General features: G+C 50.3%; 53 protein-coding genes, 1 other RNA gene and 1 pseudogene. 33 read left to right on the top strand and 22 right to left on the bottom strand.

Annotated features, from left to right (window positions below):
- Nucleotides 1-409: 409 nt before the first annotated feature.
- Together C1752_RS20085 and C1752_RS20080 are read right to left on the bottom strand one after the other, a co-directional pair.
- The gene (locus tag C1752_RS20085; protein WP_110987846.1) at nt 410-2,095 is read right to left on the bottom strand and encodes a glycoside hydrolase family 13 protein; all 1,686 of its coding nucleotides are present in this window, start codon (nt 2,093-2,095) and stop codon (nt 410-412) included.
- A 186-nt stretch (nt 2,096-2,281) separates the two neighbouring features.
- Nucleotides 2,282-3,673 carry an NAD-dependent malic enzyme gene (locus C1752_RS20080; RefSeq protein WP_110987845.1) on the bottom strand — a complete coding sequence of 464 codons (1,392 nt, stop codon included), beginning with the start codon at nt 3,671-3,673 and terminating at the stop codon, nt 2,282-2,284.
- A 279-nt stretch (nt 3,674-3,952) separates the two neighbouring features.
- Between C1752_RS20080 and C1752_RS20075 the strand changes: the two genes are divergently transcribed.
- Complete coding sequence (locus tag C1752_RS20075; protein ID WP_110987844.1) at nt 3,953-4,684, top strand: hypothetical protein; 732 nt, start codon at nt 3,953-3,955, stop codon at nt 4,682-4,684.
- A gap of 42 nt (nt 4,685-4,726) precedes the next feature.
- On the top strand, nt 4,727-5,485 hold the full coding sequence (locus C1752_RS20070; protein ID WP_110987843.1) for a flavodoxin family protein: 759 nt from the start codon (nt 4,727-4,729) through the stop codon (nt 5,483-5,485).
- 62 nt (nt 5,486-5,547) lie between these two features.
- On the opposite strand, the gene C1752_RS20065 is transcribed toward C1752_RS20070, so the two are convergent.
- Nucleotides 5,548-6,453, bottom strand: a complete 906-nt coding sequence (locus tag C1752_RS20065; RefSeq protein WP_110987842.1) for a Tll0287-like domain-containing protein — start codon at nt 6,451-6,453, stop codon at nt 5,548-5,550.
- A 287-nt stretch (nt 6,454-6,740) separates the two neighbouring features.
- On the opposite strand from C1752_RS20065, the gene C1752_RS20060 reads away from it, so the two are divergent.
- Both C1752_RS20060 and C1752_RS20055 read left to right on the top strand, forming a co-directional pair.
- Nucleotides 6,741-7,607, top strand: coding sequence for a phosphate/phosphite/phosphonate ABC transporter substrate-binding protein (locus tag C1752_RS20060; RefSeq protein ID WP_110987841.1), 867 nt, complete (start codon nt 6,741-6,743; stop codon nt 7,605-7,607).
- 9 nt (nt 7,608-7,616) lie between these two features.
- The gene (locus C1752_RS20055) at nt 7,617-8,540 is read left to right on the top strand and encodes a GNAT family N-acetyltransferase (protein WP_110987840.1); all 924 of its coding nucleotides are present in this window, start codon (nt 7,617-7,619) and stop codon (nt 8,538-8,540) included.
- Nucleotides 8,541-8,546: 6 nt separating this feature from the next.
- On the opposite strand, the gene C1752_RS20050 is transcribed toward C1752_RS20055, so the two are convergent.
- Entirely contained in the window at nt 8,547-9,041 is a 495-nt protein-coding gene (locus tag C1752_RS20050) for a pentapeptide repeat-containing protein (protein ID WP_110987839.1), read from the bottom strand.
- Between the two features lie 233 nt (nt 9,042-9,274).
- Between C1752_RS20050 and C1752_RS20045 the strand changes: the two genes are divergently transcribed.
- Nucleotides 9,275-10,951: a glycosyltransferase family 39 protein gene (locus tag C1752_RS20045; RefSeq protein WP_110987838.1), complete on the top strand. Its 1,677-nt coding sequence runs from the start codon at nt 9,275-9,277 to the stop codon at nt 10,949-10,951.
- Between the two features lie 15 nt (nt 10,952-10,966).
- Here C1752_RS20045 and C1752_RS20040 read toward each other — a convergent pair whose 3' ends face one another.
- The 4 genes from C1752_RS20040 to rnpB form a co-directional block, all read right to left on the bottom strand.
- Nucleotides 10,967-12,790, bottom strand: coding sequence for a hypothetical protein (locus C1752_RS20040; protein WP_110987837.1), 1,824 nt, complete (start codon nt 12,788-12,790; stop codon nt 10,967-10,969).
- 12 nt (nt 12,791-12,802) lie between these two features.
- Complete coding sequence (locus C1752_RS20035; protein ID WP_146242384.1) at nt 12,803-14,149, bottom strand: sensor histidine kinase; 1,347 nt, start codon at nt 14,147-14,149, stop codon at nt 12,803-12,805.
- 362 nt (nt 14,150-14,511) lie between these two features.
- On the bottom strand, nt 14,512-15,237 hold the full coding sequence (gene rnc, locus C1752_RS20030; protein ID WP_110987835.1) for a ribonuclease III: 726 nt from the start codon (nt 15,235-15,237) through the stop codon (nt 14,512-14,514).
- Between the two features lie 26 nt (nt 15,238-15,263).
- Nucleotides 15,264-15,658: RNase P RNA component class A (gene rnpB / locus C1752_RS20025), an RNA gene on the bottom strand.
- A 181-nt stretch (nt 15,659-15,839) separates the two neighbouring features.
- Here rnpB and C1752_RS20020 point away from each other — a divergent pair.
- Nucleotides 15,840-17,258 (top strand): substrate-binding domain-containing protein, encoded by a 1,419-nt coding sequence (locus C1752_RS20020; protein WP_110987834.1) that lies wholly within the window; start codon nt 15,840-15,842, stop codon nt 17,256-17,258.
- On the opposite strand, the gene C1752_RS20015 is transcribed toward C1752_RS20020, so the two are convergent.
- From C1752_RS20015 to C1752_RS20005, 3 genes are read right to left on the bottom strand one after another with little or no spacing between them, the layout of a single operon-like run.
- Nucleotides 17,255-17,587, bottom strand: coding sequence for a DUF565 domain-containing protein (locus C1752_RS20015; protein WP_110987833.1), 333 nt, complete (start codon nt 17,585-17,587; stop codon nt 17,255-17,257). The genes C1752_RS20020 and C1752_RS20015 overlap by 4 nt on opposite strands.
- Nucleotides 17,588-17,608: 21 nt before the next feature.
- Nucleotides 17,609-17,953, bottom strand: coding sequence for a divalent-cation tolerance protein CutA (gene cutA, locus C1752_RS20010; protein WP_110987832.1), 345 nt, complete (start codon nt 17,951-17,953; stop codon nt 17,609-17,611).
- Nucleotides 17,954-18,004: 51 nt separating this feature from the next.
- Nucleotides 18,005-18,700, bottom strand: coding sequence for a LuxR C-terminal-related transcriptional regulator (locus C1752_RS20005; protein ID WP_110987831.1), 696 nt, complete (start codon nt 18,698-18,700; stop codon nt 18,005-18,007).
- A 101-nt stretch (nt 18,701-18,801) separates the two neighbouring features.
- Between C1752_RS20005 and C1752_RS20000 the strand changes: the two genes are divergently transcribed.
- A complete protein-coding gene (locus C1752_RS20000; RefSeq protein ID WP_110987830.1) occupies nt 18,802-19,494 on the top strand; it encodes a DJ-1/PfpI family protein in 693 nt (230 codons plus the stop codon).
- 41 nt (nt 19,495-19,535) lie between these two features.
- Nucleotides 19,536-20,597 carry an acyl-CoA dehydrogenase family protein gene (locus C1752_RS19995; protein WP_110987829.1) on the top strand — a complete coding sequence of 354 codons (1,062 nt, stop codon included), beginning with the start codon at nt 19,536-19,538 and terminating at the stop codon, nt 20,595-20,597.
- A 3-nt stretch (nt 20,598-20,600) separates the two neighbouring features.
- On the opposite strand, the gene C1752_RS19990 is transcribed toward C1752_RS19995, so the two are convergent.
- Together C1752_RS19990 and C1752_RS19985 are read right to left on the bottom strand one after the other, a co-directional pair.
- On the bottom strand, nt 20,601-21,359 hold the full coding sequence (locus tag C1752_RS19990; RefSeq protein WP_110987828.1) for an aspartyl/asparaginyl beta-hydroxylase domain-containing protein: 759 nt from the start codon (nt 21,357-21,359) through the stop codon (nt 20,601-20,603).
- Between the two features lie 76 nt (nt 21,360-21,435).
- Complete coding sequence (locus tag C1752_RS19985; protein ID WP_110987915.1) at nt 21,436-23,124, bottom strand: GH3 auxin-responsive promoter family protein; 1,689 nt, start codon at nt 23,122-23,124, stop codon at nt 21,436-21,438.
- 167 nt (nt 23,125-23,291) lie between these two features.
- Here C1752_RS19985 and C1752_RS19980 point away from each other — a divergent pair, with 167 nt between their 5' ends.
- On the top strand, nt 23,292-23,774 hold the full coding sequence (locus tag C1752_RS19980; protein ID WP_110987827.1) for a sterol desaturase family protein: 483 nt from the start codon (nt 23,292-23,294) through the stop codon (nt 23,772-23,774).
- Nucleotides 23,775-23,803: 29 nt separating this feature from the next.
- Entirely contained in the window at nt 23,804-24,589 is a 786-nt protein-coding gene (rnhA, locus tag C1752_RS19975; protein WP_110987826.1) for a ribonuclease HI, read from the top strand.
- A 196-nt stretch (nt 24,590-24,785) separates the two neighbouring features.
- On the opposite strand, the gene C1752_RS19970 is transcribed toward rnhA, so the two are convergent.
- From C1752_RS19970 to ctpA, 4 genes are all read right to left on the bottom strand, one after another.
- Nucleotides 24,786-25,268, bottom strand: coding sequence for a hypothetical protein (locus C1752_RS19970; protein WP_110987825.1), 483 nt, complete (start codon nt 25,266-25,268; stop codon nt 24,786-24,788).
- A gap of 609 nt (nt 25,269-25,877) precedes the next feature.
- On the bottom strand, nt 25,878-26,321 hold the full coding sequence (locus tag C1752_RS19960; protein ID WP_110987823.1) for a CAAD domain-containing protein: 444 nt from the start codon (nt 26,319-26,321) through the stop codon (nt 25,878-25,880).
- A gap of 227 nt (nt 26,322-26,548) precedes the next feature.
- Nucleotides 26,549-27,817, bottom strand: coding sequence for an HD domain-containing protein (locus C1752_RS19955; RefSeq protein ID WP_110987822.1), 1,269 nt, complete (start codon nt 27,815-27,817; stop codon nt 26,549-26,551).
- The gene (gene ctpA / locus C1752_RS19950; RefSeq protein WP_110987821.1) at nt 27,807-29,036 is read right to left on the bottom strand and encodes a carboxyl-terminal processing protease CtpA; all 1,230 of its coding nucleotides are present in this window, start codon (nt 29,034-29,036) and stop codon (nt 27,807-27,809) included. The genes C1752_RS19955 and ctpA overlap by 11 nt, the downstream gene beginning before the upstream one ends.
- 157 nt (nt 29,037-29,193) lie before the next feature.
- On the opposite strand from ctpA, the gene petB reads away from it, so the two are divergent.
- Nucleotides 29,194-29,841 (top strand): cytochrome b6, encoded by a 648-nt coding sequence (gene petB, locus C1752_RS19945; protein WP_110987820.1) that lies wholly within the window; start codon nt 29,194-29,196, stop codon nt 29,839-29,841.
- A gap of 123 nt (nt 29,842-29,964) precedes the next feature.
- Nucleotides 29,965-30,450, top strand: a complete 486-nt coding sequence (gene petD, locus C1752_RS19940) for a cytochrome b6-f complex subunit IV (RefSeq protein WP_110987819.1) — start codon at nt 29,965-29,967, stop codon at nt 30,448-30,450.
- Between the two features lie 90 nt (nt 30,451-30,540).
- Here petD and C1752_RS19935 read toward each other — a convergent pair whose 3' ends face one another.
- A complete protein-coding gene (locus C1752_RS19935; protein WP_110987818.1) occupies nt 30,541-31,086 on the bottom strand; it encodes an EF-hand domain-containing protein in 546 nt (181 codons plus the stop codon).
- 259 nt (nt 31,087-31,345) lie between these two features.
- On the opposite strand from C1752_RS19935, the gene C1752_RS19930 reads away from it, so the two are divergent.
- Complete coding sequence (locus tag C1752_RS19930; RefSeq protein ID WP_110987817.1) at nt 31,346-32,710, top strand: hypothetical protein; 1,365 nt, start codon at nt 31,346-31,348, stop codon at nt 32,708-32,710.
- Between the two features lie 117 nt (nt 32,711-32,827).
- Here the strand turns inward: C1752_RS19930 and C1752_RS19925 are convergent, their stop codons facing one another.
- Nucleotides 32,828-33,226, bottom strand: a complete 399-nt coding sequence (locus C1752_RS19925) for a hypothetical protein (RefSeq protein ID WP_110987816.1) — start codon at nt 33,224-33,226, stop codon at nt 32,828-32,830.
- 182 nt (nt 33,227-33,408) lie between these two features.
- On the opposite strand from C1752_RS19925, the gene C1752_RS19920 reads away from it, so the two are divergent.
- The 3 genes from C1752_RS19920 to C1752_RS19910 all read left to right on the top strand — a co-directional run bounded on the left by C1752_RS19920 (nt 33,409) and on the right by C1752_RS19910 (nt 35,664).
- Nucleotides 33,409-34,134, top strand: coding sequence for a TIGR04282 family arsenosugar biosynthesis glycosyltransferase (locus C1752_RS19920; protein ID WP_110987815.1), 726 nt, complete (start codon nt 33,409-33,411; stop codon nt 34,132-34,134).
- On the top strand, nt 34,106-34,843 hold the full coding sequence (locus C1752_RS19915) for a TIGR04283 family arsenosugar biosynthesis glycosyltransferase (protein WP_110987814.1): 738 nt from the start codon (nt 34,106-34,108) through the stop codon (nt 34,841-34,843). Before C1752_RS19920 ends, C1752_RS19915 begins: the two co-directional genes overlap by 29 nt.
- A 320-nt stretch (nt 34,844-35,163) precedes the next feature.
- The gene (locus C1752_RS19910) at nt 35,164-35,664 is read left to right on the top strand and encodes a hypothetical protein (RefSeq protein WP_110987813.1); all 501 of its coding nucleotides are present in this window, start codon (nt 35,164-35,166) and stop codon (nt 35,662-35,664) included.
- On the opposite strand, the gene C1752_RS19905 is transcribed toward C1752_RS19910, so the two are convergent.
- Both C1752_RS19905 and C1752_RS30480 read right to left on the bottom strand, forming a co-directional pair.
- Entirely contained in the window at nt 35,661-36,314 is a 654-nt protein-coding gene (locus C1752_RS19905) for a hypothetical protein (protein WP_110987812.1), read from the bottom strand. The genes C1752_RS19910 and C1752_RS19905 overlap by 4 nt on opposite strands.
- Nucleotides 36,315-36,519: 205 nt before the next feature.
- Nucleotides 36,520-36,954 (bottom strand): GNAT family N-acetyltransferase, encoded by a 435-nt coding sequence (locus tag C1752_RS30480; protein ID WP_110987811.1) that lies wholly within the window; start codon nt 36,952-36,954, stop codon nt 36,520-36,522.
- 370 nt (nt 36,955-37,324) lie between these two features.
- Here C1752_RS30480 and C1752_RS19895 point away from each other — a divergent pair, with 370 nt between their 5' ends.
- The 17 genes from C1752_RS19895 (at nt 37,325) to C1752_RS19815 (ending at nt 57,549) form a co-directional block, all read left to right on the top strand.
- Nucleotides 37,325-37,624: a hypothetical protein gene (locus C1752_RS19895; RefSeq protein ID WP_110987810.1), complete on the top strand. Its 300-nt coding sequence runs from the start codon at nt 37,325-37,327 to the stop codon at nt 37,622-37,624.
- A 56-nt stretch (nt 37,625-37,680) separates the two neighbouring features.
- On the top strand, nt 37,681-39,711 hold the full coding sequence (ligA, locus tag C1752_RS19890; RefSeq protein ID WP_110987809.1) for an NAD-dependent DNA ligase LigA: 2,031 nt from the start codon (nt 37,681-37,683) through the stop codon (nt 39,709-39,711).
- A gap of 130 nt (nt 39,712-39,841) precedes the next feature.
- Nucleotides 39,842-40,765 carry a phosphoenolpyruvate carboxykinase (ATP) gene (locus C1752_RS19885; protein WP_110987808.1) on the top strand — a complete coding sequence of 308 codons (924 nt, stop codon included), beginning with the start codon at nt 39,842-39,844 and terminating at the stop codon, nt 40,763-40,765.
- 157 nt (nt 40,766-40,922) lie between these two features.
- Nucleotides 40,923-41,783, top strand: a complete 861-nt coding sequence (gene crtA / locus C1752_RS19880) for a cyanoexosortase A (protein ID WP_110987807.1) — start codon at nt 40,923-40,925, stop codon at nt 41,781-41,783.
- Nucleotides 41,784-41,910: 127 nt separating this feature from the next.
- A complete protein-coding gene (gene hpsJ-A, locus C1752_RS19875) occupies nt 41,911-42,669 on the top strand; it encodes an HpsJ-like protein, cyanoexosortase A-associated (RefSeq protein WP_110987806.1) in 759 nt (252 codons plus the stop codon).
- 325 nt (nt 42,670-42,994) lie between these two features.
- Entirely contained in the window at nt 42,995-43,285 is a 291-nt protein-coding gene (locus C1752_RS19870; protein WP_233501764.1) for a PqqD family protein, read from the top strand.
- Nucleotides 43,269-43,721: a lasso peptide biosynthesis B2 protein gene (locus tag C1752_RS19865; protein ID WP_110987805.1), complete on the top strand. Its 453-nt coding sequence runs from the start codon at nt 43,269-43,271 to the stop codon at nt 43,719-43,721. Before C1752_RS19870 ends, C1752_RS19865 begins: the two co-directional genes overlap by 17 nt.
- A 19-nt stretch (nt 43,722-43,740) precedes the next feature.
- Nucleotides 43,741-45,555 (top strand): ABC transporter ATP-binding protein, encoded by a 1,815-nt coding sequence (locus C1752_RS19860; protein WP_110987804.1) that lies wholly within the window; start codon nt 43,741-43,743, stop codon nt 45,553-45,555.
- A gap of 536 nt (nt 45,556-46,091) precedes the next feature.
- Nucleotides 46,092-47,204 carry a glycosyltransferase gene (locus C1752_RS19855; protein ID WP_110987803.1) on the top strand — a complete coding sequence of 371 codons (1,113 nt, stop codon included), beginning with the start codon at nt 46,092-46,094 and terminating at the stop codon, nt 47,202-47,204.
- 24 nt (nt 47,205-47,228) lie between these two features.
- On the top strand, nt 47,229-49,508 hold the full coding sequence (locus tag C1752_RS19850) for a GumC family protein (protein WP_233501763.1): 2,280 nt from the start codon (nt 47,229-47,231) through the stop codon (nt 49,506-49,508).
- 360 nt (nt 49,509-49,868) lie between these two features.
- On the top strand, nt 49,869-50,543 hold the full coding sequence (locus C1752_RS19845; RefSeq protein ID WP_233501761.1) for a methyltransferase domain-containing protein: 675 nt from the start codon (nt 49,869-49,871) through the stop codon (nt 50,541-50,543).
- Between the two features lie 13 nt (nt 50,544-50,556).
- Complete coding sequence (locus tag C1752_RS19840) at nt 50,557-51,807, top strand: glycosyltransferase (RefSeq protein WP_110987800.1); 1,251 nt, start codon at nt 50,557-50,559, stop codon at nt 51,805-51,807.
- 235 nt (nt 51,808-52,042) lie between these two features.
- Entirely contained in the window at nt 52,043-53,470 is a 1,428-nt protein-coding gene (locus C1752_RS19835) for an O-antigen ligase family protein (RefSeq protein WP_110987799.1), read from the top strand.
- A gap of 93 nt (nt 53,471-53,563) precedes the next feature.
- Nucleotides 53,564-54,727 (top strand): glycosyltransferase family 4 protein, encoded by a 1,164-nt coding sequence (locus C1752_RS19830; RefSeq protein ID WP_110987798.1) that lies wholly within the window; start codon nt 53,564-53,566, stop codon nt 54,725-54,727.
- 149 nt (nt 54,728-54,876) lie between these two features.
- On the top strand, nt 54,877-55,674 hold the full coding sequence (locus C1752_RS19825) for a PIN domain-containing protein (RefSeq protein ID WP_110987797.1): 798 nt from the start codon (nt 54,877-54,879) through the stop codon (nt 55,672-55,674).
- A gap of 61 nt (nt 55,675-55,735) precedes the next feature.
- The gene (locus tag C1752_RS19820; RefSeq protein ID WP_110987796.1) at nt 55,736-56,566 is read left to right on the top strand and encodes a sulfotransferase domain-containing protein; all 831 of its coding nucleotides are present in this window, start codon (nt 55,736-55,738) and stop codon (nt 56,564-56,566) included.
- Nucleotides 56,563-57,549 (top strand): glycosyltransferase family 4 protein, encoded by a 987-nt coding sequence (locus C1752_RS19815; protein ID WP_110987795.1) that lies wholly within the window; start codon nt 56,563-56,565, stop codon nt 57,547-57,549. Before C1752_RS19820 ends, C1752_RS19815 begins: the two co-directional genes overlap by 4 nt.
- A 2-nt stretch (nt 57,550-57,551) precedes the next feature.
- Here the strand turns inward: C1752_RS19815 and C1752_RS19810 are convergent.
- Nucleotides 57,552-57,671: pseudogene (locus tag C1752_RS19810) on the bottom strand (IS1 family transposase); the annotation flags it as partial.

Here is a 57,671-nt window from a genome sequence, read left to right as displayed (position 1 = left end):
CGAGAAGCTCGAAATTGCTTTTAGATATGTTTTTTATTTTAAATCATATTCTTGTCTCTTGCGTTTTTCTGCCACTGACTCAGATGCTTGCGGATGGGGCTGTTGTTGATGGAGGTCTGGCTAAACAGTGGCTCTTCTGAGCCACTGTTATACGTTGATAAACCACTCGATTGAGGCTAGCGAAGAGATGATGGGCGTCAATACTACGGCTAAAGAATTTGCTGAACAACGTTTGGGATTGTCAGCAGTCCGTGTGCAGACTGTAAAAGCCATGAATATAACGGGGAGGCACTACTGCCCCATTTGCGAGAGCAATGTACGCAGTTTTCTATCCTCTGGTTACCCGCTCCGCCCCAATGTTAAATGCCCGGTGTACCGTTCACTTTCAAGGCAAGTGATGGGCTGCAGCTTACTCTTTCCTAAGAACGTTGATCTCGAATGCCTGTAGGGTTTCAGGTAGGTCAATAAGTTTGCCAGCTTCTGTTTTGTTGGAGACAAGGACACGCCAATTCTCTCGTTCGACGGGTATATCCAGCTCAAATGGTTGTTCGTAGGCAAAGTTGATCATCACCAGAACCCTCTCCTGATCGGTCTCTCGGATGTAGGCCATATGCTCATAGGGATAGTGAATGAGAGTTCTCCATCTCCCCTGACGCAGGGCTTCACTCTGTTTCTGGCTCTGAATCAAGCTGCGGTAAAAGTGCCAGACCGAGTCGGGGTCAGCAATAGCCGCTTCCACGTTTACTTCTTGATAGTTGGGATGAACCGGTAGCCACGGTTCAACGTCTTTGCCAAAGCTAAATCCAGCATTGGCTGAATCATCCCACTGCATCGGCGTGCGAGCACCGTCGCGGTTAGGGGGAGCTTCTCCTGAAGGACTGTTGGTAACGGCCTTATCCTGTAGCTTCTCGGGCGGAATATCTTCAAAATCCACCATGCCTAACTCTTGGCCGTAGTACAGCACTGGAGTCCCGCGCATGGTTAATAGCAGCGTTGCAGCTGCCTTGGCAATTGCTTGGGGATTGGTGCAGAGTGCACATTCAATCCAGCGCGACAAATGCCGGGGGATATCGTGGTTGTCTAAGAAATAGGTGGGCCAAGCGCCCTCTGGTGTGATTCGCTCTTTCTTCTGAATTTCGCGCTGCAGATAGCCGGGATACCAGGGGCTGAACGGAAATTCAAAGGCGAAGGGTAAATGCAGTTCGTCGTTATTGATGCCGTAGAATGAGGTCGAATCATAGAGGCGGCTATCAATAAAGGTTTCGCCAATGAGGACGCGATCGTCATATTCATCGATCAGACTGCGAATCTCTCGGATGATTTGATGGTTCTCTGGCAGATCTTTGTCATAAAGGTGATGCTGATTGTGATACGCATTCTTGTCGGTGGCTCCGAACTTGACGGGGTTATCGCGGAAGTACTGATCTTTGCTATAGACGCTGGAGGCATCTAATCGAAATCCATCAATGCCCTTATCGAGCCAGTAGCGCAGGACGTCAAAAATAGCCGCTTTAACCTCAGGGTTGCGCCAGTTGAGGTCTGGCTGATTTTTATTGAAGATGTGGAAGTAATATTGTTCACGGGCTTCACAGTAGGTCCAGCCGGTGCCGCCAAAGTAGGATAGCCAGTTATTGGGGAGGCCATCTTTGTAGCCTGGATCTTGCCAGATATACCAGTCACTTTTATCGTTGTCTTTGCTCTTGCTCGATTCGATAAACCAAGGATGTTGGTTTGAGGAGTGGTTGAGCACCATATCCATGATGATACGGATGCCGCGCTGATGGGCTTCAGCAATCAGGGTCTCAAATTCAGCGAGTGTACCAAAGATGGGGCAGATGTTGCGATAGTCGGAAATATCGTAGCCGTTGTCGATCATCGGCGAGTCATTGACGGGCGAGAGCCAGATGGCGTCTATTCCCAGAGAGGTCTGGCTATCTAGATTGCCGTCATTGAGATAGTCCAATCGCCGAATGATGCCACTAATATCGCCGGTTCCATTGCCATTGCCGTCAGAAAAGGTGAGGGGATAAATCTGATAAATGACACCACTTTGCCACCAAGCTTGCGTTTGATCTTGGCTTTGTTGATTCCCCATGGATTTCCCTTTTAAATTGCAGGCTGATGTGAATTGCTACGTCAAACGTCCGCAGAGAACGTTAGAACACTGCTGTCACCCAATTATCTCAGCGAATGCCAGATTCAATGGCAGAAGTCCATTAGTCTCTTTTATTCTCTGATTGCTTGGAAGTTCCTTTATGAAGAGAGTCTGAATTTTTTGCCTTCAGCAGTGGCTAATGCCTTCTTGGCGGGCGGCTTGTTCTACGGCTGAGGCGACGGCTGTTGCGACCCGAGGGTCGAAAACGGAAGGGATAATATGCTCCCGGCAAAGCTGATCGCTGCCCACTAGGGTTGCGATCGCAAATGCCGCCTGCAGATGCATCGTCGTGGTGATCGCCTCGGCCCGACAGTTCAGTGCACCCCTAAACACGCCCGGAAACGCCAGCACATTATTAATCTGGTTCGGATAGTCACTGCGTCCTGTTGCCACCACCGCCACATCACCTTGAATCAACTCGGGCTGAATCTCAGGAATCGGATTCGCCATTGCAAACACAATTGGATCCTTGGCCATTGTCTGCACCATTTCTGGCGTGACGACGCCGGGAGCGCTGACGCCCAGAAATATGTCTGCATCTTGCATTGCGTCCGCCAGCGTTCCAGATGCTTCGCAGGCTAGGGTTTGCTTACGAGAATTGAGATCGGTGCGGTCTCGGCTCACGATTCCTTTGCGATCGCAAAGGCAAATGTTACTCGCTCCCGCCTTTTGCAAGAGCTGAGCAATCGCAATCCCGGCTGCACCGGCCCCATTAATGACAACCTTGACCTGCGTTATCGGCTTGTGGACCAGCTTCAGCGCATTGATCAGAGCCGCCAGCACCACAATGGCGGTCCCGTGCTGATCGTCGTGGAACACTGGAATCGTTAGCTCACGGCGCAGGCGCTCCTCAACCTCAAAGCAGCGCGGGGCACTAATATCTTCTAGATTGACGCCGCCGAAGACCGGTGCAATCTGCTTCACCGCAGCTACAATTTCATCGACATCTTGCGTCGCCAAGCAAACGGGAAAGGCATTGAGCTGTCCAAATTCCTGGAACAGCATGGCTTTCCCTTCCATGACCGGCAGCGCCGCCTCAGGACCAATGTTGCCGAGTCCGAGAACCGCGCTACCGTCGGTGACCACCGCTACGGTTTTACTTTTGATGGTTAAGCCATAAACTTGATCGGGATCTTCTGCGATCGCCATGCACACGCGCCCCACCCCTGGCGTATAGGCCATCGCCAGATCGTCTTGGCTGTGCAGGGGCTGCTTAGATGCGATCTCAATTTTCCCCCCTCGATGGAGATCAAACGTTCGGTCTGAGACCTCAAGAAACTGCACGTCTTCCAGAGCCTTGACCGCACAGACAATTTTCTCAGCATGCTCAGTGCTGCTAGCATCCACCATCAGCTCTCGAATTTGGGTCGTATGTGTCCGATCTAATAACTCAATGTGGCCGAGACTCCCGCCAGCATCGCCAATCGCTTGAAAGACCGTCGCTAGCATCCCGGCTCGGTTGGGAAGCTTAATGCGAATAGACACACTAAAGCTGGGGTTGGGCGTCAAATTAACCATGCGACTGTCAAAACGATAAAGGGATGGAGAGAGCTGAGTAGGACCTTACCTTTGCAAAGGACCAGTGCTCATTCTACCTGATCCTTTTCTGTCCACTGCTGAGCGTCTCCCTTACTGATTTGTTGTCTGGATCTTGATTCAATCTCAACAGTAGTGGTTGTAGACGCATCCCATCAAAAGTATGATTAGCAGGGCCCTGAGTCTTGAACAGATTCCAGTGCATTTATGGTGGGGCACGATCCGCAAAAGCACCCAACTCAAAATTAGAGGCAACACATCATGGCAGGCCCTGGTCTTTACTTAGCCGCTGGCTTGGCGTTGATTCACGCCTTTCTTTCAGAGCTCAACATTTGTGCCTTTATCCCTGAACGTAAGTGGCTCTCCTTTGCCGGTGGCGTCTCGATTGGCTATGTCTTTCTCGAAATCTTTCCAGAACTTAGCCGTGCCCAAGAAGAGCTCGAGCATTCTGCCATTCCTTTGGTCGCATACCTAGAAAATCACGTTTATATCGTCGCCCTTTTTGGTTTACTGGTCTTCTACGGTCTTGATATTTTGGCCATCAACTCTCGGCGATTGAACCGGGCTGCCGAAAAAACAGACCGTACCAGTCCCTCCATTTTTTGGCTCCATCTGATTGCCTTTGCGGGGCTGAACGTGATTTTTAGCTATTTGCTTCAGGATATGGCAGACCACAGCTTGCTGCGCTGCATTTTGTACTTTATCGCCGTGGCTCTGCACTTTTTCGTGATTGACCACGGCTTTCGAGAACACCACAAAAGACCCTATGACCGCTACGGACGGTGGTTATTAACGGCCGCAATTGTTGTGGGTGCGATCGCAGGTCAAGCGATTCACCTCAACGAGGCCGCAATTGCAATTGTTTGGTCTTTCCTTGCCGGGAGCCTCATTCTCAATATATTGACGCGAGAGCTGCCAGACGAACGAGAGAGCAGCTTTGGGGCTTTTGTTAGCGGAATTGCTCTCTATACCGGGCTACTGTTGCTGATTTAACACTCGTGAACACGATGCTATCTAACGAAGGTATTTTCCTCCATGTCTGAACAACTGACAAAAATTACCGATCACCAGTGCCAAAACGCTCCAGCTCAATACAACGATCTCAAAGCCCTGTTCCTCAATTGCACCCTCAATCGCACACCGGTTTTATCCCATACCCGTGGCGTCATTGACATTGCCAAAACTATATTTGAAGCCAATGGCGTTCAAACAAAAGTTATCCGGCCCGTGGACTACGAAATTCCAGCAGGCTTGGGTTTAGATATGTCTCAAACAGATGAATGGGACAGAGATGACTGGCCCCAGATTCAAGCAGAAGTTGATGCCACCGATATTTTGGTTTTATGTACTTCAGTTTGGTTAGGCGAGAAAAGCTCTGTGTGTAACCGAGTACTGGAGCGAATGTACGGGTATACGCATCTGCTCAACGCTAAAGGCCAGTACCGCGATTACGGCAAGGTTGGAGCCACCTTGATTACCGGAAATGAAGATGGAGTGAAACACTGTGCCATGAACATTCTGTTTTCCCTCTCTCACATTGGCTATACAATTCCGCCCCAAGTGGATGCTGGATGGTTGGGAGAGGTGGGTCCAGGGCCATCCTATTTAGATCCAGGGTCGGGTGGTCCAGAGAATGATTTCACCAATCGAAACACTACTTTCTTGGCTTGGAACTGTCTGCACATGGCTCGTCTATTAAAAGACAGCGGCGGCATTCCGGCCCACGGAAACTTGCCAGATGCCTGGGATGCAGGTTGTAAAACGGACTTCAAAAACCCTGAGCATAAACGATAGAAGCCCACTTCTGTGATGGTGGCGCTGTAATGCAGCGCCACCGCCCGTGATGACCGCCTGAGTCATGCAGGCGGATTCTTTTTGAGCATGTTCATTGCCATTTCCATACTCACCTTCAGGCGATTGACAGAAGAGGCTAAGACGCCAATCTCATCGTTGGCCTGATGCTCGTAGTCCGTGTTGAGGTTGCCTGTACTGACCTCCCGTGACCAAACGGCCATTTCTTTGATGGGAGACACCACCGCAAACTTTAAAAACAGGTTGAGGGCAATCACCGCGATTAAGAAGCCGATGGTAAGAATTCCAATGACGAGTACCTGTAGCTTGCGGGCGTCCGCTAACACTCTCCCTGCAGGTACTGAAATCGTCTGGGCACCCACAATTTCATTGAGCTGCCAGCCAAAGCCATTCTCCCGACCGTAGGTTGCCAGTTGACTCTTGGGAGCCGCCTCAGGTGTGCTGTGACAGCGCAGGCAGCTTTCTTTCTTAATTTCTATCGGTCGAGCCACGTAGTATAGGTTCCCGCTCTGTAGGGAGCGAAACCCTGACTTCGTTTTAAGATCGGGATTTTTGCGAAAGTCTTCGACAATCGCTGTCTCGAATTTGTCAGCTTTATCACGGAGGTTAGTGGGATTGAGGGTCGCTTCTTTATAGAAGAAATCTGTGTAGGCATCACGCTGGCGCAGATATTCAAATACTTCCCGAGCCGAGTACCCCGGTACGGTCTGGGGTAAAAACTGATCTTCTTGCTCCAAACGATCTGCTAGTTCTGGATTCACCTGTAGGCGGGTATAGTCCCGAACTGAGTCCATCGTTTCGATCAGCACCAGTGCTTTGCGAGTGACCTCTTGTTCCGCATTGCTTTGCAGGACGGTGGATAAAATAAAACCATTGACTGTCACAATCACTAAAAAGGTAATGAGCAGGATGAGATTGAGCTTCATCCCTAACTTTAGGTTTTTCAGCATGTCTGATTCTTTTCTGGTCCTGCGCTAGGACAGTCCTCAATATCGGAATACCAATATTTCTCGAAGAGATTTTCCCAATTATATGGCACAGATATTGTCTTTCCTTGGCTTCTTCTTGATTCTACGAATCATTAATCTCAGACGGTAACGCTAACGGGCTCTTGCTCACGGATAGCATCCGTGAGCAATTCTTAACTTTATAGCTGATTCGGTAATTGGCAAGAAGCGTTCAGGCTAAACTAGCTGGGGTATGAGTGCTTGGATTATGTCAATTTATTTGTAGAGTTATGCCGTCCCGCCGTCTTTTCTTGTCTTGCTCGTTGATTTTGATGGCGTTTTTGGCCGGTTGCGGTCCGACGACGGATTCAGGAACGAAGAGGCGGCTCACTATCGGCGTTGTTAGCTACGGAGAAGGGCAGCGTTCCCTAGAGCAGTTCGAGGGGCTCAAGAATCATCTTGGAACCAGTCTCAAAAGTTTGATTGAGCTAGAGCCAGCGTTGAACGAACGGCAGGCGATTCAGCAAATTGAGCGCAATAGCTGGGATTTAGTCTTTGCACCACCGGGCTTGGCTGCCCTTGCCATTTCTCAGGAACAGTACCTCCCTCTGCTATCAAGAACGGGAGGGACGAAAGAAAGATCGATTGTTGTGGTTCCCGATAACAGCCCAGCCCAATCGCTGGAAGATTTAGCAAGCAAGCCATTAGCGTTAGGGCAAGAGGGCTCTGCCACAGGGTATTATTTGCCACTGTACAATCTCTACGGTCTGACAATGTCAGAGGTAAGCTTGGCTGCAACGCCCAAGGGTGTTCTACAGCTTTTAGACAGCGGCAGCGCTTTTGCTGGGGCTCTGTCAGTGGCCGAGCTAGAAAAATATCGCTCTGAGTTTAGCGGTACAAAATTCCGTGTATTGTTTCGAGATTCCCATGCTGTGCCAGCCGGTTCTGTCTTGGTCGGTCCAACGGTGGATCGTAATTTGCAAGAAGAGATTCGCACGGCTCTAGAGTCAGCCGGAGCGCCAGTGGCCGCAGCAGCAGGCTATGCTGCCAATTCAGAGCCACCCGACTACAGCTATTTAATTAAGGTGGTTAAGCGAGTACGGCCGATTGCGGAGCGCATTAAAGAGAAGCCAGCACCTCTCTACGAGAGTGAATAAGGTGCGGTTGTGACCAACACATTGTTGATTCGAGACGTTCAAGCTTCTGATCTGCCGGAGATTGCCTGTCTCTTTTATGAGACTGTGCATCACGTCAATGCTCAAGACTACAGTGCTGAGCAGCTAAAGGCCTGGGCACCGAGGGTCTATGAGTCGTCTTACTGGGAAGAACGATTTAGAGATATTCAGCAGGTCTATGTTGCCGAAAACCAAGGCCAAGTTGTGGGGTTCGCCGAGCTTGAAAGCACGGGGCATATTGGCTGTTTCTATGTCCATCATCAAAGGCAGCGGTGTGGTGTGGGTGCTCAGTTGATGGTGCAGATTGAGACGGATGCGAAGTCTCAGAACCTTTTGCGTCTGTTCTCAGAGGTCAGCCTTACGGCGCGTCTCTTTTTCGAGCGTCAGGGATTTAAGATTGAACGCCAACAGGAACGTCTGTACCGTGGCGTACGGTTTAAGCAATTTTTGATGGCTAAGCGACTTGCCGACTCAGAGAATTTGAGTGGACTGGAGACTGACTTACGGAGGCGGCTTACGGAGGTTTTGACTGGAGATGGGTTAGACCGTTGTGCCGCACTTCAGTGGGTAAGCGAAACTGATCACCCTTGGTCTGTGTGCGTATGGAACTTCCAAACGTCTAAACTGCTGACGGTGGATCAGCTCTTATCCCTGACGGAACATGCATTGGATGTGTCGGTGAGGGAAGTTGATTTTTTAACGTTTTTTGAGTCGGCGACCCGCCATCAAGACTGGCACGGAGAAGAAGAAGTTGCGATCGCAACTCAATACCGTCACCTCGTCCAGTTCTTACAGGCTGAATTGCTCAATCTCCAGGTTTTCAAAGTGGGCGAGCAAGCGCTAGATATTTATGTTGTGGGCCACACCCGCGACCAGCAACTCGTCGGCATCACCACCAAAGCCATCGAAACTTGAGCGTCCTTATCGGCACTCTAAAGATTCGCGGGTAGACACCCCCGTGACCGGATTAACGCCGTCTGCCACTTCGCAGAGGGCGATGACCTGCTCTTTATCAATGATGGAGCCACTGAAGTCCGCACCGGTGATATCAGCATCCCGTAAGCTGCACTGCAGAAACGTCGACTCTAGGAGAATCGCGTTCCGAAAATCGGCCTCAATAAAGCTTGTGAGATAGGCAAACCCGTAGGATAAATTAGCTTCTTCAAAGTTAGCCTTAGATAGGTTAGAAGCATTGAAGACCACTCCTTCGAGCTTGGTCTTGCTGAAGTTGGCTCCTGAGAGTCGGGCCTCGGCAAATTCGGCTTCCTGTAGGTTTCGACCAGAGAAATCATTACCAGAGACCTTGAGGTCATCATTGGCGCGGGTGGCGGCAGAGCTAGCAGCAAAGGCCGGTGAGGGGAGTAGCAGCAGTAGTGCTAAGACAGCGCTGAGCAAGCCAGTAAAAATCCGTGACATAGGTGTTGATACAGTAGCGTGAACAATCTTTAAAGTGGAGCGTAGAAGATGTCTACCCCAGAAATTAATCATAAACTGAGCCGGTGGCCTCTGAGAGTTTGGATAAACTTTGGGGTAACGACCGTTCTCAATATAAGAGAAATAAAGGAGTTGTGAGTCTAAGCATTGCAGCATCATTTATCGGAAATGTATCAGGTGAAGAATAACTCACAGGGGCAGAAGGCTTGAAACGTTTGCCTCAGAACTTTGTATGGCTAGTGCTTATCGTTCTTCTCGGTGCGATTCTCCGGTTCTGGAATTTGGACCTCAAGCCACTGTGGCTTGATGAAACCATTACAGCTCTGTTTAGCCTCGGCCATACCTACAGCGAAGTTCCCCTAGGGCAGGTCCAGCCTTTAGCAGATCTCTTTAGGCTATTCCAGTGGCAGCCTGCTTCTTGTATTGCGATCTCTGCGGCGATTCGAGCGCAGTCCACCCATCCACCTCTCTTTTTTTGCTGGCTGCATCAGTGGCTCGGCTGGGTTGATCGCTTTGATATGAGCTTGGCTTGGAAGTTGCGATCTCTTCCTGCTTTCCTCGGCATCCTTGCTATCCCTGCTGTCTATCGCCTCAACCGTGTGGCTTTCTCTCCCTCTGCGGGTCTGGCTGCCGCTACGCTGATGGCTGTGTCGCCCTTTGCCGTTTATCTTTCTCAAGAGGCCCGCCACTATACATTGCCGATGCTGCTGATCATCCTGTCGCTGGTGGGATTGGTGCTGATGCTGCAGGATCTGTGTGAGCGTCAGGCTATCAACCTGGGCGTTTGGATGGGCTGGAGCCTCTTGAATGGGCTGGGTCTGTACACCCATTATTTTTTTGCCCTGGCCGCGACGGCTCAGGTCCTGACGCTGTTAAGTCTGAGCTGGATGTATCGCGCTAGACTGCCCCGGCGAGTTTGGGGTGTGATTGGACTTGCGATCGCAACCATCTTGCTTATCGATGCTCCTCTCTTGCCTCAATTCTTCGAGCATCTACAGCGTCCCGCCACCGACTGGCTCAACCTAACAACCGCAGGATTGAATCGATGGACTCCGCTTCTGCGCTTCACTGCGAGTCTGGTCATTATGACCGTTATTTTTCCCGTTGAGCAACAGCCTTTGGGCATCACCATTGTCAGCGGTTTGGCGATCCTCTCCTTAACGGCAGGGTTAGGCTGGCGTGTTTTTCGCGGCCTTCAGCGACTCTGGCGAAGTGCGGCTACCCATTTTTCACTCCTTCTTCTAGCTCATCTCTTGGGTTGGCTCCTGCTTGAATATTTTATTGTCGTCTACGGCCTTGGCAAAGATCTGACCCTAGCCTTCCGCTACAACTTCATGCTTTATCCCCTTGTGTGTGCCTTGATCGGTGCTGGCTTGACGGCTCCATCCGACCTGGAATGGAAGCGTAGTCAACCTGCTAATTTTCAAGCTCGTGCTCAAGGGATACGGCGCGACCTACCCTTGGTTACGCTGGTGGGGTTACTGAGTTCTGCTTGTGTCGTCTCTGGACTCGCGTTTTTAAAGCCATTTCAGCCTCAACAGATTGTGCAGCGGCTGCAGACAAGCACCCCAATCTTAGTGACCCAAACCTATGAAAACTGGCAGTCTGTAGCTTTTGGGCTCAGCATAGCCGTGAATAGTCCTGCAACACAGCAGAGCACCTGGCTTTTCCAGTCGTCACCCATCATGATCGACATTGAAGAACAGGCTCAAGCGCCTCTGATCTGGTTGTTTAGCGATCTTACAGACCAGAAGCCTCTTCCTTCGGCTCTAAAAATCAGTTCTTCCCCGACAAAACTCACTACAAACTGTCCTGCTGTGGGGGAGCAGCATCAGGCGATGAACGTTAGGTATCAGTCCTATCGCTGCATTCCCCAAAAACCTACGAGATAGACCTAGTCACTTAACTTAGCCGTAGTAGACAGTCCCTGAAACCCCTGAGACCTGTTCTTGCTGCTGGCGGCTGTTGAAACTCACCACCGCTGCCGGAGGCAGACCTCCCCAAGTCAAAAGCTGCTCAATTAAATCTTGCTGAACACCTGATCGAGACGCTGCAAAATGTCGGTTTTGTCCCAGCCGTAGACGATGAATTACGTCCTGAACCTTCAGATAGGTGTGTGAACGATAACGAACGGCTCCCGAGCGATCTGCGATCACTAGCCCCCGAGAAATAGCATTCGCAATATCGTGGGTCGTCACACCCTGCTTAATAGTGACAGAGGCCGCATCTAGGTCAGCATCGTAGGCCAGTTGAGTCAGAGCGACGATTGTCGTATCAGAAATCCCCGATCCTTGCGCGGCCGCACTCCAATTTTCTCCTAGGCGCAGCCGTCGAATAACGTTCTGAACCTTGAGGTAGGTGGAAGAGCGATAGGGAACGTCACCCACTCGATTGGCGACCACTAATCCGCGCGACAGCACATTGGCAAGCTCTTGGTTGGCTGCGATATCAGCAAGTCGACTGGCTGTATCATTGACTGCACCCACTGCAGGCTGAGGTGGCACAGCGGTCACGATAGGGGCAGGACTCGCCGCAAGAGGAGACTGAGTGGAAGGCGCTGACTCAACAACAGATGTAGGAGCTGATCCCTCAGGTGCTGCCGCCGGAGCTGCTTGTTCAACCGTATCTGCCCCAGTACTCTTTAACCCGAGTTTCCTTAAGTTAACTCCCGCGACCGTTGCATAGCGGGCTGTCGAAGACTTAGGCCGCAATGCATCAAGGAGTGACTCTTCCGGCTCAGCCCCAGGCGATGATACTGCGACGGTGCCGCTCGAACGAGATGGCAAGCGCTGGGCAGCGGCCTGACGGCGAGAGGCTGCTTGCAGAGCGGCAGCTTGTTGACGTTCGCGAAGTGACTGACGCCGGGACGCCGCCTGTAGAGCTAGTGCCTGCTGGCGCTCTTGATCGGCCTGTCCAGAAGGTGCCTGACCCGGCTTCTGAGGCTGGCGTTTCAAGGAAGGCTGAGTTTTGGGCAGTACCTTCGGTGGAGCAAAGCCAGTGAGAGGACCGTTGGAGACAGAGTTAGAGTTCTTGCTGGGAGAGTTCTGGGACTGCGCCGCAGTAAATACTGGAGTAGATGGTCGCATCTTGAGGAAAAACAGCCCTAAAAAAGCTGCTGCGAGGCTACCCGCAACAATGCCACCCTTGAGGAGTCTCTGACGATAGTCTTGCAGAGACTGAAGGTCACTGGCGCATTCATCTTTCTCTAGGGGAACAGCGTAGTCTGCACCCAGAGACGGAACAAACAGGCTCAACGGTTCATCCTGTTTAAGAGCCGCAAAGCTCTCCTCCTGGATGTCTTGAGGGATAGAAACGCCCGGACGAGCTGCAGAATAACCGCTCAAAGTCTGCAAACTTAGAGAGGCGAGCTGGGGAGGTGTACCTTGGGGTTTTACTAGCTTGACAGGCCCTTGCTGAAGGCACCCAAAGATAGACTTTAAGACATCTGCTGTTAGAGGCTCTTCCAGGTGGTAGCAAAGAAATAGAGGCACATAGCCCTGGTCAACATTCTCGTTAAATACCCAGCCAAAGAAACTATCCTGGGGCGTGACTTGATGAACATAGGCCGCCTGATATCGAGCCTCATAGGGATTAGATGGATCCCAGTACTGTTCTACAATCCTTTCCATGAAAGTATTCTGGACGTCTGGCGATACGCGATCGCCCGCCAACAACTGCAGTCCAGAACTCTGAAAACTCGTATAGACGAGTTGATTCAAATGCAAGGTCATCATTACCTCAGTTTATCCCCTAAGGGGCTGATCTGCTGTCCTTCTTCTATCTAAGGGAATGGCCGTCATCTCAAATTGTTCCACACTTGCCTTAGCAAGCGGGAGCCGCACTCGGAAACAACTCCCCACTCCAATGCGGCTGCTCACGGTAATTTTCCCATTATGCTGCTGCGCAATCGCTTGAGCAATCGATAACCCCAACCCCACACCGCCATCTCGACGGTTTCTTGCTCTGTCAGTCCGCCACAGTCGCCGAAAGACAGACCGAATCTGGCTAGGGGCAATGCCGATACCTGTATCTTCAAAAGTGATAAACACAGATTTGACTGATTTTTCCATTCTTACCTTAACAGATCCACCTGCGGGAGTATACTGCAGGGCATTATCTAGTAAGTTTGAAAATAAGCGAGTCAGCTTAGCCTCATCCCCGAGGATGGTCACGTCTGGAATCAAAACCGATTCAAAAGTGATTGTTTTGCTTTGAGCCTGAGGTTCTAGAAGCGTCAACAGACCCTGCAGAATCTTGTAAATAGAGGTTTGAGTTTCTTTTGATGTGTCTTGCGTGTCGGCTGCGACCTCAGACCGAGCCAGAAACAGCAGATCTTCAACTAGGGTGATCATTTGATCTGTGGCGCTAGAAATGGCAGATATCTTTCTAGTGTTTTTGGGGTGAATTCTCTCTGGGTGCTTCATGAGCACGTCGAGTGAGAATTTGATGGCGGTCAGCGGGCTACGAAGTTCGTGGGAGGCATCAGCTGTAAACTGCTTGAGTTTTTTATAGCTCCGCTGAGTTGGCTCTAAGGTGCGGTGGGCGAGCAACATCCCCCCCAAGCTACTCAAGCTGAGGGCGACGAGACCACCAATGCCGAGCCCTAAGCGTAATTGTCTAATCAGTCGTTCAACTCTGTGGGTTGACTCTGTTGCTAGTACATAGCCTTCAATCTGCCCAGCATTGGTAGCAGAGGGGACGGCTAAAAGTACAGAACGGGTATTGGGACTGAGAATGATTGAGCGACCGGGATTTGCGCCTGTATCTGGGGGCAAGTCAACAAATACTGTTCCTTGATCTAGTAGAGATATTTTGCGGTCGTTGTACCAGGTCAAACCTTGCTGATCGCGGTGCAGCAGACGGGGCCACTGCATCTCTTGGCGAAGGAGGGCGTCCTGCCCCTCAGATTTTAAGGCCACTAGGCTCGGCCGGCCGGACTCAGCTAATGTTGTGAGACGGGCATCTAGTTGCGCATTGACGACGTGGACAAATCGCAAATAAATAGCCAGGGCCGATGTTCCGAGAATGGCTGTCATGACAAGCCAATAAGTTGCAAGTAAACGCCAGCCTAAGTCTTTAAATACCGTCATCAAAAAGTTATAGGAAGAACGAGAACAAAATGTGTCCCAGAGAATCTCCAAGCACCGTTTCTTTTTGGATTTTCAGAAGATAATAAGCGATTGTACTTACCATATCGTTTTCAAGGTCATTTCGTCATTGAGTTCCACCATAACGAACAGAATAGGGATTGAGGTGTGACTTTAGTTTGGCCCTGAATTCCTCTTTATTGAAAGGGCTTGAGTATTTGGGACTGCAGAAAAAGATGGGCGGGGGTTGCTTCGCTTTCAGGCTTACCTTCCTTGAGGTGTAAGGTTTGTTGAGAGAATTAAATTAGGTGAGCAAGCCACGGGGAGAGGCACACAGTCGTTCGTGGATTGATCTTTCTCGATATTCATGTTGCTGAGAGCTGCAGAAAAGCTATTTCTGCGGCAGCTTTTTCCGCCGCCTTGATGCTACGACCGGTCCCGCTGGCTAAGCAGTTGCCTTGAACCCAAACTTCTGCAGCAAAACGCTGATCTTCATCAACAGCTTTTTGGGGCTGATAGGTGTCCTGCACACGATACTCTGGCAAAATACCGTAGTGAGCTTGGGTCCACTGTTGGAGGGCTGCTTTGTAGTTCTGATAAGTCGGGTCAGCTCGAACAACAGCGGCTTGCTGCTGCAGTTTTGGCACGAGCCAAGGTTCGATTAACGAGAGATCTTCGGTGCTGAGATAAAGGGCGCCCAATAGTGCTTCGAAGGCATCCGCTAAACGGGAAGCTTCGCCTCTGGGGTCGCCCATTGCGCTAGGCCCGATGGTGAGAAAGTTCTTGAGTCCGTAGGTTCGGGCGAGATCTGCAAGGGCACGATCGCTCACTAAGGCAGAGCGGACCGCAGACCAGTCACCGACCTGGTTTGATCGATTGTGTGCCCAAAGGATTTTTGCCATCAATAGTCGAATGACTGCATCGCCAACGAACTCAAGCTGCTCGTAGTTAGCGGTTGATGAGGCCGTGGGATGGGTGAGGGCGAGGTCAAGCAGTGCCCACTGCACAGCGGTTGAATCAGTCAAGCCAAGGCGAGAGATTAAGGTCTGAAGCTGTCGCTGTCGGCTGGGATTAGTGAATGTGGAGGACATGAGGAAGCATTGCTAACCTGCGGGGGTGAAAGAGCAGGACATAAGCCGGGTTCTGTTCTCCTAGCGGTGTTCGGTCCAGATTGGCCGTTCACTAGGGGGCGGTTATCTATCTGGGTCATTTGTTGCCAAATGCCTCAAGCGGCCTCTAAAGCTGGAACTGGAAAAAGACCAACCTGGCTCCATCTGCCTTGCTCCCCACCGGGGTTTACCGAGCCAACGCCTCTCGACGTTGCTGGTGCGCTCTTACCGCACCCTTGCACCCTTACCTGTGCGTGACCTGCACGCCATCGGCGGTATGTTTCTGTGGCACTCTCCTCACGGTCACCCGCACTGGGCGTTACCCAGCAAGTCTGGTCTTTCGGGAGCCCGGACTTTCCTCAAATCTACCGTCGGCAAATTTGCAACCACCTGCGCCTACTCTTTCGCTCCTTATCTTAGCTTGGTGGTCGTTGATTTTTGCTCCTAAAATGTTCTGAGGGGGGGCAAAATGCCCACTCAACTAGACGGCTCTGGCATCGACTGAGACAATGGACTCGATTTCCTTCGGCACTTTTGTTGGGGAGGCTTCGGTCTAGCGGCGAGTGGTTCATGAGGTCAAAACGATGTTGTACAAGTCTCCACTAAAGTTTGCATGGGCAGTTTTGATTGCTTCGACAACTGTTTCTAGCCCTGTTTTGGCTCAGGTGCTGGCTCAGTCGGCATCAACGGCACTTCCGGCGGGAACTCAGCTCAAAATTGGCGATTCTAGCCAAATGGCTCCGATCAACCAGGCGATCAAGCAATCCTTTGAAAACCAATACCCTAATGCCAAGCTTGCGATCGCAACTGGAGATGCTGCGGCTGATGTTGGTGCGGTACTGGCTGGGACGCTTGATTTAGCTTCTATTAGCCGACCGCTGACGCAGGATGAGCGACGTCAGGGGCTGGTACAGCTACCGGTGGCTCGGGAGAAAATCGCGATTGTGATCGGCACTGAGAATCCTTTTCAAGGCAGTTTGACTATTGAGCAGGTTAATCAGATTACGACGGGTGAGGTGACTGACTGGAAGCAGGTGGGGGGAAAGCCTGGACCGATTCGCGTGGTTCAACGTCCGCCGACGGGTAATGCGGCGCAGGCACTGCAGCGGTATCCTGATCTGCGGACGACGCTGGCGGGTCAGGAGGGAAATCAGCCGCCGGTGACGATTGATGGGTTGGCGGCGGCTTTGGGTAAAGATGGCCTCAGTTTCGCCCTTGTTAGTGAACTGGTGGGCCGTGACAGTAGTATTCAAGCCCTGTCAATGTATGGTAAGTGGCCGGCAGATGAGAAGTATCCTTTTTCGCAGCCGTTCACCTATGTCTACAAGCAAGAGCCGAGTCCCGCCGTTCAGACATTTTTGGATTTTGTGTCAGAGAAGACGGGGCAGCAAGCGGTTGTAGATGCGATCGCAACTCCCAAAGCCTTTGTTACCGCGTCTGCACCCACTCAGTCAGCCCCACAGCAACCGGAGAATAGCCCGCCACCATCGGACTCGACTAATGAGCCCATCAATACGGCTCAGGCACCGGTTAAGCCAGAGGATGCTGGACTCGGCCAGATTGACTGGCTACCGCTGGTGCTGTCTCTTTTGGGCTTAGGTCTACTGGCCTTGGCTGTGATGAGAGCCACTGCGGCCCGCCAAAAACAGCAGAGCGTTCCGAAACCAGCTCCTGACTACGTCAACCGCGTTAAAACGGAGATGTCGCCCCCTACAGAGCCGGAGGCTGACGCCGATGCCCTCGATTTCAAAGTGGCGGGTCTTGACCTAGAGACAGACGACAGCCCCGTAGCAGAGCTGGACATTTCACCTCAAGAAGCGCGGCGACAGGAGTATATTGTTCCTGAGTTTGCGGAGTTTAACACCCAGGTTCAGGCTGCGACTACCCAGATTCAAGATGAGGATTCTCAAGATATTGCCCCTTTGTCAGAGGCTGACACCCAGCTTCAAGATGATGACGCCACGACCCTGCAGCCTCCTCAAAAGCCTGAAGAACAGGACTAGCTACCCAGAATAAAGGCAATCACGAATAGGCCGTACATGACCCCAATCTTGAGGGCATTGAGCGCTTCTCCCCACAGGGACTTACGTGCTTTGAAGGCATTGCCGTAGAATAGCCAGCTTACAAACTCTGAGACAAACAGCAGCAGAGCCGCTACGGTGATATCCCAGTAGGCGAGTTGGCCAGCAACGGCAGCTAGGGAGAGCCCCAGATAGACGCCAAACAGTAGGGTAATCAGCAACAGAGCAATCCGTCGCCAAGGGTTGCGGAGTTCTTGGGCAATCTGGCGGCCAAGACTGTCGATCAGGGTGTTAAGGCGAGTGTTTTGCATGGGCAATGATGCTCAATACGGTCATGAAACGGGCTTCACCTGGGCTGTAATCCATGAGAGATAGGGCTGGGTTCCGGCACTGAGGGGAACGGCAATAATTTCAGGGATGTCGTAGGGGTGGAGGGCCAAGATCCGCGTCTCTAGGTCTGGAAAATGACTCAGCTCGGTTTTGATCAAGAGCTGCCACTCTTCATCTTTTTGGAGTTGGTTATCCCAGGTGTAAATGGAGGTGACGGGCATTAGACTGATGCAGGCGGCTAGCTTCTCTTGGACTAATGGAGTTGCGATCGCATCTGCCACTTCTCTCGACGGAGCCGTGACCAGCACAAGGCCATAGTTTGATGCATCTAGGTCAGCGTGAGCCATGTCTCAACAGGCGGGCTAAAACTATGCCCCATCATACAGGGTGTCTTCGGCTCATTGTTTCGGCTGACTCAGCTTGGCGACCAGCTCAGCCCGAGCTGAAACCTCAAGCTTACGGAACATGCGCTTGAGGGACTGCTTGACTGTATTTTGGGTAATCCATAGTTCAGCGCCAATTTGTGCATTGGTTAGCCCTTTGGCCACAAGATCTGCAATCTGCTGTTCCCGAGTTGTGAGGCCATGGCGAGCGAGGAGAGGGGGTGAACGCAGGCTAGCAAGCTTTAATGAAATATGCGTACAAACAGCGCTGAGCTTGGCAATATCAACGCCATTGAAAGCAGGTTTTCCCTGTCCACGGGCGAAGTGAAGAGTGCCTGTGAGTTGCCCCTGACCCAGAACCGGTCCCGTCATAATGTGTTCATGATCGTACTCAGAACAGCAAAGACGGTAGAGCTGGCTCTGCTTCCAGCCTCCTGGTGGTAGGACGAGCTGCTCGTGGGCAGGTGCGTGATATTTCTGGACGTACTGGAGAACTGGATCGACGGCTCGCCCTACCTGCTCATAGCGGTCAACGAAGGCTTCTGACACGCCGTGAACGTCTGAGCTGGCAAACATTTTCTGGTCGTTGAAGAGATAAATACCCCACCGGTCAGCCTGGAAATGATCATCAATGTGATCCATGAATCTTGATCGTAGAACTGGCTCGGTTGGAGCGGTTGCGATCGCATCAAATAAGCCGTGCAGATTCATCGATAAAAACCACAAAAGAGTACCCACTTGAGGACTATTGGCATCGCCAGCCCCCCTCTAGCATAGTTGGATATTGCTTGACCCAGAAGAACCACAAACCTATGCAGCAAACCCAAATTGGCTTTTTGATTTATCCAGACGTGATTCAGCTTGATGTGACGGCGGCCTATCAGGTGCTGGCCTTCCCGCCTCAAACCAGCCTCCATCTAATTGCGAAAACCACGGCACCTCTCAAGAGCAATGAAGGACTCATCCTCCAGCCTACCGTTACCCTAGATGATTGCCCGCCGCTAGATGTCATTTGTGTGCCGGGGGGTGGACTGGGGCAGCTCAAGGTGATTCAGGATCCTGATTGTCTGGATTTTTTGCGCCACCAGAGTACTACATCTCAATACGTAACGAGCGTTTGTACGGGTTCTCTGATCTTGGCTGCAGCAGGTCTTTTGCAAGGGTATCGCGCCACTACCCATTACCTGTTTCGCGATCAGTTGGCTTTGCTGGGAGTAGAGGTTGTACCGGAGCGCGTGGTGATTGACCGCAATCGAGTAACCGGCGCTGGCGTTACCTCGGGACTGGACTTTGGCCTGACGCTGCTCAGCTTACTTTATGGTGAAACAACGGCTCAGATGGCTCAGTTGATGATGGAGTACAGTCCAAAGCCGCCGTTTGCAGGTACACCGGAAACGGCAGCACCTGAGGCGGTAGCGGCTTTGATGCAAGCTGGTCAGCCTCTAATGGAAGCGTTTCTGAAGCAAACGCAGGCTACTGCAATCCAATTGAAACAGGCAACTTAAGCGGATCGGCTACCCTATGAGCAGATAGTTCTCAGGTGCAAATGTCCGAACGGCTGAAACAGACCCAAGCTTATTTGCAGGCTAAGATTGCGCCCCAAGCGGCAGAACTAGATCGTGATCCACAGCGTTTGGCTCAGGCCGTTAAAGACTTGGGTAATGAGCATCTCCTGGGGCTGCGAGTGGACCCGAAGTGGGGTGGTCAAGGCCTCAATTCTTTGGCGTTTCTGCAATTCCAGGAGTTAGTCAGCCGCTATTCAGGTGCTTTAGCCTTTCTGCAAACGCAGCATCAGAGCGCCGCCTCAATGCTGGCAGCGAGCCAAAATGAAGCGCTCAAGCAGCAATATCTCTCGGAGATGGTTAGCGGTAAGCTACTCATGGGCGTCGGCTTCTCGCAACTTAGGCGTCAAGGTGTCCCTGTACTTAAAGCCGTTCCTAGTGAAACCGGCTATCAGCTCTATGGAGAAGTGCCCTGGATTACGGGCTTTGGCTGCTTCCAGCAGTTTATTGTTGGGGCTACTTTGCCCAATGGTGAATCTTTGTTCGGACTGATGCCCTTCGAGGCCCAGACTCAAGTGCAGGGGGGCCGTCTTTGTCTGAGTGAGCCGCTTCAGTTGGCGGTTATGGAGTCAACTCAAACTGTAGAGGCCACTGTGCGGGACTGGTACCTGCCCCAGACGCACGTCCTTTCAATCCAGCCTGCTAGATGGATCCACGAAAAAGATCGGCGGAATGTTCTGCAGCATAGCTTCTTTGCGTTGGGCTGCGCCCAGGCCGGTCTAGATATTGTGGCTGCAGCACAGGCGAACCTGCCAGATTTTGTGGAGAGGGGTTTGCGATCGCAACTCCACACCCTAGACATCTGCCGTCAGGCCATCTACCAAGCTCATCTAGAACCCGAGTCGTCGTTTGAGCACAGATTAGCCCTCAGGGCTGAAGCTATTGACATGGCTGTCCGCTGTGCCCACATGGCCGTCATTGTCTCGCGGGGAGCCGCCAATTATCGAGATCATCCAGCCCAGCGCGTTTACCGAGAAGCCCTAGCCTTCACCGTGTTTGGTCAAACCACTGCTGTTATGGAAGCAACGCTCCAAAAAATCGTTTAGGGGCTAGCCCACTGGCGTCAGCGGCTTCTTCTCTTCTTGCTTTGAAGCCTCAAACCGCTTCTCCCAGCTTTGATGATTTGCCTTCGCCGTTTGTACCAGCGGCGAAAATCGCAGCCCCTGCGATACCAACCCATTCACCAACGACAACGGGAACCGCAGCGGCCTCGCAATATCTACAAATAACACCACCCGATAGCCATCGGTATCATTACGAACCTGGTGCATGAACGTATCGTCAAAAATCAGGCTCTTACCTTCTTCCCAGTGCCTCTTATGACCATCCACCATAATCCAGCAGTTTTCACGCGGCTCCGGTACCCGCAGCGCCAAATGATAGCGAATGATCCCCTTGTGCTTACCGTAATGCTCAGGAATGTGCTTCCCCGGCGCCAAAATCGAAAAGAAGGCCGTCTTTAGCCCCGGAATTTGCTTGAGGCGCTTCCACGTTTCAGGACACTGCTCACAGTTCTTCTCTGCTGTGAACCCAAACGCATGAAAATAAAAGGTTTTCCAGCCGTTATCTTGGGTGAGGCGCTGCTGGCGGGGCATGATGTCCTGAAAATTCGGTAGCTCCGATGCATAGGCCAACACCTGATCGAGTTCTGTCCGAATTACCTCCCAGTCGGCTTCTAGCTCATAGGACCAGGGAAACTGATCGTTTGTAAAAAAGACCGAGTCCCCCACTTTGGAATACTCAGGAACTGCATTGATGATGCCCTTCACAATCGGGCTATTAACTAGAACACGCACCCAATCAGTCATACTTCACTCCTCCTCTTCAGCTTTCCACCATAGCCTATGAACTGGCTCTACCTCCGACAGTTCCCGATGGTGTTCGTCACGAAAGGGGACGGGAGAGCGTGATGTTCTGCTCAACGGGGAGGTTAGTCAAGAACTGTCGATCTTCACTAATGTGCGGAAATTTGAGATGAGATTCTGGGATGCCCTGGGCAATCATCTGCTGACGCATCGTTGCGAAGCTGCCTGGCTGCAGAATACGCAGCTGAGGGGGCGGCACCTGGGTCCGACGTTTGACCGCGTAAGAGGCGTGGATGGTCTGCAATTCCTGATCAAATCGCTCTAGGAACGCCTGAGGATTTGCGATCGCATCCCCCATCTGCAGCTCAATATTGACCAAGTAGGGCGGTGGCGTCTCTTCCTTCGAGAGCGTGATGCAGAAGTCCGTCAGCGCCACCTCAAACTCCGCCATCAACGTTTGCATCACCTGAATCACGTGATATTCAGTGGTCTTCTCGGTGACTGACGATAGCAGCCCCCCCCGACGATGACGAAAGGTGATAATCGGAGCCTTGCCGTAGAAACCCACCACCTCGACCACGTCGCCAATATCGTAGCGATAAAAGCCGTTGTAGTTGGTGACTAGAATTCGATAACATTCGCCCACCTGCACCTGCTCGGCCAGTAGCGTTTTCGGTTGCTCGACATCCCACTGCTCGGGCGGGATAAATTCATAGAAACCGCTCTCAATGGCTAGCACGGCACCGTCGTTGTTAAAGCTGTGGTAGGCCCCAAAGACGGCTTCGGCTGAAGCATAGATGCCACCAAAGATCGGCGTGTCGCCAAAATAGTCTGGGAAGCGCTTGAGATAGAAGTCTGAGGTGCCCCCTAGAGCCGTGGTAATGAAATTGAGGTGGGGCCAAATCATTTGGGGGGTAAAGCGGCCTGTTTGCTGACGCTGGAGACGAAGCTGAGCTGCTCGCTGGGGATGTGCCTTGAGGCGAGTTAGGAGTTGCGATCGCAACCCTTCATCCAGCTTTAGCCACGAAGCCAGAGTCCCCTGCTCTAGGTCGGTCAACAAAGACTCCGCCTGCTGTTCTAGATGCTCACAGAGCTTCAGTGCTAACACCGGAAAATTCGCACCAATCACCTTAAGACGTGGATTGGCGAGGGCGAACAAAAAACAGACATAGTGTCGAGCCAAACTATCAACCGGCTCCAGAGCCATCAGCGGATGGGCCATTAGACTGCGCTTGAACACATTGTTTTGGCGCAAATCACCCACGCTCACAGGGCCATAGGGAATTCCCGCCGACGTGTGCCCCTCCAGCTCGATTGAGCTAGTCAGCAGGATTTTACCTAAAGACGTCTGCCGTTTTTGGGCCGCAGCACCCAGGGCAAAGAACAGACTCGTGTTGGTCGCCTTGACCCGAAACTGCCGCGATCTCCAGGTCACGGGAATCAGCTTCCGCTTACCGGTGGATCCACTGGTGAAGTTGAGATAGGTGACGGGGTCTGGGGTCAGCACATTGGCTTTCCCCGCAGCCGCTTTCTCTATCCAAGGCTCATAGTCCGCGTAGGGACGAATGGGAACCTGAGCCCGAAACTGATCGACAGAGCTAATCGCCGTCAGCTTGAGCTGACGCCCCATCTCAGTGTCTTGATAAGTCCGCAGCAGCGTCTGCAGAAATTGCGATTGCCTCGATTCTGTGTGCTGGGCCTTGCCGTGAAAGCTACGTCTCATCTGTTGAGCTGCAGCGGTCACCAACGAAGCCACCGGATTAATCATTGAATCACTATCCTTCATCACCCATGCCTGACTCTCGATTAAAGCGGATTTGTGAGATAACAACAAATGATCGGATGGCTTCCCGCAGATCGATTTCGAACAATGATTGGCACAAAACGTAAAGTTATTGATACATTTAAGACGATAGACGGGTGAGGAGAGAATCTGTGATTGCAGTTGCTTGTTTCATTGGAGCCTTCATTTTTGCAAGTTTAGTGGAGTATTGGCTGCATCGCTTGATGCACGTCAACGAGAAGATTGGCGAGCGCCATCGTGATCATCACCGCCGCAACGAAGGCCAGGGTGTGGCCCTAGAATTTCGGGACTATGTGAAGGGCAGCTTCATTTTTATGTGCGTGCCGTTCTTTTTCTCTATCCCGGCAGGGATTGGCTGGATGTCGGGAGCGTTGGCTTTTGCGGCCTTCTCAGCCTACGCCCATCAGCTTCAGCATGAGAATCCGACAAAGTGCTTTTGGATGAAAATGCCGGTGCATTACGTCCATCACAAGTACGGAATGTGGCACCACAACTTTGGCCTCGCTGTGGACTGGTGGGACCATGTTTTTGGCACTTATAAGCTGGTAGACTGGCTCACTGAAGAAGAGCTTGCTCGACCTGAGCTGGGATTTGCTCAGCTCCGCTGGTGGTAGCTCTTAATCTCTACTAAGCAAAAAAGCCGATGCCCTCTGTCAAAAGCATCTACACCGACGGTGCCTGTTCCGGGAACCCTGGCCCTGGCGGCTGGGGCGTCGTGGTCTATTTCGATGATGGGACCTGCCAAGAGCTGGGCGGTGCTGCCGCTGAGACCACCAATAATCGGATGGAATTGCAGGCTGCGATCGCAAGTTTAGAATATCTCAGAACTCTCTCCCCGTCAGGCACTATTCCGCTATACACCGATAGCGAGTACGTCAAAAAAGGCGTCACCCAATGGGTCGCAGGCTGGAAACGCAAGGGCTGGAAGACCGCTAAGGGTTCTCCTGTCCTCAATCAAGATCTATGGAAAATTCTGGACCAATTGAATTCAGATGCCATCGAATGGCGCTATGTCAAAGGCCATTCCGGCGATATCGGCAACGACCGCTGTGATGAGATTGCCCGAGGCTTCTCTGTAGGGAACCCTCCGGGCCTTTGTAGCGGTGGGACTTCATCTGAGAGTGCGAGAACCGAGTCAGCTACTGTTACTACGACGGTTGTGGCTCAAACAGCAGGTTTCCAACCTCCGTCCTCTGAGCAGCAAATGCAGACTCTCAACCGCTCTCTTCAAGTTCTACGACTCGCAGATGAAATTGCGACCCAGGGCTATTTAATTTCTATTGAAGAGTTAGCAGCATTGTTAAGTCTTTCGGTAGCGGAAATACAGCAGCAGACTCAGCCCTGGACCTGGCGCAATTGGTTGATCTGCCCTAATTCTGATCAAGAAGATCTTTGGCAGCTAACAAGAGCCGATCATCAATTGCGCTAGCAGCCGTAAAGACCAAAATTCACTCATAAAATTAACAAGCCTCGTGATTATTGAAATCACGAGGCCGATGTTTTTTGTCAGAGTAGTGTCGTCGCCTCAAACGTCAAATTAACCGTTGCCGGTTGCTTTCTTTCAAGTGCCGAGAAAGCAACTAGCAAAGATGATCATCTGACTGATGGATAAAAAGCGGGATCTACTACCAGAGGCCAGGCACTGGCTCTTCAGCAGATGTCGCATCTACATCAGTAGACGGCTCTTCTACAGCAGGGGCAACAGTAGGATCTTCAACTGTTGCATCTGGTGCTGCTTCAGGAGACTCAACGCCACCAATAGGAGCTTCTTCTACTGCTTCAACTTCTGCAGTGGGTTCGGTCTCTTCTGCTTCAGCTTCTGCAGTGGGTTCGGTCTCTTCTGCTTCAACTTCTGCAGTGGGATCAGTTTCTACCGCTTCAGCCTCAGTTGCTTCGTCTACAGACTCTGTCTGTGCAGGATCACTCTCAGGCGTTGTAGGCACGCCTTCTGGAGCGTCAATGGGCGCGTCTGGGGCACCTGGCACCGCTTCAACGCCTGGCGCTTCAAGCTGCGCTAGAGCAGATTGAGACGAATCAAAAATGACCCCAAGACCTGAAGCAAGTGCGGCAATAGCAAGTAGAGAGCCGATCGAAGTTCCCTTATTCATATGTCAATCCTCCTGATGAAAAATTAGGGGCAAAACCTACATCTTCAAAGACAGCGCTTTGTAAATGCGAGAAAATTTTCGGTAAAGTTTCTCAGATTTGCTCAGTTGAAAGCCTAAATAACAGCCAATGAGCAAAACATCAATTGCAAAACCCTAAAATATATAAACCTTCGTAACAAGTTACAGCCTACTAGTGAAGATATTGTGAACATCCTCAACTCGTTATCCTGTCTCTATTGAGCTGAATTAGCGAGCGCTTTTTTCCTGCGCTGCAGCTAGATTAGCGCTTTTAATTGGGCAACTCGAAGGTGCCGATTGAGAAAAGATTGGTGGTCTTGCATCGTAATGCCAGTTGGTTATTGCAATAGCAAGATAGTCGTCTCCATTCCTTCAATATCAGCCCTTGCCAGTTCCTCTTCTCTTCGCTGAGAGTAGAGAGCTGGGTGCCATTGAGCGTGAGTACCTCTGGCTCTGGCCCAATATTCTGACCGAATTGCGCCAGATTATGAACGACAAAAAAATAGGGCAAGACCTAACTTCTTCACCTCATATGCCGTAGCACATCAGTTAGGGATGTTGCCTTGCCCATCTGTTTTGAAACTCAGGCTGTTACTCAGCTGATTTGCCCGCTACGCGGTCCTTTAGGGCCTGATAATCACGGCTCAGTTCCTGACGTCGCTCAGCATAGAGAAGATAGCGCCAGATAAACCAGCCTGTATAACCAAGACCCACTAGCTCCAGCAAAGGGGCAACCAGAGGGAGAGCGTTCACCACGTCGAGAACGCCATCTGCGATCGCAACGCTAATCACAGCCAGCAAGAAAATGCCGATCTTAGTTAACGGCTGACGATATTTGTTAAAGTTCCGAACAACAAAATCGGGAACCATATCGATGTAGCTGAACACTTTTTCACTGACCTCGTTCCAGTCCGTATTGTCGGTGGAAACTGTGGATAACGCGCCCGGTGTACCGGAACTCACTTCAATAGAGGCAGATGTTTCTACCGGGCTAGTGCTAGTGCCTGCAGGCTGGTTTTGGGGGTCAGAATTCATAGCTGTAAGGGGAGTACGATAACGACAACGTATGAGCAAGAACAGGCGTATAAAAGCCAGCGAAAGACTCAGATGACCTCCCCTGTGTTTTGATGGCGGGCGAGACCACTGAACTTTGTCTTCACTATGTTAACCACATTTTGTCCCTCCTCAGCGGGAGGAAAACTCAGCTGAGACAGAATAAAAAAGAGAACATCGATAAATCAGGCGAGGGCTGCCTCTCTCCATCACTGCAAGGTTCCGCGATTGGCTTGAGAACGCAGCAAATCTGGCTCTACTGCACGGGGATAAATCAACCATGCCTTTCGAAAGGGCTGGCTGAGGGTTTGTACCAAAGGCGACAGTTCACTGATATCCTGCAGCCCCTGCTCCGTCTTCACATTGATACCCCGCTGGTAAAGCGTATAGCCCCGCGTTAAAGCTACCTGAATACCGCTGTAGTCCTGGGATAACCCTCTTTTCGTGAGCAGATGCTGGACCTGTTTTAGAGCCTGTTGCTGCTGTTCAGCCTCAAGCTCGCTAATGTCGAGTGCCTTGAGTAAGTCACGGTCGAGGTGGCGACGACAGAGATCGCTCAGGGTTGAGTCTGCGTTACGCCGCCAGCGTTGAAGGTGATAGAGTAAGACGCCATCATCAGCCGCAAGATAATGATCAAGAGATAGCGCCGTGGTCGGCTGCGTCAGCCAAGCCGTCATTGTGTCGTCGGCCTCTAAATTATCGTTGGTGAGCTGCTGTTTTGCTCGCTCAATAATACGCTGTAGCCCCCAAGTTGCCGCCAGATTCTTCGCATGATTATAGACTTGGGCGTACATGAAGTAGCGCACCACTAAGTAGTGTTCAATCGCGGCTAGACCCTTTTGGGCGACCACTAGCTGTTGGCTGACCGAATCGTAGTCAAAGGCCATCAAGATGCGGTCAAGATCGAGCTTGCCGTAAGAAGCGCCTGTGAAATAGCTGTCCCGCATCAAATAGTCGAGGCGATCACAGTCTAGCTGACTCGATACAAGCTGACTCATGCAGGGTAGAGGATACTGCTTGAGATAGACCTGCTCTAGCTCCGCTGCCAAATCTGGGCTGTAGTCGTCCAAACGCTGACGGATGGCAGGGTGCTCTCGCAGAATCCGCCGTGTCCAGTATTCATGACTGCCGCCAAACAGGTCTTCACTTGTGTGGCTGAGGGGACCATGGCCGATATCGTGAAGCAATGCTCCACAGAGCACCAGTGCTCGGTGAGGCTTTAAAGCCGGATATTGACGAATGAGCCGATCAAAAACCCGCCGAGCCACTTCCATGACCCCCAAGGAATGGGTGAAGCGGGATCCTTCAGCACCGTGAAAGGTTAGATGGGCAATGCCTAGCTGGCGAATTCGGCGGAGGCGTTGAAAAGGCGGTGTGTCAATTAGCCCAATTAAGAGGGCTTCTGTCGGGTCATTTGCTTCCAGGGTAATCGCGCCGTGGAGAGGGTCGTGATAGGTCCGACTGCTGCTAGGCTGCACTTGCGATCGCAGAGGGCTGCCTCAAAACATCTACTGCCGCTTGGTATTGCGCATCAACGTCCGTTGCTACCTGACTGGCTGTAATCGGACTTTGCTTCACGATTTGATCGGGCTTGATCCCCACCTTATTAATATTGCGGTGGTTGGGCGTTTCATAGCGCGCAATTGTCACCGCCAGCCCCGAGCCATCGGATAAGTCAAACAGAGACTGAATAGAGCCTTTACCAAAGGTTTGTTCACCAATTAACTGAGCCCGTCCCGTATCTTGCAGAGCGCCCGCCAGTATTTCGCTGGCGCTGGCACTGCCTCGGTTCACCAAGACGACGAGAGGGGTATGGGTCAAAGCAGAAGCCTGAGCGTCAAAGCTGCCCTGAATACCTTGACGGTCAACGGTATAGACGATGGGACCGGGATCAAGCCATAGGCGCGCAATCTCAACCCCTGCCTGTAGTAAGCCACCAGGGTTATTGCGTAGATCGAGAACGTAGCCTATCACACCCTGGCGCTGGAGGTCTCGAATGGCCATTTCCATCTCACGGGTTGCATTGGCGTTGAACTGGCGTAGGCGAATATAGCCTACCTGGGAGCCATCAGGCTGAACTTTTAGCTCTGACTTGACGGGATTAATGGCAATCCGGTCCCGCGTTAATCCAACCTCTAAAATCTTGTCTAGATCAGGCCGCCGCACCTTCAGTATTACCCTTGACCCCACGGGGCCACGCATTAGCTCAGCGGACTGATCCAGCGTCAAATCTTTCGTTTGAGTTTGATCAATTTGCAAAATTTGATCAGCAGGCTGCAGATCTGCAGCTGCCGCTGGCGATCCCTCAATGGGTGAAATGACTTCTATGGGCTCCGCATCACTGTTGCGCGTAATTTGTAGCCCAACCCCAGTCAACTCACCTGCGGTGCTAGTCTGCAGGCTCTCATATTGAGCAGGGGGCAAGAAGCGTGTAAATGGATCATCCAAGCTATGCAGCATCTTTTGAATGGCTGCATAGGTCTGCTGACTATCGTTGAGCGGTTGAGCCAACACCTCTCTGCGCATAGCCCGCCAGTCTTGATGATTAAAGGAGTTATCAACATAGGACTGACTGACCACCTGCCAAGCTTCATTGAAAAGCTGCTGCTCTCCCGTGAAAGCCAACGCAGGGGATTGCAACCCCGCACAGAAGAGATACAGCAAAAACAGGCTAATGCAAACGAATCTTTTAGTCATACAAACGATTCTAACTAGATTTGTGGCCTTTCATTGAAGAACATAGGCCATTCACGAACGGTCGCGCTCTATATTCTGAAAGGTTTATACCCTGGCACATAGAGACTGTGTTACATTTTTTATGAAGAGCGATACATGTTCAGGAAGCGTTAGTTCTATGAGTAAAGTGTACGACTGGTTTGAGGAGCGCCTTGAGGTTCAAGCGCTTGCCGAAGACGTCACCAGCAAGTACGTGCCCCCTCACGTCAACATTTTTTATTGCCTGGGTGGGATTACCCTCACCTGCTTTATCATTCAGTTTGCAACTGGGTTTGCAATGACCTTCTACTACAAACCCTCTGTTGCTGAAGCTTTTAACTCCATTCAATACATCATGAATGAGGTGAACTTTGGCTGGTTAATTCGGTCCATTCACCGCTGGTCTGCCAGCATGATGGTCTTGATGATGATTCTTCACGTTTTCCGCGTTTACTTAACTGGCGGCTTTAAGAAGCCCCGCGAGCTAACTTGGATTACCGGTGTTGTTATGGCTGTGATCACTGTTTCTTTCGGTGTGACAGGCTACTCCCTCCCTTGGGATCAGGTGGGTTACTGGGCCGTGAAAATTGTTTCCGGTGTACCTGAAGCGATTCCTATTGTAGGTTCAACAATGGTTGAACTCATTCGAGGCGGCACTAGCGTTGGTCAACCTACGCTAACTCGTTTCTATAGCCTGCACACATTTGTGATGCCTTGGCTGATGGCAGTGTTTATGCTGCTGCACTTCTTGATGATTCGTAAGCAAGGTATCTCTGGTCCCTTGTAAAAAAGTCTACCGAAAGCTCGATATCGCTTACCATGTGGGCATGTTAGAGTGACTATGTGGGTTATATTCAACGCATTTCTGAGCAGCCTCTGACCCTAGCTGATAAGGAGACCAAAAGCGGCCATGGCAAAAGTACTCAAAAAACCTGATCTAAGCGATCCTCAACTGAAAGCCAAGCTGAAGCGAGGCATGGGCCATAACTATTATGGTGAACCCGCTTGGCCTAACGACCTTCTATATATTTTCCCTGTTGTCATTATGGCAACGTTTGCCCTCTGTATTGGTCTGGCAGTCCTTGACCCAGCCATGATTGGCGAGCCTGCGAATCCCTTCGCAACACCACTAGAGATTTTGCCTGAATGGTATCTCTATCCCGTGTTCCAAATTCTGCGAATCGTTCCCAGCAAGCTCCTTGGCGTTCTGCTTCAGACCGCTGTGCCTCTGGGCTTGATGTTAATTCCGTTCATCGAGAACGTAAACAAGTTTCAGAACCCGTTCCGTCGCCCTGTAGCTACGTCGGTTTTTCTGTTTGGAACTTTCTTTGCCCTCTATTTGGGAATTGGAGCCACGCTTCCTATTGATAAGTCTTTGACTTTAGGCTTGTTCTAGACGTTCAGGTTTGGTAAGAGATTAATTCAAAAGTGCTCTGGGATTCTATGAACTTCAGAGCACTTTTTTATATGCAATTAAAAGAAAACGCTAATAAGGCCCAAACATTGAATTCGCAGGTATATCAGGTTCGTCACTGTAAAAGAAATCACGGATAAGCTGCAGCATCTGATCGCGTTTGATAATGCCAGATTTAGCGGTGTCGAGGGTAGGGAAAATAAGGGGTACATATACTGGAGAGACGTGATACGCGCTCAGGAGCAGTCCCCAGTTCTGCTGGTTGAGACCGTCTTCTTCACCTAGATTGAAGACATCGAAGGTCATTTCCATGACCATTTTTACCTGCTGCTCGTATTTCTGAGGATCGCTGAGTACAACGTCGTAATAGTGGAGCCACTCGTTGATTGAGACTTGCTGATCGTGGTCTGTATCGGCGATCTTGTTCAGTTCCTTCCAGTCACGGTCTAACTGGTTCATTAAGGCTAGATAACGAGGCGATCGCAACCCCCAGTTGCGGATACCCGCTAGCTTCTTAACAATTTTCTCGAAGTCTTTTTTGCAAAGGTAGCCGTTACAGCACTCGTCATACATGCTGAATAGCTTTGTTAGTTTGCGCGTCTGTAGTTCCGTCAGCATTTTGTTTATAGGTTCCGATTAGGACTGGCGGGGACGCCATTTCTTTATTTAAACCGTTCTAACGACTCAACAGACAACAAGAAACTAATTTTATCGTAAAGGTTATCGCCGCTCTATTCCTGTAGACCTCCGTTGAGTGCTGGTTACCAAATCTGAAACGTTGGCCTCTACACCCCAAAAGTTTGATTAGCTTGAGAAAGAGTCAGCACTTAATCAGTCCGCTGTCTCTGCTGTTCCTTTTCATTGGTGAGGGCTATCTATGCGTATCTCTGTTCTGCTGTTAACGGCGCTCAGTTTGCCGCTGGGCCTATCCGCCGCCTCTGCTGTTCCGCAGGAGATTACAGGTAATTCCTCGAAGCGGCAGCAGGATCCTCAGTCGTCTAGCTATCAGCGCGTCATTGAAGAAACTGCAGCGATGGTGTCCAATTCACAGGCTCAATCGCTTGCACGGCAGCAAGGTTTAGAGATTCTCAGTCTGACATGGGAAGATACGGGGCGCTATAAGAACTCTGCAGTGGGGCCTAATATTAGCGACATGACGATTCAGGTACAGCATCGGGCTGAAAATGCTGAGGATTACCAAGTCCATCTGATGCCAGTAATTCGCTATCCTAATTTCTCAGATCAGTCTGCTGACGTACGGCTCGACAATTTTGCGGTTAAGGTCGGCAATCAAAAAGGAGAGTCACTGCAGCGCGTACCGCTGCGCAAGGTTCTGCAAAATTTGCGCCAGTATCTCAGCAAGCCTGGATCTTGGAAAGGATCGCAGAAGTCGCTGCTGGCGGAGCGCGATAGTCATGTTTTAGTGAGCGCTCAAGCTAGTTTTCTACCGATTCCCAAGGCTGGGAAGGCGGAGTTTAATCCGGTGCTGTTCAATTACCAATCCTATGAGGGCGACCCGGCGGTATTAACTATTTTAGCTACGCGAGAAGGCACCAGCGTGACGGTTATTGATAATAAGCGGGATGCTTTTGAAGCCGGACAAAACTGGGGCCAGCGTTTGTTTTTCAATCAAAATGGCGAGCGGGCCAGTCTTACAGGGGAGAGAGCTAGCGATTTTCAGCCTAATACCGGTAGATCGTCGGCGAGTGCGTCTGAGGCAGCAGAAGAGAAAGGACTCAACCTAGTGATGCTGATTCAAGTGCCGCTGAAGCAAAAGCAGCCGCTGACGTTTGGTGACCAAGAGCTTCTACCGCTGGCAGTCGGTGCGCCTGAAGAGGATGCTGCGTTTGAAAAGAGGAGCGACGTTGAAGCCGCTGTGATTGGCCACGGTGAGGTGGAAGGGCCGTTTACTGAAATTGATGCCCTTGAGATTGAGCGAGACCCTAAGTTGCCCATTCGGGTAACCGTTCAGTTCTATAAGGCGACCAGTAATGGGGCTGTCTCAGAAACTGATATGAAGGCGATTCATCAGCAGATTGCCCGTGTCTACGAAGATGCCGATTATGTGGGTAGTTTGGTGGTTGAAGGTGAGACAGGACGCCCCACTGAATATGAAGGACCGAAACAGCAGCCTGAAGATTGGTGGAATAAGTTCTGGCAGCGTCATCAAGACAATACTGGGCAGTCGCGTGCAGAGGCGATGGTAATGCTGCAAGAGTTATTAGGGAGTTGGCTACCCTAATCGCTACGTTTTGAAGCAGAGACAGCAACAGGCAATTGATGCATGGAAAGCTTGTCGATTGCCTGCTGCCCCTCATGAATCTGCAGACCTGGATCCTATAAGAGTCTTGATAGATGACTAATCGAGGATATTGATGAGAACACCTGTGGCTGCACCTCGAACGATATTGCCGACGGTGGAGCCGTTATTGGTGATTTCACCGGTAACGGTGTTTGCGGCAGCGCCAACGGCTGCATCACGGGCTAAGCCACCGGTTGAATTCCGGTTGCGTCGTGCGCCTGTGGCTCTACGAGTTGCGTTGACGGCTGCGCCTGAGGCAGCCCCCCCTACGGCATTCCCCGCAGCGGAACCATCACGGGTTACTGCGCCGGTCACAACATTTGTTCCTGCGCCTACTCCGATATCCCGCAAGATATCAGGGACAGCGGCTGCAGGCTGGATTGGGAATAATGCGACAGAAGCGACGGCTGCGGTTAAACAGCTGGGGATAAGCTTTTGAGTCCATGTGCTTGGCATCGGTTAATCTCCTAACTAAGGATTATTAAGATGGAGTGAGAAGCGACTATGGCACTTTGATAGCTGGACGTTGTTCCTGAGCATCAGGTTCCTGAGTCAACTTGTCTTGCGTCTCTAAATTGGTTCCACTGAGCTGGGGGTTAAACGCTGCCGTTGTGGGACGCTGTAGGAAAATATAGGGTATGAACGATCTTTCGACACAGAGCATAAGCGCTAGCTTGCCAGTGCAGGGAAAAGCCTGCGTACTGATGTTTGTCAAAGCGCCCTACCCAGGCAAAGTGAAAACGCGTTTAGGAAAAACGATTGGCAACGAACGCGCGGCTGAGCTATATACCTACTTTGCCCAGGACGTGCTGGTAACCCTTTGTCAGCTCCCTGTAATACCCCTGATCTTTTTTGCCCCCGATGACGCTCGGCTCCAGATTGCTGAGTGGTTGAAGGGGCAGCAATATTATCCGCAGCAGGGGAAGGCGTTGGGCGATCGCATGTCCCATGCTTTCAACCGCTGCTTTGAGTTGGGATATGAGCAGGCTTTAATCGTTGGCAGCGATAGTCCCGATCTGCCCCTGAACTACCTGCAGACAGCGCTTGAGCAGCTAGCGGCGGGGCAGGTGGTTTTAGGCCCCAGTGAGGATGGGGGCTACTATGCCCTTGGTTTCACTGCTGAAAATTATTGCCCGCAGGTGTTTCAGGGGATTGAGTGGAGCACGGAGAAGGTGCGATCACAAACCCTAAGAATCCTTGAACACCATGCTCGGCCTATCTATGAGCTGCCCACTTGGTATGATATCGATACCCTAAATGAACTGCAGCGGTTCTACCAGCAGAATCAGCAGGGCCAGCAGTCCCAGAGCATGGCGTATCTAAGTCGACATCAGCATGACATCTTCGAGCGTTGTCGCACCTGATATTTCTGTGATTGTTCCGGTTCTCCATGAGGGGGTCACCATCGCACGTACCTTAGAGCAGATCGCCGCAATCGCAGGCTCGATCGCCTATGAAGTCATTGTGGTTGATGGTGATCCTCAAGGATCGACGCTGCAATATCTTCCGCAGGGTACTGTGGGTGTTGTGGCTAAGGCTGGACGAGGTCATCAAATGAACGCTGGAGCAGAATGTGCCCAGGGCCGCATTCTACTATTTCTCCATGCTGATACAAGGCTGCCATCCCAAGCACTGCAGAAAATTGTATACACCATCGAAAAGACGAAGGCGGTCGCTGGAGCCTTCGATTTTTCTATCGATTCTCCTCGCTGGATTTTGGGGTGGATCAGTCGTGGGGCCAGTTTGCGCACGCGCCTGACGCGTCTTCCTTACGGTGATCAGGCGATCTTTATCGCCCGTACGACCTTTCATGCTCTGGGGGGCTACCCTGATTTCCCGATTCTGGAAGACGTAGATCTGATGCGACGGCTCAAACGCCAGCGGCTGCCGATTGCTTTGATTTGCGATCGCGTCTCCGTATCGGCACGGCGCTGGGAACAAGAAGGGATCTTGTTCTGCACCCTCAGGAACTGGATTTTGCTATCGCTCTACTATCTGGGGGTCAGTCCTCACCATCTTGCAAGGTGGTATCGCCCCCTCTCTCCGCTGCAAAAAACAGAGCAAAGAATATAAGTTGAAAAAAGAAAAATATATCTTAGGGAAGAAGCATTGATAAAAGCGTCAAAGCTAAGATAAACACACACTCAAGGCAATAAATCGAGCCAAAATGCGAAGCTTTTTATCAAGATTTGAGAAATTGTAACGATCTCACCTGGAACACACTGTTAACCAGAGAGAATGAGAGAACAGAGCCATTACAGCTTTGATTCCTTTCGTATCTCGTTTATTTAATTTTTCAAGGCTATAACAGAGGTATAGAGCTGAGATGAGGTTGAGATAGGATCCGCGTTTTGCCTTAGGTTCTGATGATTTACCGTTTGGCGGTTTGAGACATGTTGGTTCCACATTTACATATTGGCAAAGCCCGGTTATTTCTCTCAGCCTCTCTCTGTAAGAAGATACTGTGGCTTGCTCTATTCAGTGGTGCTGGATTGAGCATGCAGGGGGCTGAGGTTCAGGCTCAACAGCCCGAATGGCAACAGCAAGAAAGCAGCGCCGTTGCGGTTTCTTTGAAGGCCCAGCCCAGTCTGCAAGATGGGACTTACCTGTATGGCAGAACTCAGAAGCCAGAACAGGCACAGACAGAATATTTTGTCTTCCGAGTTCGAAACCAGCGAGTGATTGGCGCGTTCTATATGCCTCAGTCCTCCTTTGACTGTTTTCGCGGCGATCTCAAGGCCAAGCAGTTAGAGCTGACGGTCATGGGCTATGAGCAGCAGGTTTACAGACATACTGTGAGCCTTAATTCTTATCACCCCATCGGTGAGGTCAGCGATAACGATCTCCGTCTCGTAGAAGCCTGCCAAGCCGATGCGAATCTCGCCGCCCATTAGGAACGACTCAGGAATAAATCAGACCTTAAAGTCAAATCTAGGTCGGTTTGTGGGTCTATCACCCTGACTTCAGCCTTATCCCGACCGCCTAAGAGAAATCCGCCCAAAGCACCTGCACCTGAACCCGCCAGCACTTTGAAGATACCGGCTTCACCAAAGATCTCAGAGATTGCAGCGGTGGCGGCTCCCCCGACAAGCGCACCCTGCCAGATGGGATCGGTTCGGCGACCTCTATCAACTTCTCTGGTGCGGGTAATAACGTCAGAATTAGCCCTAATGTTGAACCGTCCTCCGTCTTTAAGGATCAAGGAGTCGGCAATAAACTGAGTGCCGCCTCGTCGAGGTGCCAACTTTCCTCTGATGGTGCTGCCGCGTGGGATCACAACAGTGCCTCTTCTGGAGCGGACCGCTTGGGTCGTGGTCAGTGAGATGGGCATGCTTTCGTCCGGGTTGATGATAATGCGCTTAGCGCCTGAACGAGTGGTTCGGATCTTCGTTCCCTCTGCAATCTTGAGCCGACCATCGGAACGACGGAAAATTTGTGCGGTAGCGGGCTGCGGTGCTAGGAGCGGTGTCAAACTGCCGGCGCTCAGTCCTAGGGCGATTAAGGTTGCAAGTCCGGCCTGGGTTGTTAGTCGCGGTTGTGTCATGGGGATCTCCTCAATGCGACGCCGTGGGATTGGCGTGTTGGTAGCTTTTGAGACCAGTGGCCCAAAGGGAAAGTTCCAAACGTGACAGGGGACTTAAGTGGAAATATATCCTTGGATTGGCAAGACGATGTCACCCATGGTTCATTGATAGAGCATGACGCTTACCTGCAGGAAAATCCTATGCGCCAAGCGTAGTGACTCCATGCTATTCAAGCCTCATTGTGAAGCGGTAACCGTTTTGGTCAAACCCTATGTGTCGATAGAATGAATGAGCCTGATCACGACAAAGGGAACTTGTTACGGTCAGTTTTAGGCAATCTGCTTTTCCTGCCCAACTCATAATATTGTTGACTAAGCAGCGTCCAACGCCTTTGCTGCGGGACCTTTGGTCAACGACCAATGAGGTCATGATTGCGGCACAACCATCCTCATGCAGCAGAGGAACTTTGTGTGCAGAGACTAAACCAATAATGCGAGAGTCCGAAACCGCGACGAACGTAACTGAACTGCCTGCCACAAGCTTTGCCAACCGACGACGGACAGCCGTATCTGAACAGGGGTATCCCAAAGTGCTAAGGAGATTTGCAATAGAGACGCTGTCGGTTTCATTTGCAAGCCGAACTTCAGGAACGAGGCTCATGGGTACAGAAAGGATGAGATTTCGGCGAAGACCGGTGAGGTCTCTAAATGCACCAATAAAAAAAAGCCCTAGGACGTCTTTCCTTGTTTCGACTCCCGGGGCTTTTTGTTTGAATCACTCCTCACGAGCTAAACAATACCCTGCTGCTTCCCGGTGTCTGTCGAGGTAGTGACACTTTATCGAGTGTCACTAAGCTTGTTGGGGTGAATGACGGAGGTCGCGAACGCCATTAGCATCGCTTCTCCTTTCGAGTTGCGCTGGCCGGACCCCCTTATAAAGTCCCCACAGCTCAAAGGGCCAAGGGACTAGTCACCGCAGAGATCTTGAGCGACACTAGGCAGTGGGCAGATCACCTCTATGAGTACTGGATATGAATGCAACGGTTGTGAGTTTGTCGGGTTGGCTACCCGCCGTCATTATTCCGATGGCGACGCTGATTCAGCTCACAGATATTTTCAAGCGTCGGTCCGCCGCAGGGGTCAGTTGGCTCACCTGGTTTTTGTTCGGGATTGCCAATATTGGCCTGTATGTCTATACCGAAAAGTACGGCAGTATTCAGTCTATTGTCGGGCTGCTGGGACCGGCAAGCCTGGACTTTGCGATCGCATTTCTGGCTTTCTTCAGCTATGGCGGCAATTCATCTGGTACTGAACCCGCCACGGATGCGTAGTATAACGGTCTGTGCAGATGAGTCTACAAGCGACAACGAACCCTTGAGAATTACCCATGACGTCTGTTGAAGACCGGATCCGAACGCTGCGACAGCTCTTACAGGAAGCTAGCTATGCCTACTATGCCCTCGATAATCCGCAAATGGAAGATGCGGTGTACGACCAGCTCTACCATGAACTGCAGGATCTAGAGCAGCAGCATCCCAACCTGATTACGGTTGATAGTCCTACGCGGCGGGTGGGTGAACGCCCCGCGACTCGATTTACGTCGGTCAAGCATCGGATTCCGCTCTACAGCTTAGAAAATGCCTTTGATCAGACTGATATGGTCGCCTGGGAAGAACGGTGGCGGAAGCTAGCACCCACCGCGCCGGATCGCGTTGAGCGGGTGACAGAACTCAAAATTGACGGTTCGGCTCTGGCCCTCAGCTATGAAAATGGAGTTTTGGTGCGCGGGACGACCCGTGGCGATGGGACAACAGGGGAAGAGATTACCCAAAACGTGCGGACCATTCGTTCAATTCCGCTGCGGCTGAACTGCGAACAGCCTCCAGACTGGTTAGAGGTTCGGGGGGAAGCTTTTCTCGGATTGGATGTCTTCGAGCAGATTAATCGCGATCGCATCTCAGCCGACGAAGCCCCCTTCGCCAATCCCCGTAATGCAGCAGCGGGCACCCTGCGTCAGCTTGATTCCCGCGTGGTGGCTGACCGAAAGCTAGACTTCTTTGCCTACACGCTTCACCTGTCCGGTCCAACTGAGGCACTCCCTCAACCCAACACGCAATGGGAAGCTCTAGAGACGCTGCAGAAACTGGGCTTCCGTGTCAATCCAAACCGGCTTCGCTGCCCAGATTTGGCCGCAGTAGAGCAGTATTACACCGACTGGGATCTCAAACGACTTGATCTGCCCTATCTCACTGATGGTGTGGTCATCAAGCTCAACGATCTGGCGCTACAGGAGCAGCTCGGCTTTACGCAAAAGTTTCCGCGCTGGGCGATCGCCTGGAAATATGCCCCCGAGGAAGCGGCAACGCGGGTAGAAAAGATTTCGGTCAATGTGGGTCGGACGGGGGCGCTCACGCCAGTGGCGGAGTTTAGGCCCGTACAGTTGGCTGGGACTACGGTGTCTAGAGCCACGCTCCATAATCGAGATCGCATCTCTGAACTTGATCTGTATCTCGGCGACACTGTGGTGGTTCGCAAAGCGGGTGAAATCATCCCAGAGGTGCTGCGGGTGCTGCCGGAACTGCGTCCTGCTGGGGCGCAGAAGTTTGTGATGCCCACCCACTGTCCCATCTGTGGTCAGCCTGCGGTGCAGCCAGAGGGAGAGGCAGTGACTCGCTGCGTTAATTCTGTTTGCCCCGCCATTGTTAAAGGTGACTTAGTCCACTGGGTTAGTTGCGGAGCGCTAGATATTGATGGCTTGGGTGAGAAGTGGATGAGTCAGCTTGTTGATCAGCAAATGGTGCAGTCGGTGGCCGATTTGTATGAGTTAACGACCGAGAAGCTCTTGACGCTAGACCGCATGGGCGACAAACTCGCGCAGAAATTGGTGGATGCGATCGCAACCTCTAAACAGCAACCCTGGTCTCGCGTACTCTACGGTCTGGGGATTCGGCACGTCGGCAGCGTCAATGCTCAGTTATTGACCGCCGCGTTTCCCTCAGCGACAGCATTGGCCGCCGCTTCCCCCGCAGAGATTGAAGAGATTCACGGCATCGGACCCGAAATCGCGCAGGCCGTGGCGGACTGGTTTACCCAACCCGCTAACCAAGCCCTGATGGAACGCCTACAAAAGTTAGGGTTGCAGCTTGAATCTACACCACCATCTACCGATCCAGCCTTACAGCTACTGAGCGGCAAAACCTTTGTGATTACAGGTACCCTGCCTACGCTCAAACGAGATGAGGCTAAAACCCTGATTCAGGAGGCTGGGGGCAAGGTGACAGGTTCCGTCAGCAAAAAAACAGACTACTTGGTGGCGGGGGCCGACGCTGGATCTAAGCTCACTAAGGCAGAAGCCTTAGGCATCTCACTCTTGACAGAAACTCAGCTTTTAGAACTGCTAGAGCAGCCTACATCATAATATCGGGAGACTCTCAGGCTCAGCGTTCATCTCTCACACCCATGTGGCCTGAACCTTCCTGTTTCTGGATCCATGAGTTAAGATTGGGGCGCAATTCACCCGCCATCTCTCGTATCGGAAGCCGAACAGCGTGTCACCCCGCAATTTGACGCACCCATTGCCAGCTCAACAGCACGTCCACACGGCCTTTGGGTTGACGCTTCTTTCTGATATCCCTTTTCCTGAACTCTCCACAGCCGAGATACCTGAAGCGAACCCCGTTACGATTCGGCTCCAAGAAGGAGATTACCGCGATCACATTCCTGAGGAACTGCTGCCGCAGCCCCTGGGCTTTCAGGTAACACCCGATTCGGCCGTGGTGTATCTCAAAGGTGTGGGCGTTTTTTTGCTGCAGAGCGGTATTCAGGTCACCGTTATCCCAGTGCCCGACGCCTCGCCAGAAGGGATTCGCCAAGCGATTACCGGCATTGTGATGGCCCTGATCTGCTATCAAAGGGGGCGATTGGTGCTCCACGGCAGCGCCGTCAGTATCGCAGGTAAAGCCGTGGTCTTTCTTGCCGATTCTGGTGAGGGTAAGTCCTCGATGGCGGCAGCGCTCCATGCCCAAGGCCACCTACTGCTCACCGATGATCTGACGGTGATTGATTTATCTACGCCAATCAGAGTTGCGATCGCAGGTACTCCTATCAAGCTCAATCCTCAGATGGCCCAAGCACTCAAGATCAAAGCGCCTTCACAGCCCTTGCTGTCTGAAAAACATCTCTACAGAATCGATCCACCCGTCTGTGAACCCCAAAAACTCGACCGTATTTTTATTCTCAGCACCGACCCACAGTTGAGCATCACCCCTCTATCACCGCAAAAAGCCGTCATCGAACTCCTGCGATTTGCTGGTCTCAAAGTCATCTTGCCTGCTCGAGATAGCGCGCATTTTTCTCAATGTGCGGCGCTTGCCCAAGCCTGTCCCCTTTTCCAGCTCAGACGCCCCAAGACCTTGGCATGTTTGCCCGGAATTGCAGCCCAGATCGCTCAGGATATTACCAATGATCGCTAAACTAGTAACCTAAATCCATACGGCATCCGGGTCACGCTACACCGTTCCCTCAGCGGTGATATGGAACCCAAGCTATCTCACCCTTTAGATCTAAACCATCTTCAGACCATGGCTTAAGCAAAAAGCGCCGCTCTGCTGCAGTCGAGAATTTATCTTTATGATTAATCCTACCCTTGGAAAATCTTATACAGTCCCCGTCCGTGGCCTGATCCTTATTTCAGCAGCCTTAGCCGCGATTTTTCTGCACCTTAATGTGAGTGCGGAGACTTACTCTCACCTAGCCCTCAGCATCACCTTTATTGCTGCTGCCTGGTCCACCCTCTCAGATAAGCGAGAGCAGCTACGGCTCGATAGCGACCTGATTTCAATTCTGGTGAGTATCGCGCTTTTGGGCTTGCTATTGGCAAAAAGTGTGGGAACTCCGGGTGAAAAGTTTGTCGGTTTTTTCCCACTGTTGGCCTTTATTAGCGTTGGAACCTTGGCCTCCGGCTTACGAGGTCTGGGACAGTACCGCCAAGAGCTGATTATCTTTTTCTTTCTGGGACTGCCTCGGTTGGCCCTTGCTGTGATTCCCAATCTTTTAGCCCCGTTCACCGCAGCTTTCTCAACCTTTTTGCTCTGGTATACCGGCGCTCAGGTCGCACTGGTCGATAACAATATTATCCGGTTACCCGATGGGGGGGTTGAAGTTGTTCCGAGCTGTTCGGGACTCAATCTGATGCTTTATATGCTGGGTGTTTCAGTCCTGTTTCTTGTCCTGTTCCCCACCCGCAAAAGCCAAAAAATTCTGCTGCCAATCGTTGCAGTGGCTTTGGGCTTTTTCGTTAATGCTATCCGAGTTGCCCTATTAGCGATTCTCTCAACCTATCCAGACAATGCTGCTTTTGAATATTGGCATAGTCAGGGGGGAGCATTGATATTTGTTTGTATCGCAGTCCTCCTATTTGGTAGCCTGTGCCTAACCGTTCTGAAGCCTAGTCAGGCTCATCAGACTTCTTCTGATTCTCAAAAAGTCTGAAGTCACTTCTTACGGATGCACATTATCCGTTTTCAAGTCGTTGTCACCCAGCAATACGACGATACTTTTGCTCGGATATACTAACGACCAGCGTAACCGCACTACTGTGAGGTATCTTCTCAAGTCTATGATTCCAAAGAAGAAATTGGGTGGTAACCCCTTTCAGCAGAAGCGTCTCCCAAACAGTAGCCGAGAACTGCAGCAGTTCTACTTTAGTGTCTTTCGCGCCGCCAGCTTATTTCATTGGGTCGGCTATGGTCTACTGCTCTTTGTAGGGCTGGATTTGGCCGCAATCTTTTATCCCTCCTATTTTACCGATCCAGCTTGGGAATTTCAAACCATTGGTCAACTTGTGGAGCGCGTGCCGGTGCCGTTGCTAGGGCTGCTGCTGGTCTTTTTCGGTGAACGGAAGCCCCGTGCAAGATGGGAATTTCCGATTCTCAAGCTGCTGTCTTGGATAACGTTGTTGGCCGGTCTGATCTTTCTGTTGGTGATTCCTTTAGGTATTACGGATACGCTGCGGCTCGATCAAATGGCGCAAGAGCGGGTCAACATCAATACCGAACAGCAGTTAGTCCGAATACAGCAGGTGGAAGAGCTGGTACAGCAAGCAACAACACCGTCACAGTTGGCCGCGATTGCCCAGAGATATCGCGTTGCAGAACTCGACCTACCGTCATCAGAGACAGAAGATGTAGAGCCTTTAAGAGGTCAGTTCTCAGATGCCCTTGCTCAACGCCAGCGGGTGCTTGAAAGCAATCGGCTAATCAAACTAACGGGCCAGCGCAACCGGCTGCTGAAGCAATCTGTTAAGTGGCATATCGGCGCGTTGATCGCAGCTATTTTACTGATCGGTTTGTGGAAGGGCAGTCGCTGGGCGAGATAGAAGGCAAGCTGTTATGTCTTTCTCTGCCGTCTTTGGGGCATGGTCACAGCATGATTTGATGATGGATGTGTCCGACCTGTTTTGAGTAGGAGGACTGAGGATATTATGCTAGCTTGGAGGCACATTCGGCAGAGCTTAGTGATAGGGGGTCTCTAAAGCATCTGTCTAATCTCAATGTTCCTCTTAACTTATTTCAAGAGTGAAAAATTGAAGGCTTGAAATCCACAATATTCTTCATCAATCTAATGCCTAAAGAGAGCAGGGTTGATGTTGGGTTCAAGGGATCTCAAGATGTCTTTTTAGTTGTATCGATCTAAGCTGACCTGTGATTAGCAAAAAGAGTATTGTCGTCATTGCACCGGATCAAGTCTCATCCGAGTTGGTGGACGAGTCTGTGATTCTCAACCTCAAAACGGGCATGTATTACGGCCTAAATGAGGTAGGGGCCAGCGTTTGGAAGTTGCTGCAGCAGCCTCAAGCCGTGGCTGATATTTGTGATGCCATTCTGCAGGAATATGAGGTTGATCCGGCACAGTGTGAAGCCGATGTCTTTGCCCTTCTGAACGATATGATTGAAGCGCAGCTCGTAGTTGTTAAAGATGAAGTCACTGCTTAAGTTTGTGCGCCTGCCTGCTAGAGATCGCCTGCTGCTATTAAAGGCTTTTATCCTGCTAGGGTTGGTGCGTCTGGGGCTATGGCAACTTCCCTTCAAGAGGCTACAGCAGTTTCTCTATAAGATAAGTCACAGCCCGCAGGCGTTGCCGGTCTCTTCCATTGGCTGCGGCTCGATTCATAAAATTGTTTGGGCCGTGGACGTGAGCAGTCATTTGATGCCGGGACACGTCAAGTGCCTTGCCCGTGCGCTGACGACGCAGGTTCTCATGTCGCGCCGAGGCTATATGCCTGATTTACGTATTGGGGTTGCCAAAGATCAGAATAACTGCCTTGAGGCTCATGCTTGGATCGAGCTTGAGGGCTCTGTCGTCATTGGCCTATTGCCTGATCTGAAGCGATTTGTCCCCATGCCGTCGCTGGGCATCGATTTATTGTGAGCCACCCGTAGGCACGTCTATGCCAGCCGCGCGTTTACGCCAGCTACGGCGAATGAACCGGCTGCTGCCGATGTTGAAGCTGGTGTGGCAGAGTAGTCCCGCTTGGACGGTGGCCCGCATCAGCCTTATTTTTGTCCAGGGGCTGCTGCCGTTGGCTTCTATCTACTTAACGAAGCTAGTGATTGATGCTGTCACCGCCAACCTCACGGTGGCCAATAAGGAGGCTGCATTTGAGAGTATTCTGCCTCTGATTGCATTAGCGGCTTTGGTGACGGTACTCACGACGCTCTGCAGCTCTCTTTCTGAGCTGGTCAATACGGCCCATGCACAGCAAGTCACTGACTCAATGCAGGGTATTATTCATGCAAAGTCGATTGAGGCCGATCTCGAATTTTACGAAAATTCTCGCTATTACGACACACTTCAGCGAGCCCAGCAAGAGGCTCCATTCCGACCCACACAAATTCTGAGTCACTTGGCGCAGTGCGGCCAAAATGGTCTATCTCTTGCGGCTATGGCGGGTCTATTGCTGTCACTTCACTGGGGAGTGATTGTCGTTTTGATGGGGGCGGCTATTCCTGCGGTTTGTGTGCGCCTCATTTTTTCTCGCGTGGTCTACCGCTGGCAGCGACGTCGCACCCAGCTTGAGCGTCAATCCGGTTATTTGGGATGGATGCTCACCTCGGATCAGTTTGCGAAGGAAATCCGCCTGTTTGGCCTTGGGAAGCTGTTCAGCCAAAGATACCAGAAGATTAGACGCCAGCTCTATCGAGAACGAGTTGCGATCGCATCCAAGCGTTCTGCCGCTTTTTTTGGGGCCCAGGCCAGTGCTGGCCTGTTTGTCTTCGCTATCTTTGCCTACATCATTTACCAAACCTTGCAGGGTAGCCTACAGCTTGGCGATTTAGTTCTCTACTATCAGGCTCTTCAAAAAGGGCAAACTAACCTTAGAGGCTTCTTAACCAGCATCTCAGGACTCTATGAAGACAACCTGTTTCTGGCAAACCTCTACGAATTTTTAGACATCAAATCCAGGGTGATAGAACCCACTCAGCATCAGCCAGTCCCCATTCCCTTTCAAGCTGGTATCACCTTCAACCACGTCAGCTTTCAGTACGGCACCACCCAGCGGCAAGCGCTGAAAAATATCAACCTCAAAGTCCAACCGGGTGAAGTCGTTGCCCTCGTGGGCGAAAATGGTTCAGGCAAAACAACTCTGATTAAATTACTGTGCCGCCTCTACGATCCCACCCAAGGCAGCATCACCATCGATGGCATTGACCTGCGGGACTTTAGCACCCTTGAGCTTAGGCGCCAAATTAGCGTCATTTTTCAGGACTACGCAAAGTATCATTTCACTGCTCAAGATAATATTTGGCTTGGGAATATAGATATTTCTACCGAAGACAACAAAGTTCAGGCCGCCGCTTACCGCTCAGGTGCCGATCGCGTCATCACAAGACTGCCCCAAGGGTACGCCACCGTCCTTGGCAAAATGTTTGATCAGGGTGAAGAACTTAGCATCGGACAGTGGCAGAAAATTGCCCTTGCCCGCGCTTTTTTACGTGAGTCTCAACTTATTGTCCTAGACGAACCCACCAGTGCCATGGATCCTAAGGCTGAATTTGAGGTTTTTCAGCAATTCCGTCAACTCATTCAACAACAGGCCGCAATCCTTATTAGCCATCGTCTCTCCACCGTCAAATTAGCCGACCGCATCTATGTCATGAGCCAGGGAGAAATCATCGAGCAGGGAACACACCCTGAACTCATGGCAGCAGATCAAAGCTATGCTCATTTGTTTAGAACACAGGCGCAGAACTATCAGCTTTAGTGAGTCCAACGTCAAAATCCAACATCTGCTCAAATAAATGCCCCATACCGTAGACGATGTGGCGGTTCAAAAAACAGGAAAGTATACTGAATGAGGGGGTAAGCGGCTTACCGCAAAAGATTCTAAGCGCTTGCCATCATTGGCTTATTTTTCCTCAGTAACTGGGTGACAGTATGAGCAACCTGCCATGGTCTTATGTTGGCAGTGGTTCTCAGTGCTGAAACATTGCAGACAGCCATCCGTCCATTAAGGTTGGCTACATGGTGTTGTCTGAAATACTAACCAATGTCCCCTAGTCATGTTAAGACATATGAACAAATAGGTCTAATAGCCAAAAGCGGGTGCGTTTAATTATGCTGTCTCCACGATAGTCATATTGCTCGCAACGGTATGGCTGAACGACTCCAGGTTTGTCCCTAAGGTTCATTGCTAAGCTTAGAGTCAGAAAACGCCTAAAATGGAGTCAATCAGCCGTCCTGTCCCAATTTTTCTTCATCGCGTCACCCATTTTTGCAGTTCCCAACACAGAATCGTTCATGAAAATTGCACTAATCCACGATTACTTAACTCAAAGAGGGGGGGCAGAGCGAGTTTTCAAGCTACTGTGCCATCACTTTCCGACCGCTGATATCTATACGTCGCTTTATGACCCAGTAGAGACAATCGAACTGGGTGATCGAGCGGTTCAAACGACAGTTCTCCAAAATATCCCTGGAGCCAGTAAACACTTTCGGCTTATGGCTCCATTCTATTATTCAGCCTTTCGAGCCTTGGACTTGCGAGACTATGACTTACTCATTAGCAGCAGCACTAGCTTTGCGAAGTCAGTACGTAAACGCCCTGACGCACAACACATTTGTTTCTGTCACAACGTCACCCGTTTTCTGTGGGATACCGAAACATACTTGAGAAAGTTTTCAGGGTACCAGAAATTCTATGCCCTCATTCAGCCCATCTTTCAAGCAATGAGAAGTACAGATCTTGCCTCGGCGAGAGAGCCAGATTTGTACATTGCGAACTCAACGACCGTGGCTAGTAGAATTAAAAATATTTATTCTCAGAATGCATTAGTTGTAAATTATCCCATTGATGCCAGTAAATTTTCCTTTTCGAGCCAGAAGCAAGACTACTATCTTGTCTGTTCTCGTCTGCTGAGCTACAAGCGAATTGATGTTGTTGTTGATGCTTTTAATGCACTCAAACTGCCACTAAAGATCATTGGCGAAGGGCCTGAAGAAATGCAGCTCAAAGCGAGAGCCGGTTCTAATATTGAGTTCCTTGGCCCGGTGTCTGATTCAACTCGAATGGAGTTGATGGCCCACGCTCAAGCTGTCCTAGTTGCTGCATTAGAAGACTACGGCTTAGTGCCAATAGAGGCGAATGCCAGCGGTACACCTGTCATTGCTTATGGTGCAGGTGGGGTCTTAGACACGCAGGTTCCGGGACAGACAGGTGTGTTTTTCAAAAGCCAGACTGCCGAGTCTGTTCAGGATGCTGTTACTTCAGCTGCAGGGATAAACTGGGATTATCGTAGTATTCAAGAACATGCACTTTCCAATTTCTCTGAAACGATATTTTTTCAGAAAGTAGATCAGGTGATTGATCAATTTTGCGATAGACGAGCGGCACCAAAGCTCGTTAGGGCATAAATATAAATATATTGGTATTTAACTGTGACTGGAACTCTTATTAAGAATGAAAGTAATATCAAAGAGCAAGACTGGGGCTATGGTCATTTATTAGCAATTCTCCTGCGTCGCCGAGTTTGGTTCCTTGGAACATTTGCGGGCGTTCTCTGTGTAGCTATTCTTTGGACAATTCGATCAGAGCCTGAATATCAAAGCTCGATGAGAATCTTGATTGAGTCTAATTACACGGCGAAGCAAGGACGCGGTCAGGCGACAGAAGATAAGTTTACAGATCCAAATGTAGAAATCGATCCGAACACACAAATCCAGATTCTGCGTAGTTCTGAACTGCTTCAGAAGGCCATCGATTTACTGCAGCAAGATTATCCAGATATAACTGTCGAAGAAATACAGGGAGCCCTCGAAGTTTCTCCAGTCTATGGGGCTGACCGAACAGGACAGGGCCAGATTGCAACTAATGTTTTATCCGCAGACTACACCAGTAACGATCCGGCTAAAACCCAGCGTATTTTGCAAACTTTACTCTCTGTTTTCCAAGTCTATAATTTGGAGCAGCAGAAACAGCGCTTATCGAAGGGGCTTGCCTTTATCAACGAGCAGTTACCCGAGATCCGTCAAAGTGTTTTAGAGGCAGAAGCCGCGCTGCAGGCCTTTCGGCGGGGGGAAAATGTCATTGACCCTGCTGAGCAAGCTGGCGTCACGACCAGTCAGTTGGCCAGTGTTAAGCAGGAGCGAGAATCTCTCAAGGCTCAATACCGAGAAGCTAAAGCCAGTTATGAGACACTACAGCAGCAGATTGAGGCATCTCCTAGGCAAGCGCGTTCAACAGCCCGTTTGAGTGAATCACCGCGATACCAAGCTCTTCTCAATCAAATTCAGACAACAGAGCTAGAGTTGTCACGACAGCAGCAGCAGCTTACAGCAGAACACCCGATTCTCCAAGATCTCAGGCAACAGCGAGAAGAGCAGATAGCTTTGCTAAGGCAAGAAGAGAGTCGAGTACTGCCCAATGGTGTAGGGGCAGTCGGTGATCAATCCATTCTTTCACAAGGTCAGTTTGGACGCGGTGACGTCGGTCTTGCTAACCAGCTAACCCAAGCTCAAAATACTCTGGCAGGGCTGGCCGCTCGAGATCAGAGCTTAGCGCAAACCGAGGCCAAGTTAGAGGCTGAGCTGCGAGAGTTTCCAGAGCTGATTGCTCAATATAGCCGACTACAGCCCGAAGTTCAGGTTCGCCAAGCCACACTCCAACGACTTCTGGATGCCCGTCAAGAACTGGGATTGTCAATTGCTCAGGGTGGCTTTGATTGGCAAATTGTAGAAGCGCCGCTTTTAGGTGAACAGACTAGTCCCAACGTGATCAGAAATTTATTGCTGGGTACAGTTGCAGGACTATTTTTGGGCAGTATTGCTGCGTTTGTACGCGAATCACTGGATGATACCGTTCACAACTCAGAGGACTTAGGCAATAATATTTCTCTACCGCTGCTGGGAACACTTCCTGCATTGACTCAAGCTGAGGCAAGGGAGGCGCTTGCAACTCTTCCGTTCTATCAAAATAATATTCAAGAGTTTACGACCCCCGATCTATTTCAGTGGAAACCGCTTAGGGAGGCTCTAGATCTCATTTATGCCAACATTCAACTCCTGAAGGGGGGGGTTCCCTACAAGTCCCTGATGGTGACTTCAGCCTTGTCGGGGGAAGGAAAATCGACCCTGTCTCTCGGCCTAGCCATCAGCGCTTCACGTCTAGATCAGCGTGTACTTATTATTGATGCTGATTTGCGTAATCCCAGCCTGCATCGAGTGTTCAATCTGACTAACCACCACGGGCTCTCTACGCTACTTACCGGCGATATTCCAGCTCAAGAGTGGCAGTCAGCGCCTCAATGGGTTTATATGCGCTGGGACGATGTCGAGGACGACTTGGGTGAAGAGAGCGAAGCCTCCTCGAGCTTACGTCGCCTGCCCCCTTCAGATCTGAGTTTGGATGTTTTAACTGCAGGCCCCTCTGCTGCGGACCCGGTGAAGCTATTGAGCCTTGAACGGATGAAGGAGGTCATCAGTGCTTTTCAAGATAGTTATGATCTTATTCTTGTAGACAGCCCACCGGTTTTAGGACTGGTTGATACTATCCCTGTTGGTCTTGGGTGTGACGGCGTGGTTATGGTAGGCAGAATGGACAAAATCACTCGCACTGAGTTATCGAATGCTGTTGATATTCTGGACAAACTCAACCTCATTGGCTTAGTCGCAAATGGCGTCAATCAGCCGACTAAAAACTACAAGTACCTCAGAGCTTGACCTCATAACTTGTGCCTATCTTTGTGAAAAGCCTATTTCGAGCTTGAGATTGAGACAATAGTGCAAAAAGGCTCAAAGAGCTTTCTCTGCAGCGATGTGACCCTTATTTCAGTGGTAACCATTGACTGATGCTGAAGGATATCGCTACGAGACATCGGTTGTTGAGTCTACCCTGATTGTTTCCTGTTTGACCTTGTAGACTAGTGGGAGTCATGACGTTCTGCGTGATAATTGCGTGGTCATCAGTTGAGGCTCTTATGTTTTATTCAAGGTGGTCCACCAAATGCGGCTTTTATGATCAATAAGGAATTATGGAGTGAAACTAAATTCATCCAGTCCAGCGAAGGGTATAGCTTATCAATGGATCCGAAACAAGTGGCCATTGGCTCTCGTTTCATTGCCTCCATTCAGGTTAGCGTCTATCAGGAGCTGATTGAAAAGCACGCAAGCGGTGTCCTGCTAGATCTCGGTTGTGGTGATGTTCCGCTCTACCAGATGTATAAGAACTTGGTGACGGATAACATCTGTATTGATTGGGCCGATAGCCTACATCAAAAGATGTATCTCGATCATGCGGTCAATCTCAATGAGGGTATACCCTTGAGTGACTCGCGATTTGATACGGTTCTCATGACAGATGTGCTAGAGCACATTTCAAATCCGCAGTTAGTCATGCGCGAAATAGCCAGAGTTTTGAAGCCAAAGGGAAAACTTATCTTGACCGTCCCTTTCTTTTATTGGCTCCACGAAACCCCCTATGACTATTTTCGATACACAGAATTTTCGCTGAGGATGTTTTGTGAAGAGAATAATCTGAATATTTTATTGCTAGATGCATATGGTGGTGCTCTAGAGGTGATTCTAGATATTATGGCTAAACAGCTAGTCGGCTCTTCCATCCTATCGTCCCTTCACTTCAGATTAAGCAAAGCCTTGATCAAATCTCACATGGGCCGAAGACGCTCAGATAAAACATCACACAAATTTCCTCTAGGATATTGTCTAGTTGCCGAGAAGATCGCTTCAATCGCATAGTTTGTCATTCATAATGAGAATTGCATTTCTAATCGGAGAGTTTCCTAGCGTATCGGAAACGTTTATCCTCAGCCAAATCACAGCTTTAATTGATTGTGGTCATCAGGTTGATATTTATGCTGAGTGCCCATCTAAGGTCGTCAAGAAGCACGGAGATATCGATAGGTATGAGCTACAAAAATGTATTTTCTATTACCCGACTGTTCCGAAAAACTGGGTTGCGAGAGCTCTGGGTGTGTTGCCTCTGCTCTTTCGCAGTACCAATACAAGACTCCGTCCTTTGCTTGAAGCACTGAATATATATAGGCATGGTGAGCTTGCGGCTTCAATGAGGTTGTTCTATCGGGCAATTCCCTTTGTAAGTAGAGAGGATCATCATTACGATATTGTTCACTGTCATCATGGGCACGTTGGTGCGATGGGCGTTAAGCTCAGGGAGATTGGAGCTGTTGCAGGTCAGATTGTCACATCTTTCCACGGTTATGACGTCAATGTGATTCCCGCACTCAGTGGTAGTGATGTATACAAAGAGCTTTTTCAAAAAGCAAATGTCATCACAGCTAACTCACAGTTCACAATTGAGAAGCTGATGGATCTGCACTGTGCTGCAGATAAGATTGTACGTTTGCCTGTTGGTCTTGACGTCTCACTTTATTCTTTCCGAGAACGTGAGGTTTCTCAGGAGAATGCTCCCATTCGGCTGCTAACGGTTGCGCGTCTGGTCGAGAAAAAAGGCATTGAGTATTCAATTAGAGCTGTCTCTAAAGTTATTGAAAAGTATCCTAATATCCAGTATGAGATTGTCGGAGACGGCCCTCTCCTCCGTCGGCTTCAACAACTTATTGTTGAACTTCGTCTACAGGACTCTGTACATTTACTGGGCTGGAAGACGAAGGAGGAGGTGCAGAAATACTATGAGCAAGCTCATATCTTTGTCTTAGCGAGCGTAACTGCTGCAAACCAGGATAGGGAGGGGCAAGGTCTTGTTTTGCAAGAAGCACAGGCCATGGGCTTACCGGTCGTCGCCACATTGCATAATGGTTTTCCAGACAGCGTTATCCAGGGAAGGTCAGCTTTTCTGGTTCCCGAACGTGATGTTACAGCGCTGGTTGATCGACTTATGTATTTGATTGAGAATCCAGGAAGCTGGGCAGAAATGGGCCACGTTGGGAGGAAGTATGTAGAAGAGAACTTTGATATCACCGATCTAAATCAGCAACTGCTAGATATTTATAGAAAAGTTCAGATGTCTAAAGGTGCTTAGATAGTCAATTTATTAAAAATTTATGCTCTGTTTTGGTCTCGCTTGAATGCCAGAATGCCAATAAAATAAATGATTGAAGACTTTGGAGGTAATGATAAAGTCTTTGAATTTTGGATAAATAAAAGCGGATTTATGAGATTTTCTCTGCGAAATTTATAAATGTTTAGATAGCCACTCCTGGAAGCCTTGAATTTAATTTGGCCTACCCACCTGCAAGCCTTTTGTTGATTGAATTATGTTTGTTCGTACTGCTAATCCTTCTATAGCCTCCACTTCCCCTGACTTTAAAAAGTCTTGGATATTGATTGTCGGTTTTGTTGGTTTGATGGGGCTTTCCCTGGCCGCAGGTGTTGGCAAAGCTGCAGCTCTCTTATTCCCGGTTGGATCTTTATATATAGCGTGCTTTTTTTACTTTAGAATGCCGCACTACTATGTCGGCTTTACTTGGTGGCTATGGTTTATTGGACCCTTCGTTCGCCGCCTCATTGACTTTAGAGAAGGAGGATTGACGCCTGGCGATTTTGTCCTAACGCCTCTTTTAGTAACTTGGGTGAGTGCAATTACATTTTTTCGCTATCTGCCTTATCTGTATGACAAGAAAGCTTTACCTTTTCTGCTCTGCATCTCTAGCGTTGTCTATGCGTTTATTGTTGGGACTATACAGGGAAATCCATTGAATGCAAATACCTACGGAACATTAAAGCTGTTAGGGCCTATATTCTTTGGGTTTCACTTGTTTCTTGACTCGCCAAACTATCCTAAGTATAGAAAAGTGTTCTTGAGTGTTTTCCTATGGGGCCTCATTGTTATGGGTGTCTATGGGATATTTCAAAGGCTGATCTTGCCACAATGGGATCAACTCTATTTGCTACATATTGAAAAAGAGAATGAGGTTTCTCAGGGAGTCAATTCCGCTTTTGGCCTTTTCAGCACGGCAGAGGGACGTCAGCAATTTGCAGGTCTCATATTTCCAGGACTCCTGCTGATGCTATGCCATGCTGGAAAGTCCCTACCTTTTATCGCTTCTATTTTTGGCTATTTGAATTTTCTGCTATCCCGAGCACGCGCGGGATGGGTTAGTTGGCTGATCAGTATGGCTATCTTTCTGCCATCGTTGAAACCTCAGCGGCAGGTCCGAATTATCCTTTTGATCTCTGTCTCTATTGCTGTGATGATCCCCTTAAGTTTGACGGAGCCTTTCTCTGGCTTCATTACTGAGCGACTTGGCAGCTTAACGGATCTCTCTGGTGACAATAGTATTGGTGTAAGGCGGGCTGCCTATAATGCTTTGTTTGGTGAGGCAATCAAAGAAGTGATTGGTAGGGGCGTTGGCTTTGATCTGAGCCGACTGACTAAAATCTCAACCTTTGATGGAGCAATTTTGCCGATGATGTTTTGGCTAGGTTGGATCGGCATTACTTTTTTTGCTGCCGGAATCTACTTGCTTCTGTGGAAGGTGTTCTCAGAAAAAAAATCACAGAATGATGATTTTGCAAGCGCATCTAGGGCCATTGCTATTGGTCTGTTTTTTCAAGTTGGTCTTAACTTGATTTTTATTTCTACTTTGGCGATGGTTTTTTGGGGGTTTGCGGGTATTTCTCTTGCTGCTAATGCTTACTATCGAGGGATTCTTGAAGGTGTTGAGTCTGAGTTGAGTCAATAGTGGGCTTTCTGTTTGATTGAAATAGTATTGATCTTTTTTGATGAATCTCTAAGAGGATATGTGCTTCAGTTGTCCTGACTCGAAACTTTGTTGATGAAAATCCTTTTGACAATACATGAGCGTCTCACTCCTAATGCGGGTGCGGCTGGTAGTACTTTTCAGCTGGGACAGCATTATCTGTCGCTGGGGCATGATGTCACCTACTACTCTTTTAATGACTTACCTCAGTGGATGCCTGATAGGTTGAAGGAGGTTGTCTTTCCTGGGTATCTTGCGGTACATCTAGTGGCCTGTCTTCGTAGAGGCTTTATTGATGTTGTAGATGCCTCTACGGGGGATGTTTGGTGGTGGGCACTGTTTCTCCGGGGAGAGCGTCGTCGGCCTCTATTGAGTACTCGTAGTCATTATCTTGAGCAGCTGATTCATTTAGATCGCCTGGAAGAGCAGCGAAGGGGATCGCTGAAGCTAAGTTGGCAATACCCTCTATATCGGGGCAGTTTGCAGCTCCTAGAGGTTGCGATCTCACTGCGAAGGTCTGATTTGGTGTTGCTGCTGAATCATTTAGAGGCAGAATGCGTTGTTCAACAGTTGGGTGTCTCAGAATCGCATGTTCATATTGTGGCTAACGGTATTCCTGAGTCTTTCTTAGGATTGCCGTTGTTGCCGATGACGGAGGCTGAGCATCAAGGCGTTGCGATCGCACTTGTTGGCACCTATATTACCCGCAAAGGTATTCAGTATAGTGTCCCGGCCCTCAATAATATTTTGAAGCGCTATCCACAGGTGCGCGTGAGTTTCTTGGGCACGGGCTGTTCTGAGAGCAAAGTATTGGATGACTTTGAAGTTGGTGTACGCGATCGCATCACCGTGCTCCCCCACTTTGAACATGCTGATCTCCCTTCTCTTCTTGAAGATCACCATATTCAACTTTTCCCCTCCTTATCGGAGGCCTTTGGTAAAGGTCTGGTCGAAGCAATGGCCTGTGGCTTGGCTCCTATTACGACTGAAACGGCTGGGCCACTAGAAATTGTTAAAGATGGGTATGACGCTATTGTCGTACCTATTCGTGATCAGGCGGCCATTGAAGCTGGTTTAGAAAAACTATTGTCAGATTTGCCCTTTCTGGTAGAACTGCGTGCTAATGCCTATCGTACGGCTCAGAGATTTAGCTGGCAGCGCACTGCCGAACATAGACTAACGCTGTATAAAAATGCCTTGCAAGATCGTCAGTCAACGAGTGGGGAACAGAACGTTTAAGCGCTAATCTAGGGCGAAGCTGGATGCCTTTCTGAGGCTGGAGTAATTTCAATCAGACCAAAGCCTGACGGCAGTCTACTTCTGTCCTTGGATGATCAATCTATATCGGTTATGACTGTTTAGAGATACCCTCAACGTTATTCAAATTCATGCCACCCAATCGCCCCTACGAGGAACCCACGTTGATCCCCGCCGCTATCAATCAATCGCTCCTTAAGCTGCAGCAAAGTTCTCTGATGAATAAGCCTCGGCAGCAAAGCTTCTCGCTGTACTCATTAGTGGCGAGGGAGCCATCGCTGTGGATGTTTTATCAGCCTTATCTTTGGTGGTCAAAGTTTAAGCGTCAAACTAAGGGACTCAATCCTGAAGAATGTCAGGTGACGGCAGAGACTGAGCTGGTGATTGATGGTTTTCAAGGCTCTGCAAATAGCTTTGCGACGGAGGCCTTTCAGCTCTGCCAAACACAGCCGGTCCGTCTCGCCCATCACCTCCATTCTCCGGTGCAGGTGATGAAGGCGGTGAAGCATCAGGTACCGGTTTGGTTGACGATTCGTGAACCAGCAGACACCGTGATCTCATTGACGAGTCGTTGGCCCCATCTTTCGGTTTGTCAAGGCTTAAAGGGTTATATTGGCTTTTATGAGAAGCTTTTGCCCTATGCTCCCTCCTGTGTGGTGAGTACCTTTGAGCAAACCACGCAGCAGTTAGATCAGTTGGTGAGCATTCTTAATCAAAGGTTTGACAGGCATTTTGACATCATTAATGTTGAGACGGTTAATCAGACCATTAAGCCTAGAACTCACAATGCTGCAGAGCTAGAACGGCGCAAACCCTTTAAGAAAGCTAAAAAGCAGGAGCTGGGGCAACCACAAAATATTAGGCTACTAGCAGATGCAGATGCGATTTACAGCGAGTATATTAAGCTGCTATTGGGTTCTGAATGTTGACGGCCGCTGGCAACCCGTGGACTCAATATTTGAAATTTAGCTTTCCTATGCCCTCATCTCTATGATCAAAACATTTGCCCTAATTATTGGTGCAATGAAGTGCGGCACCACAAGCTTGTTTCACTACCTGGCAGAGCATCCTCAAGTTTCACCCAGTCGCAACAAAGAACCCTTTTTTTTCTGTGACGATCGACGCTATCACCAGGGACTGCAGCAGTACCGAGATCTGTGGCAGTGGCAGCCGGAACACCGGATTGCGCTAGAGGCATCGACAGGGTACACGATGTATCCAAGGTATCTAGATGTGGTGAAACGCATTGCTCAGGTGGAGGGGGCTGAATTCCGCTTTATCTACATCATGCGAAATCCGGTTGATCGCATTCAATCGCAAATGCAGCATGAACTGGCCGATGGTGTGTTGAAAGAACCGGTGGTGACGGAGGAACAGGTTGCCTTTTCGAAGTATGCAATGCAGCTTGATGCTTTCGCCGAAGCATTCGGTCGAGACCGTCTGCATCTCCTGCTGCTGGAAGACCTAAAGCAGGAGCCTGTCCCTGAGCTGCGGCGCCTGTGTGGGTTTCTAGGCATTGATGCTGACTATCATTTTCAAACGACGGCAGAAGTGCGTAATAGTCGAGAAGATCCGAGTTTGAAGCTTCATCCATGGGTTAAAAAGCTATACCGTGTTCCAGCGGTCAACGCACTCTCGGGGCTCATACCTAGCACTATGAAAGAAAAGCTGTATCGTCCCCTTGCAAATCCTCAGACGTTTGATGTGTGCCTTTCTGAAAAACAGAGGTCTGATCTGTGGATTAAGTTAAGGCCAGATTTGGAGCGCCTAGAGACTGATTACGGTTTTGATGTTCTGCATCGTTGGGGAGTTGCCCCATGATATCGGCGGGGTCACCTAGGAGTGCAGGCGTCGTCAACGTTGGCTCGGGTTGGTTCCCTGACAATCCGGGGGGGATCGAGCGCTATGTCTACGATTTAGCACGTCATCTTGCTGATGCTGATGCTGTTGAACTCTGCGGCGTGGGTATACCGGAGGGGGCTACGCTCCCTGGCGTTAAATTGACGAATCTCTGTGATCCAGAACAGTCATTTATTCCTCGGCTGTGGACGGCTCGACAAGGCTTCTTAGATCGTCAGATTACTCAGCCAGAGGCCGTTAACCTACATTTTGCCCTCTATGGGTTCCCGATCTTGAGAGATTTGCCAGATGTGCCGATTACCTGCACGTTTCACGGGCCTTGGGCCTTGGAAAGTCAGCTAGAGAAGAGCAGCCAGCTTGGGGTGCGGTTTAAAGGCTGGATCGAGGGTCGCGTTTATCAACGGTGCGATCGCTTTATTGTGTTGAGCCAAGCGTTTGGAGAGATTCTGCATCAGCATTATGGTGTCTCACGGGAGAAAATCCACAAAATTCCTGGCGGCGTCGATACCCAACGCTTCCAGATGAACCTATCTCGAGGTCAGGCGAGGGAAGTCCTGGGATGGCCTCTGGATCGTCAAATTCTGTTTACGCCTCGACGCTTGGTCCGCCGGATGGGGGTCGATAACCTGCTGCAGGCTATTGCTGCTGTCAAGGCAAAAGTACCCGATGTCTGGCTGGCGATTGCGGGCAAGGGACCACAGCGAGCTGAGTTGGAGGCACAGGTGACAGAATTGGGCCTCCAGGACACGGTGAAATTTTTGGGCTTTCTGCCGGAGGCGCAGTTGCCTATGGCCTATCAAGCTGCGGATCTAACGGTGATCCCGAGTCAGGCCTTGGAGGGGTTTGGTCTAGTGGTGCTAGAGTCCTTGGCTTCTGGGACGCCTGTTCTATGTACACCTGTGGGTGGAATGCCGGAGATTATACAGGGATTCAGCCCGGGGTAGTCCTAGTCGTGTAAGGATTCATTGTAGTGGTGTACAAACATCCAGATAGCACCAATATGATTAGCAATCTTTTTTGAAAACGACAGGGTCTTACGCACTAGGCGAGAGACTCGCTGGCGCAT

The organism is Acaryochloris thomasi RCC1774, assembly GCF_003231495.1.
Taxonomy (GTDB): Bacteria; Cyanobacteriota; Cyanobacteriia; order Thermosynechococcales; family Thermosynechococcaceae; genus RCC1774.
Note: the sequence above shows the minus strand (reverse complement) of the source record. Positions and strands in the feature narration are given on the sequence as shown.

Bases quoted from the DNA above. Each gene is read 5' to 3' on its own strand.
- C1752_RS20085 (WP_110987846.1), bottom strand. From the start codon at position 2,095: ATGGGGAATCAACAAAGCCAAGATCAAACGCAAGCTTGGTGGCAAAGT.
- C1752_RS20080 (WP_110987845.1), bottom strand. From the start codon at position 3,673: ATGGTTAATTTGACGCCCAACCCCAGCTTTAGTGTGTCTATTCGCATT.
- C1752_RS20075 (WP_110987844.1), top strand. From the start codon at position 3,953: ATGGCAGGCCCTGGTCTTTACTTAGCCGCTGGCTTGGCGTTGATTCAC.
- C1752_RS20070 (WP_110987843.1), top strand. From the start codon at position 4,727: ATGTCTGAACAACTGACAAAAATTACCGATCACCAGTGCCAAAACGCT.
- C1752_RS20065 (WP_110987842.1), bottom strand. From the start codon at position 6,453: ATGCTGAAAAACCTAAAGTTAGGGATGAAGCTCAATCTCATCCTGCTC.
- C1752_RS20060 (WP_110987841.1), top strand. From the start codon at position 6,741: ATGCCGTCCCGCCGTCTTTTCTTGTCTTGCTCGTTGATTTTGATGGCG.
- C1752_RS20050 (WP_110987839.1), bottom strand. From the start codon at position 9,041: ATGTCACGGATTTTTACTGGCTTGCTCAGCGCTGTCTTAGCACTACTG.
- C1752_RS20040 (WP_110987837.1), bottom strand. From the start codon at position 12,790: ATGACCTTGCATTTGAATCAACTCGTCTATACGAGTTTTCAGAGTTCT.
- C1752_RS20035 (WP_146242384.1), bottom strand. From the start codon at position 14,149: ATGACGGTATTTAAAGACTTAGGCTGGCGTTTACTTGCAACTTATTGG.
- rnc (WP_110987835.1), bottom strand. From the start codon at position 15,237: ATGTCCTCCACATTCACTAATCCCAGCCGACAGCGACAGCTTCAGACC.
- C1752_RS20020 (WP_110987834.1), top strand. From the start codon at position 15,840: ATGTTGTACAAGTCTCCACTAAAGTTTGCATGGGCAGTTTTGATTGCT.
- C1752_RS20015 (WP_110987833.1), bottom strand. From the start codon at position 17,587: ATGCAAAACACTCGCCTTAACACCCTGATCGACAGTCTTGGCCGCCAG.
- cutA (WP_110987832.1), bottom strand. From the start codon at position 17,953: ATGGCTCACGCTGACCTAGATGCATCAAACTATGGCCTTGTGCTGGTC.
- C1752_RS20005 (WP_110987831.1), bottom strand. From the start codon at position 18,700: ATGAATCTGCACGGCTTATTTGATGCGATCGCAACCGCTCCAACCGAG.
- C1752_RS20000 (WP_110987830.1), top strand. From the start codon at position 18,802: ATGCAGCAAACCCAAATTGGCTTTTTGATTTATCCAGACGTGATTCAG.
- C1752_RS19995 (WP_110987829.1), top strand. From the start codon at position 19,536: ATGTCCGAACGGCTGAAACAGACCCAAGCTTATTTGCAGGCTAAGATT.
- C1752_RS19990 (WP_110987828.1), bottom strand. From the start codon at position 21,359: ATGACTGATTGGGTGCGTGTTCTAGTTAATAGCCCGATTGTGAAGGGC.
- C1752_RS19985 (WP_110987915.1), bottom strand. From the start codon at position 23,124: ATGATTAATCCGGTGGCTTCGTTGGTGACCGCTGCAGCTCAACAGATG.
- rnhA (WP_110987826.1), top strand. From the start codon at position 23,804: ATGCCCTCTGTCAAAAGCATCTACACCGACGGTGCCTGTTCCGGGAAC.
- C1752_RS19970 (WP_110987825.1), bottom strand. From the start codon at position 25,268: ATGAATAAGGGAACTTCGATCGGCTCTCTACTTGCTATTGCCGCACTT.
- C1752_RS19960 (WP_110987823.1), bottom strand. From the start codon at position 26,321: ATGAATTCTGACCCCCAAAACCAGCCTGCAGGCACTAGCACTAGCCCG.
- ctpA (WP_110987821.1), bottom strand. From the start codon at position 29,036: ATGACTAAAAGATTCGTTTGCATTAGCCTGTTTTTGCTGTATCTCTTC.
- petB (WP_110987820.1), top strand. From the start codon at position 29,194: ATGAGTAAAGTGTACGACTGGTTTGAGGAGCGCCTTGAGGTTCAAGCG.
- petD (WP_110987819.1), top strand. From the start codon at position 29,965: ATGGCAAAAGTACTCAAAAAACCTGATCTAAGCGATCCTCAACTGAAA.
- C1752_RS19935 (WP_110987818.1), bottom strand. From the start codon at position 31,086: ATGCTGACGGAACTACAGACGCGCAAACTAACAAAGCTATTCAGCATG.
- C1752_RS19930 (WP_110987817.1), top strand. From the start codon at position 31,346: ATGCGTATCTCTGTTCTGCTGTTAACGGCGCTCAGTTTGCCGCTGGGC.
- C1752_RS19925 (WP_110987816.1), bottom strand. From the start codon at position 33,226: ATGCCAAGCACATGGACTCAAAAGCTTATCCCCAGCTGTTTAACCGCA.
- C1752_RS19920 (WP_110987815.1), top strand. From the start codon at position 33,409: ATGAACGATCTTTCGACACAGAGCATAAGCGCTAGCTTGCCAGTGCAG.
- C1752_RS19915 (WP_110987814.1), top strand. From the start codon at position 34,106: ATGACATCTTCGAGCGTTGTCGCACCTGATATTTCTGTGATTGTTCCG.
- C1752_RS19910 (WP_110987813.1), top strand. From the start codon at position 35,164: ATGTTGGTTCCACATTTACATATTGGCAAAGCCCGGTTATTTCTCTCA.
- C1752_RS19905 (WP_110987812.1), bottom strand. From the start codon at position 36,314: ATGACACAACCGCGACTAACAACCCAGGCCGGACTTGCAACCTTAATC.
- C1752_RS30480 (WP_110987811.1), bottom strand. From the start codon at position 36,954: ATGAGCCTCGTTCCTGAAGTTCGGCTTGCAAATGAAACCGACAGCGTC.
- C1752_RS19895 (WP_110987810.1), top strand. From the start codon at position 37,325: ATGAATGCAACGGTTGTGAGTTTGTCGGGTTGGCTACCCGCCGTCATT.
- ligA (WP_110987809.1), top strand. From the start codon at position 37,681: ATGACGTCTGTTGAAGACCGGATCCGAACGCTGCGACAGCTCTTACAG.
- crtA (WP_110987807.1), top strand. From the start codon at position 40,923: ATGATTAATCCTACCCTTGGAAAATCTTATACAGTCCCCGTCCGTGGC.
- hpsJ-A (WP_110987806.1), top strand. From the start codon at position 41,911: ATGATTCCAAAGAAGAAATTGGGTGGTAACCCCTTTCAGCAGAAGCGT.
- C1752_RS19865 (WP_110987805.1), top strand. From the start codon at position 43,269: ATGAAGTCACTGCTTAAGTTTGTGCGCCTGCCTGCTAGAGATCGCCTG.
- C1752_RS19860 (WP_110987804.1), top strand. From the start codon at position 43,741: ATGCCAGCCGCGCGTTTACGCCAGCTACGGCGAATGAACCGGCTGCTG.
- C1752_RS19855 (WP_110987803.1), top strand. From the start codon at position 46,092: ATGAAAATTGCACTAATCCACGATTACTTAACTCAAAGAGGGGGGGCA.
- C1752_RS19845 (WP_233501761.1), top strand. From the start codon at position 49,869: ATGGATCCGAAACAAGTGGCCATTGGCTCTCGTTTCATTGCCTCCATT.
- C1752_RS19840 (WP_110987800.1), top strand. From the start codon at position 50,557: ATGAGAATTGCATTTCTAATCGGAGAGTTTCCTAGCGTATCGGAAACG.
- C1752_RS19835 (WP_110987799.1), top strand. From the start codon at position 52,043: ATGTTTGTTCGTACTGCTAATCCTTCTATAGCCTCCACTTCCCCTGAC.
- C1752_RS19830 (WP_110987798.1), top strand. From the start codon at position 53,564: ATGAAAATCCTTTTGACAATACATGAGCGTCTCACTCCTAATGCGGGT.
- C1752_RS19825 (WP_110987797.1), top strand. From the start codon at position 54,877: ATGCCACCCAATCGCCCCTACGAGGAACCCACGTTGATCCCCGCCGCT.
- C1752_RS19820 (WP_110987796.1), top strand. From the start codon at position 55,736: ATGATCAAAACATTTGCCCTAATTATTGGTGCAATGAAGTGCGGCACC.
- C1752_RS19815 (WP_110987795.1), top strand. From the start codon at position 56,563: ATGATATCGGCGGGGTCACCTAGGAGTGCAGGCGTCGTCAACGTTGGC.